Source organism: Deltaproteobacteria bacterium, from assembly GCA_019308905.1.
GTDB lineage: Bacteria > Desulfobacterota > BSN033 > WVXP01 > WVXP01 > JAFDHF01.
In genome coordinates, this window is sequence record JAFDHF010000036.1 from 1 (window position 1) to 40,711 (window position 40,711).

Genomic DNA, 40,711 nt, shown 5'->3' on the forward strand with positions numbered 1-40,711 from the left:
AGGGACGTCTTATGAACCATTCTATGCCATGTCAGAACCAGCTCTTCCTTCCTGCCCTCGTAGAAGAGCCGCGATAATCTCGGACTGATAACATTGCCCGTCGTGTAAGTGATAAGAGAGACGAACGGAAGCTCGATCGCCCCTACAGCGTAAATTGCAAAGTGACTGACCGCATAGAAACCAGATATGATGATCTTGTCGAGATTGACCGTGACTATGGGGAGAACCTTGGAGAATCCGAGGGGAGCGGAAAAACGCAACTGGTCTCTCAGCAGGGATCCGTTGAAGGTCCATCCCTCCTCTTTTCCCAGGCATCTGCGCAATAGTAGGATTGAAGCCAAAATCCTTCCACAGGCCACAACCACCAGTCCCAACAGTACCAGGGTCAAGTCGGAGTTGAACCAGACCAAGCCGGTAATCACTAGAAACTGGGCACAAGAAAAGATTGCCTCCAGAGATGCGGAGAGCTTATGCCTGTCCAGACTATACAGAACCAAGGACACGATCGCAAAAGGGAAACCGAAAATCGGGTAGAAGCCAAAGACCGTGAGAGCCGATTTCAGATGGCTGTTATGGAAAATCCGACCTATCCAGCCCGCCGAGAACAGAAGGAGAATACTCACGGCAATTCCCAGGAGGAAAAGTATCGCCGTGGTCTGGTAGACGAAGCTCTTGATTTCACGGTTGCCCCGGAGCCGCGGGATGAAGAAGGTGACGCTCTGGTCGATCCCGAAGAGCGCCAGAGGTGTCACATAGGCAACAACCAAGACCGCCTGTTGATAGGTTCCGAAGGAGGCCCTTGTGAGCATTCTTGCCAGGACTACGCTCGTCCCGAAGGAGAACGCGGCAGACAAGAGTTTTCCGATCAGGACTATGACTACTCTTTCTGAAAGCTTCACTGGGATTCAGCCCTTTTAGTGATAAGACGGCTCTTGGAGATGTGACTTGGGCGACTCTCCCTCCACCCTCCCCCTACGAAAAGGTTCGTGGCTTAAGACGGGCCCCATTCTGCTCCAGGGCGGTCCGGAAAATCTCCTGAGCCCTCTTGCTCCAATCGAAGTTCTGCTCTACCAGCTCGGCTCCAATTCGCCCCATGGAGGCTCGCCTCTGGGGGTCCTGGAGAAGCTCAACGATTCCCCGGGCAAGCGCGGGTGGGTCTTCCGGCTCTACGAGAAGGCCGGCCCCTGTCTCTTCGACAAAGTCTAGCCCCTTGACCCTGGAGGCAACGACCGCTTTTCCACAGGCCATGTACTCATGGATTTTGAGGGGAGATACCCCGGTTCTGCTGTTTCTTTTTCTGACAAAGGGAGCCACGCAGACGTCGGCAAGATTTATGTACCTCGGAATCTCCTCGTGGGGAACCGTCCCCGTAAACAGAACGAGTCCAGAGATACTCATCGCCCCGGATTTTTTCCGGAGTTCTTCCCCGAGCCTCCCGTCCCCCACGATCAAGAACCTGGCATGGGGAACAGAGGCTGCGATCAGCGGGATGCTGTCGAGCAGGGTATCTATTCCCTGCCAGGAAGCGAGATTTCCGACAAAGAGAACCAGGGCTGCCTCCCGGGGTAATCCGAGCCGCATCCGAAGACTCTCCAGCGATCCGGGATCGTCCATGGGATGGAAGGCCGCGGTGTCCACCCCGTTGGGAACCACGGCGACCTTACCGGGATCTACACCTAAACGGCAAACGAGGTGCTGCCTCAGGCCCTCGGTGACGGCAACGATCCTGTCGGAATATTTTGCCGCAAGCCGCTCGCAACTCTTAATCACCCCTGCGACCACCCGGCCCAGAGCTCTCGGGCTCTTCATCAACCATTCCTCGCTGGGCAGTCCGTTGATTTCATAGATCAGGCGTCTCCTGAGGAGGATTTTCGGCAGCAGAGAGACCAAGGCTACGTGGTAATCACGAGCATAGGCCAAATCATGGGAGGCCAGATGGCGGCTCGAGAGAAACAACAGGTCCAAGAGCCTGGAGAGAATGCTCAACACACCTCCCATCCTCCCGTTGGAACAACGCCTTGTTTTCAGCGGAACAAAGCCGTCCGGGTCCTCTCCGAGGGGGCTTCCCGAAGCCACCAGGGTGACCTTACAGCCCATTTCACGGAGGCCCCGTACAATGCCCCGCACATGGACCGCCGGCCCCTTGGGAAGGCCCACGTCTTCCACGGTGAGATAGAGTATCTTCATATGGCCGCCAGAAGTCGGTAGGTTCGCATGAGTATCCTGCAGATCTCCGGCCACGACGCCTTCTGTCTTGCGAGCTCCATGTTCACCAGCCCCGCTCTTCGTCTCATGGCTTCGTCCCTGACTGCTTGCTTTATTCTTTCCGCCAGGGCGATTTCGTCGTCCGGAGGAACGAGGAATCCATTGACGCCCTCTTCTATCCACTCGCGGTTGGCCGGGATGTCGGTCACCACGGGAAATAGCCCGCAGGCCATGGCTTCCAGCAGAGAAAGGGACGTCCCGTCGGACGGAGAGGTCGAGACATAGATGTGAGAAGATTCCAAAAGGGCCGGCATCTGCTCGTGGTCGACCGCTCCCAGAAACCGAACCCAGGGGGCGAGGCCCCTCCGCTCCACCCTTGCTTCCAGGGCGGGCCTGGCCCGGCCATCGCCGGCAATGAGAAACAAGACATCACTCGAGTCATGCACCACGTGAGGTATCGCATCAATCAGGCAACCCACATTATAGAGGGGAAGAAGATGCCGGTTGCTCACGATCACGGTCCTGCCTTCCGGCCCGGGTAGGAGCGCCCCGGCTGGGCGGGAACGGAAGAATCTGTCTGAGACCCCCATGGGAAACACAATGGTCTTGTCCTCCACGATTCCAAGGGCCCTGATCTCCTCGGCGATGTTGCGGCTAACGGCGGTCACGGAATCGGCTCTCTTCAAGGTCCACGCGAAGAGCATCCTCAAGAGTCCCTTTTTCTCAAAGGCAAGGCGTGCGTCCGATCCATGGACCGTAACGACAACCGGGATCCTCAGGACCCTACCCACCACAACGGCTATCAATCCTGCAGGGAGAGCCCAGTGGGCATGTATCAGGCCGCAGTGGTCCTTCGTGACCACCCGCAGTCCCAGCAGCGTTCCCGAAAGGAGATAGGTCACCATTTTTACTGCCGGGATCCGCCGGTGTTCGATCAACAGCCGATTGTCAGACCAGAACCAGAACCTGTAGATTCGCTCCTGTCCCCTGGTTTCGCAGGCCTTGCTGTGCCGGAAAATGCGAGGCGTGACCACCGAGACCCGGAAATCATTCCGGACGATCTGTTCGGCCAGTTCTCCGATAAACCGGCCGTACATGGGATATGGACTCGCGGGGTCTGGATAGGCATTGGTCAAGAAACAGATCGAATCTCTCTTTTCATGCCTGTTCATTCTCTACAGCCGGGTGCTGGGGATCTCCTGATCTCGTGTCTTATCTCGAGGTTGCCTCTCTGAAGCTTGAGAATCTCCTTCCTCAATATGCCGATGAGAATCGCGATAAATCCAAAGGAGAGAAGCTGAATTCCAGCGAGCAGGAAGAGGATGACCATTGTCATCAGGGGCCGGACCGGGTTGAGGCTGCCCGCGTATTTCAAGTAGACGATATACCCCCCCATGATGAGGCCGCCGACCAAAAGTCCGATTCCCGTGATTCCGAAGATGATCATCGGTTTCTGCAGGACAGAAAACATCAGGTGGGAGATCGCAGTGCCCCTGAACCTGAATTTGGACTTCCCCTTCCTCCGCCCTCTAAGCGTGGCGGGGATCTCCTTTACCCTATACCCGAGGGCCAGGACCTTTGAAAGGATTTCGAGGTGGATCTCTTTTCCCGTGGATTCAAGCTCCAGGGAGTCCAAAACCCTTTTCCGGTAGGCCCGGAATACGCAGGTGACCGTTTTGAACTTCCCGGGCAGAGAGAAACTGAGGATCATGTTCCCCACGCGGCTCACCAGGAGCCTCGCCAGTGGAACCTTTTCGGTTCTGCCCCCCTTCATATATGGAGAGGCGAGAACAACGTCGACGTCATCCTCCTCATCGAGAACGCGGACAAGATCCAGGATGTATTCAGGGTCATAGCTCAGGTCAGCATCAATCGATACGACTATCTCTCCCCGTGCCTCGGCAAATCCCACCCTGAGTGCCTTGCCACGGCCGATGTTGTTGGGATAGGAGACAGCCCTTATGTGGGGATCCCTCGTCTCCATATCGCGGGCGATTGAGAGGGTTTCATCGTTACTCCCGTCGTCTACAGGGATGAGCTCATAGGTTCTGTTGGCCTTTTCCAGGACGGCGCTGATCCTGGAGAGTGTCGAGGCGACGTTGTCAGCCTCGTTGTACATGGGGATAATGACCGAGATGTCCAATTCTTTTTCCCGACAAAGAGGGTTCTTGAGGTAGGAATCTGCAAATACGGTGCCGAACCGCTCCGGCATGGGGAGGGAGAAGTGGAGAGAGCGAAATCCACCCCGGTAATTCTCAAGCCGGCCTGAGGAGAGACCTGTCTCCTACGGCCACCTGTTTTGCCCGCCGGGCTGGTGGTCCCGATCCCCGTTTTGGTTGATACTGATCCAGCCGCCGTACTTTGAGTTTCTCGCAAAACTCTGCCGTACCGTCTGCGGATCGGCCTGCACCCTGTAGTTCGTCTGATTTTGGCTCGTGAACTGAATCCGGTAATCGCCCACATCGACCTGAGCCGCGCCTCCAAAGAAATTGAGGCTGTTGGGAGCACAGTAGTGGCCGAATTCAGCTCGGTACTGCTCCTCTTCAGCCCGGACCGTCTCCAGAGCCACCTTTGCATCCTGGAGTCTTGCCCTGACCATATAGGAGCGGTACGACACGACACTCACTGCTGCCAGGATCGCTACAATCGCGACTACCGCGAGAAGTTCGATAAAGGTCAGACCCTTTTCATTCCTCGTCAAATGTTTTCTCATCGTAGGATTCCCGGAGATAGAATCAAAAACCGAATAGTGAGTCCGCCCCGGCTAAGGCGGACTCACTACACATTGAGATGTTACACGAATCGCCTAAACCAACAGAAGGGTTGTACATGCTACTCCTTGGGTACGTACTTCTGTGGCAGGCCGACACTGCCCCAATTCCAGTCGATGGAACCGTTGGCATTCACGCTCGGTGTCAAGGTGAGGGAGTTACCGTTCACATCATTCGCGATATTCTGGAACGTGACTGTGATGACCCCGGAAGCATTCGTGGACATTGCTGAAACGTAGCGTGTGGTGCTGACACCGACACCCAGGGTGTTGTTGATCGCCGCAACACTTCCGCATGCGGGCGGCCATGTCTCCTCGTCCTGGTAGTAGTCCCCGATGGCAGATGACACCGTACTCACCGCCCTGGTGCCCTCTGTCATTTTCGCCTTGATCTGCTGGGTCCGATACATGGGGATCGCGATTGCAGCGAGGATCCCGATGATGGCCACGACGATCATCAATTCGATGAGAGTGAAACCTTTTCTGTTCTTCATACGACTTAGCATCTGCAAAAACCTCCTTTGCCTCATTTGCTTTGGAAAGACCGATTACTCCGATTTCACCGCTGTTTGGAAAAACTCACCTCCCTTCCCTTTATGCCCGCTTCATCTCCTTTCCGGTTGTGTGATCGGTTGTGCACGATCTGTGCCAAGGGAAAAGAGGCTCATCCCACCCGGTGGCCTTCCAGCAACATATTGGAATCACTGGGTCATTCAGTAATCATGCCCTGTCTTGCAAGGGAGGCCCTTTTTCTCTGGTCCGGGGTGAGGTAACATTTATTGATTGAGAAGGACAATTTTTGTCACCTTGAGCTCCAATCGATTGCACGGCATAGCTCCCCTCCCCGGCGTGTCCCGCAAGGTTCTCAGGCCGCCGGAGCCAGTGAACTTGACGAGGAGATGGAGTTGGAATAGATTTAACAATAAAAGGTCTATCCTTTCGGGATCCGACGCATGAAGAAAAGGTCCTTGCTGAAAAAGGCTCTTTTTGCGGCGCTCTATCTGGCTCTGGGCCTGGTTGCCGTCTGTGTGTTCACCGTCTCCGGAGTCTACATGTACTTTGCCCGGGGCTTGCCCCAGATAGAGACGCTGAAGGATTACCGTCCCAAGATCATATCAACGGTCTATGCCCTCAATGGGGAGGTGATAGGTGAGTTCTTCGAGGAAAGGCGGATCGTCGTACCCATCGACGAGATACCTCAGTTCCTCATCGACGCTTTTGTGGCTGCCGAGGATTCCCGGTTTTTCGAACACAAGGGTCTCGACTACCAGGCGATTGTCAGGGCGCTCCTCAAGAATATCGAGGCCGGCGAAATCGTTCAGGGAGGAAGCACCATCACCCAGCAGGTCGCCAGATCCCTGCTCCTCTCAAACGAACGGAGTTGGTCGAGAAAGATCCGCGAGGCCATCCTGGCGGCTCGCATCGAAAGATACCTTTCAAAAAGGGAAATCCTCCATCTCTATTTGAACCAGATCTACCTCGGCCATGGGGCCTACGGTGTCGAAGCAGCAGCGGAGAACTACTTCGGCAAGAAAGTGACCGACCTCAATCTCGCCGAGGCGGCAGTCTTGGCTGGGCTGCCGAGAGCTCCCTCCAAGAACTCCCCTTACGACTACCCCGAGAATGCGCGGAAGAGGCAGATCTATGTGCTGCAACGGATGGAGGAGGACGGGTACATCACCCATGATGCGGCTGAGGAGGCTCTGGCGACAAAGCTCGAAATCAAGGCGAGGAGAAGCCGTTTTCTTGAGGTAGCCCCTTACTTCACCGAGTACGTTCGTCAGATCCTGGAAAAGAAGTACGGACGTCGGACCCTCTATACAGAGGGGCTCAAGATCTACACCAGCTTGAACGTGGATATGCAGAAGGCAGCCGATAGAGCGGTCTCCGAGGGGCTCCGTGCCCTTGACAAGCGCCAGGGATATAGAGGACCCGAGAGGCACCTTTCAAAAGACGAGATCCCGGAGTTTCTGGACAGAATTGAACGGGGGCTCGGGGGTTCATCGCCTGCTGAGGCGAAGGAATACCTGGGGGTGGTCACGGGCCTCGCCCCAGAGTCCGTTGAGGTCATGGTAGGACATTACCAGGGCCGCCTTGCACTTCAAGACATGTTATGGGCACGAAAGCCCGACCCCAAGGTCGCGTACAACACCGTCAGGGTCAAGAAACCTGGCGACGTTCTCAAGAAAGGGGATGTGATCAGAGTAAGGGTCAAGGGGGTGGATGATAAAGGTATGCTGAGTTTTGCCTTGGAACAAATTCCAAAGGTCCAGGGAGCCCTCATCAGCATGGAGATCAAGACTGGCTATGTTGTGGCCCTTGTGGGGGGGCGGGACTTCCGAGAGAGCCAGTTCAACAGGGCCATCCAGGCCAGGCGGCAACCCGGATCCGCCTTCAAACCGATCGTTTACGCGGCAGCCATAGATCATGGATATACACCTGCCACGATTATTGTCGATTCGCCCATCATCTACGATGCAACTCAGGATTACGACGCCTGGAAGCCCAAGAACTATGAAGAGAGGTTCTACGGCCCCACAACACTCCGGAACGCCCTCGCCAAGTCGAGAAACGTCATTACCGTAAAGATCGCCCAGGATCTCGGTGTTGACTATTTGATCGATTATGCCAAGCGGCTGAATCTCCAAGGCCCTTTCAACCGGGATCTCTCCATGGCCCTGGGTTCTTCGGGGGTCTCTCTCATCGATCTGACAAAGACCTATGCGGTTTTTGCCAACCAGGGGCGAGAGGTCAGGCCTATCTTTATCCGGAAGGTCGTTGATCGTGACGGGAAAATCCTTGAGCAAAACCTGCCACCCATTACTGCCGGAGAGGAAGACAACCCGGAAAGGGAGGGGAGTCCCTCAGCGAAGAAAGCTGCCGAATCCGGCCGCTCTCGGCCAGGAACAGCGGCAGCCCTGGACGAGGACTTCACCGGCGATGATCGATCAAGAAAGAGCCGCCAACTCATCAGCCCGGAGACGGCCTACATCATGACGAATCTGTTAGAAGGCGTGGTGCAAAACGGAACGGGGTGGAGGGTGAAAGCCTTGAAGAGGCCCTGTGCCGGCAAGACCGGAACGACCGACAGCCTCTACGACGCGTGGTTCATAGGGTACACCCCTACTCTCATAGCCGGTGTCTGGGTTGGCTTTGACGAGGAGGCTTCCATGGGGAAGTATGAAACCGGTTCCCGGGCAGCCAGTCCGATCTGGCTGGCCTATATGCGGGAGGTCCTCAAGGACAGGCCGATCAAGGATTTCACCGTTCCTCAGGGTATTGTTTTCAAGAGGATCGATCCGAAAACCGGCCTCCTCGCTCTCTCAAACGAGGACGGTGCCATATTTGAGTGCTTCAAAGAAGGCACCGCTCCCACCGCCTATGCGAAGAAACCCACCGCAGGGCAATCAACGGATTTCTTCAAATTCGATCTCGATTCTTCTGCCCAGCAATAACCCCGGCCGCAGCCGGCCTCATATGGTTCCCCCGAAATACTCCCTGATCTTTCCGAGGACGATCTTGGGGATATCCTCCTTTCGGGTCACATTGAAGATGCTCACATTGCCCTTGTCTGCCATGGCTTTGGTGAACCTGTGGGCGTAGTTGCTCTCTCCGATATACACAGCGGTGACGCGGTTCTTGATCCCCGAAAGGTAGGTGATGATCTTGCCGAGATTGGTGATCTTCATGTCGGTGATCAAGAAGATGTCGGGGTTTTGAGCCCCTTTCATGAGCGGCTCGAGATCCTTCAGGTTGAGCGCGGTTCCACCGCCAAAATACTTGCACAAGACCCGATAGATAACCTCCCTCTCAGAGGCGAAGTCGAGCACGATCCGGTTACCCATGGGAGCATCACTGAAATTGTAGGCACCCACCCTGGCCCCATTCCTCAGATAGGCATCTGTGGCACAAGCCGCCCCCAAAACCGCGTAAGAGAGGTTTTTCCTGGGATTAATCATACTGCCCGAAGAATCGATCAGAATAATGCAGTCCGGTGTACTCTCCTGGTCACCGAACGTCTTGCCCCAATGCTTCTTCCAGGTCTGGGTAATACCGGGCATGATCTTCCCGAAACTCGTCCATACGTCTATGTCCTGAACGGGCTTTCCCACCTCCCACGGGCTGTGGGAATGGGGATGCATGTAACCCCGTTTCTCCAGGCACTTCTTCCGGATAGGGATGGAATAGTTTTCGGCCAATTTCATGTAGTAGAGGATATCCGCATCGATGAGCCCTCCCCGTCCACGGCCCATTCCTCCTTCTGTCCCGTATCCCAGATCCGTAAGCTCTCCCTCGAAATCCTCGACCACCTCCCTGAATTCCTTCAACCCACGGGCCTCCTTTGCGAAGTCTCTCAGGCCTTGATCAACCTCCTCAGGGGAAAAGCTGGACAGGTCGTGACCGCCCATCATGTTCTCCCGCTCCTTTCCCTTCTCCTGAGACTGCTCTCGCTGCTCTTCTTCGAGGAGCTGTTTGATAACACGGGTGAACCTATGGACACTCTCAGGCCATCTCCCTCTGTCGAGATAGGGGATTCGCGAGAGCCGCCGCACGGTCTTGGGATCGCCTCGCGAGCCCAGGTCGATGCCCCAGATTTTCTCGTAAAGGGAAAATATCACCTCCTCAAGGAGGCCCCTCTCCATGTTTCTGTACAGTCTGGGAAGAGTGGTCTCATTCCTTTTCACACAGTTGGTATCCACTACCACATCCATGAAACAGCCGGCAGCCCGTTTTGCCAGGTCTTTGTCTCCCACAACCCTCTTGGCCTCGGCGTAAATAGTAAGGTGGGTCTTGAAATCCCACGGGCAGTAAGAATGGTGACCGACACCGTGATCGAGCAGCGCCTCGAGGACCTCCTCTGTTTCCATCTTCTCACCCAGGCGGTCAAGGAAATCTCCGCTCAGGGTGATCTGTTTGTTCTTCATCTCCATGGCAACGTTGCCATGGATTTGCCCAACTCTCGGCTTGGGAATCTCCGGGAAGAGATGCTTTCTCCTGACCTTTTGCCAGAGTCGATCAACAGCTTCAGTCTGCTTCGAGGGTCTCACTTTCTCCACCATCAACCATTCCTGGGAGAGTATCGACCGTCCTTCGGGTATATTAGTTGCTCTCTCTCGTAAATCTTCCCGTCCATGATGTTTCCCAATCCCCTGATTCTTCCGCCCACCCGGATCTCTCCACCCATCATCCATTCCCCGGTGTGATGCCCCACATTCTTTGTGATGACGAGCTTCCCACTTCTCATTCCTGCACCAGCATAGTTCTTGGCGCTCCCCTCGATAATGAGTTCGCCCCCTTCCACCCCGATTCCTGCAAAATCCCCTACATTTCCTTCGATGAGTAGCCTCTTTCCCGCAGGTAACCGGTATCCCAGGAGGTTGATCTGGGTCTTGATGTCCTCCAGTTTCAGGACCACCTCATCCTCCTCACAATGGTTGCACAGAGCTGCAATGTAGATCCCCGCAGGCCCGGTGATCATGTAAGGAATACGGTCACTGCTGTCCAGTTCGTAGCAGAAATCCTCGATGTCTTCGGGCTTGAATTCCAGTCCCTTGATGCTCTTCTCTGCATTAGCATATGCCTTGATGACCGTATTGTACTGTACCAGCCAGACCAGCTCCTTGACCTCTTCTTCGAGGAGTTTCTCGTATCCCTCCATGATTCGAGCCATGGTGACGTTTTTCGATTTGACGATCTGGTCGAGAGGGATATCCCTCCTCCTTCGTTCAAAGTCTTTGAACTCTTCAAATGGATTCCTCATGACGGCTCCATGGAAAGATCCTTCATTATCTCCAGGTAGACAGGATGATCACCCTCTATGGGTTCGAGCTCTTCGCCATTAAGAATGCGGAATCCCACACCCAGAGCCTCTTTTATTCGATCCCCCTGTTCATCGTAGCGACGGAGCATCTCCTTGACCGCCCCCTTGGCCAAAAACAGCATGAATGGATCGTTTCGCCTCGACTTCTCCATCCTAGCCAGATACTCGTCCCTCCACCGGATCCGATGGGCAAGGGTATACGGGATCACAACCTTGACATGCTCGATTCCCACCTCTCTGTCTTCCAGAAACCACGCCAGGATCTGACTGTAACTCCTTATCGACATGGGGAGCCGGTTGGAAGCGCAGTTCTTGATCTCGTGGCAGAAGTACCCGCTGTAATGGCATCCCTCCACGCAGTTTTCAACCGATCGCTTTTGGCCATGGTAATAACAGAAGGAAAGCTCTGCCAGTGTCATCCGTGTAAACGCGCTGGCATCGGTGCTGAAATCGAGGCCACGAACCTGAGACAGGATCAGCCTTCTCTCCTCCTGGCTCAGGAGCTTCAGCCCCACCCGAGACTCGAGGAACTCGCCGAAACGATTGGAAACCGCCTCCACCTCGGAGAGCTTCGTATGGTATGGAATCTTTCGATTCAAAACCTCCTCAAAATCCCTTTCCAACTCCGGATGGCGCAGAATGTTCTCCTTGTCCCAGCATTCAGCCACGAGATAGGAGACATTCGGTCCTGGATGACGGGACTCCACGAGGATATCGAACCTGTCGATCATCGGAGGGATGATGGTATTGGTACCCTGGTCCTGGTAATTGGCAGTCGCAAAAAGGCAGTATTCCTCATTTATGATCATCTCGTTGAGGTACTCCCAGTTACCCCTGTCCACCCCGTCCAGAATCATGCTCTGTTTTGTCTCTGGAAGGCGGTTGATCTCATCCACGATCTTGACAGGAATCTGAGAGAAATGACTCCATACCACCTCCTCGATCCCCTTGTTCAACTTACCCAGATCCGGCCTCCCGATTATCTTCTCCTCGGTCTGCTCTGGATGGCCAGAAACCTCACTGCTCCAGATAACACCCACCGGTATCTGGTAAACCAGAGAACCGATAAACTCGGCAGAGGTCGTCTTCCCCACCCCGGGTTCTCCGATAATCAGCTCTTTGCCCCTGCCTAGAGCGGTGAGAAGCCCAAAAAGAAGAGAGGTGTTGAATCTTTCCCCCTTGATCTCCATGTCAGGCCGATTGAAATAGAGATTTTCCTCGAGGAAGCGATAGATCTCCTTGACCCTTTTCTGGTAGAAACCGTCCCCCTGGGACACGGATGTCCCTTTGTTGCTCTCCCCTTTCCCGTTTACCTTCATCGAAACCCTCTTCCAGTGTACCGTAGACTACATTTGAAAATAACATGTGGATGTGACGAAATCAAGAAGACGAACACGGGTGTCTCCTCTGTCCTTGATCGGGAATTCTTACAGCCTGTATGCTGGAACGGCATAGATGGAGGATTCAGGGCGGTTCGAGTTGAAGGCCTTCCAAGAGATTCTACTCTTACTCCATCTGGCCGGGCTTCTCGGCTGCCACGGGGACATTCTCTATCATAAAGAGCCAGAAGCCCCGGTCCTTCTTGAGCAGAAGGCAGTAACCGCGCAGGAAGGCACCAAAGCGTTCCAGGTCGGCCCGGGGCATGAGAGGACCCTGTTCTTCCAGAAAAGAGCGAAGCCTGATGAGCAGATGGGTCCAGCCTCTCTGGTGGCATGTTCTGGCCACTTCAGCGGCCGAATCTGAATTCGCGAGGATCCCAGTGAACGTATAAGCCTCAAAAACGGCATCGGAAAAATAGGAACGCTCGAGATAGTAGCCGCGATTGCCGGTCTTGACCATCAATAAAACGGCGTGTTTTGGGAGTTCGCGGTTTATGTACCGATACATCCCATAGTATGGGAGCCTCTCGAGGAGGTATCTGTCGGTGGATTCCCTGCCTAGCAGATGATCGAGGTATCTCCCCCTGTGCCAGAGGGCGACAATCCCTCGGCCGTTGAACAGAGTGGCGACAAGGATGCACGAAACCGCGAGGTTTTCGATTCGCCTCCTGGTAATGACCGGGGTGGTGATTCTTTCTGCAACCCCCGCCAGGAAGATCTGAACAAAAAAACCTCCCAGTACTGCCATGACGGGCAGAATAGGCAGAAGGAACCTGGCCTGTTGCGAAGTCGACGACCAGTAGGCAAGATAGACCAGGCTCAATCCGAGAAGGATCTCCCCCGGTCTGCCTCTCTTCTCTCTTCTTACAAGCAGGAGGAGCCAAGCGAGGAGGCAAAAGGCATTCAGCTCGCCGTCATATCGGCTGACGGAGTCGAATCTGGCGGCCAAAAAGACCCGTACCGGCGCAACCACATAGTCGAGTATGCCTTTGTGTGCGCCGCCGTACTGGGCCAGCATTATCTGATAAAGCCCGGCCCGCTCAGCGTCCCAGCCCGGAGAGGAGGACGGGAACAGACCCCAGAAAAAGGGGTAGACGGGGTTGCCGGTTAGAACCAGGTTTCTCGCCCACCATGGCAAAGCTAGAACCAGGGCCGTGACAAGTGGCACGGCTACCGTCGAAATCGTCTTGTTCCAGCCCTGGTACGTCGATTTTCTCAATTCAATCAGCAGGCCTAGAGGGACAACCATGAGGAGGATCAGGCTGGTATATTTGCATCCGTTTGCCGCTCCCATGAAAAACCCCAGAAGGAGCAGCCAGCGTCTCTGCCTGTCATTTTGCCAGCGGAGAAAACAGAGGACGACGAGTGTCCAGTAGAAGGCATTGGCGAGATCGACGTAGGCCCAGGTCATCTCTGCCCAGAGAGTCGCTGTGGCCGCCAGGGCACAGACAGACAAGAGGCATATCTCCCGTCTGAGTCCCAGGACGCCTCCAAGAAAAAACGTCGCCGCCAGACAGGCAATGCCGAAGCCGGCATGGACCAAGGCCGGATAAGGGCTGCCGAGTCCCAAGGCGATGGTGTAGAGGGCTTCCATGAGGCCCGGGAAATATCCGTAAACGTTCTGCGGTACTTCCACCCACTGGTGAGACTCCAGGTAGAGTTTGGGCAGGGCGAGGTGATAGACGAGGCTGTCTCGGGCAGTTGGTGGAGTGAGGGCACCACCCATGGCCAGAACAACGAGGCAGAGCGGAGGAATCACCATGGACCATTCTAGCCAGCCCCTCGGCAACGTCTGCTTGATCCTCTCGGCAAGCCCACCCTCCGTGTGAATTTGGAATATCCAGAACAAAAAAAAGGCTATGCCGGGTAGGAGAACGAGAAGAAGACAGACTCTGTAAAGAAGAGAGGTGACTCCCAGAAGAAGTACAAGATGGGCGATGATCCAAAGCCCAACACCCAGGCGGATCAACAGGTGCCCTCGAAACCACTTCCCGAGGACCAGGCGTCCGTATCCGAGGCCGCTCGAGAAGATCGAAAGGGTTATTAGGATACTCTCCATCATGGACGATTCTTCCCAGGTGCGGACCCGGCTTCTCATCGAAAGACCGCACAGACCGGAAGCTATGCAAATTCCCTACCTACTCTTCACCAAAAAACCGTCGCGAAGCGAACATCACGAGGCTCCCGTGGATCCGCATCTACGAGCCGAGCCTACCTGGAGGGACGGTTCGGGCAGAGGTCTTCTCGAGGTGCAAAACTCCGGAACTTCTGCCCGCTTGACTATCCGGAGGCCAGGTTGTATCAACCAATAGATTCCCGTCGTCCTGAGAACGAGGACTCGGTGGCGTTGCGGGGAAGACGCGAGATTGGTACGCGGGAGGGGAAGTAGGCGTTCGTGCGATAAGACGACAGGGGTGCTGACGTTATGAGACTTTCGATCATAATTCCGGTCTGTAATGAGCGTCCCTTTATATCCCAGGTACTCCGGCGGATAGGGAAGGTTCGCCTAAGAGGGGTCGAGAAAGAGATCATTGTCGTTGACGATTTCTCCACCGATGGAACAAGGGAGTTCCTGCATCAACTGGCCCATGCACAAGAGGAATCCGATCTGGTGGACCTGGGCCTGATGGAATCAGGCGGGAAACTCGATTTTGCCGATATGAAGATTCTCTTTCAGGAGAAAAACCGCGGAAAAGGAGCAGCCCTCCGCCGGGGATTTGCCGAAGCACGGGGAGATGTCGTAGTGGTACAGGATGCAGACCTCGAATACGACCCCACGGAATACAGGAAGCTCTTGGAGCCGATTCAGCAAGGTATGGCAGACGTGGTGTACGGCTCCAGATTTCTCGGCGGCCCGCACCGTGTATTGTATTTTTGGCATTACGTGGGCAACAAATTCCTGACCATCCTCTCAAACATGTTCTCCAACCTGAATCTCACCGACATAGAGACCTGTTACAAAATGTTTCGCAGAGAGGTACTGGAAGGTGTCGAGATCAAGGAGAACCGATTCGGAGTCGAACCCGAGCTAACAGCAAAGATTGCAAAAAAACGATGGCGAGTCTACGAGGTCCCGATTTCCTACTACGGCCGTACTTACGCGGAGGGCAAGAAAATCTGTTGGAAAGACGGGCTCAAAGCGGTTTATTGTATCATCCGTTACAACCTACTCCCCTGACCGAAAACGCCAAGCGGGACTCGATCCTGAAACCCGACTCTCCCCTCGAACGGGGGATTCAGACCCTTGGCAGGAATCTATCTTCCTCCGGGCCTCGCTGCTGCGATCGAATCCAATGCCGAAGGGGGGACTCGAACCCCCACAGGCATACACCTACTAGACCCTGAACCTAGCGCGTCTACCAGTTCCGCCACTTCGGCATTCGACCCGGAGGGATTCCTCCAATGATCAGAACCAGTGTCGTCATTCTAAATCATTTCATATACCCCTTTGTTGTCTTTTGTCAAGGGAAAGGTGCGTGGGCTTCCCCCATTTTCTGGAAACCTCTTGTTCCAGAGCGACATTGCCGAGGCGGCGGGGCACCCATCGAGATTGACCGGGGAGGGGAGAGGCCGTGTTCGTGATTCGTGTTCGTGGGGAAGGGGAGAAACGCCGCGCTGGCGAACACGAGGTATCCCCCGGGAAATCGAGAAATGCCATTGCAAATCACGGCAGTTCAAGAGATCGGCTTCTAAAACTAGGGGAAATCGAACCCTCATCGAGGACTTCCCCCACTTTTCGGAGCGCACGTCCTAAGTTATCTTGATTTCCAGGGATGTATTTTGATTCTCAAGTGGAAACCTCTTGTTCCTTCGCTCCTGAGCTCACGCGGTGACCCTATCAAGGTTCGCGGGTGGGGAATTCCTGCCCCTTCCCCACGAACACGAGCACGAGCCACGAACACGAATCATGAACACGACCTCTCCCTCAACTCCCAGGCAGAAGAACTCCACCAGGCCCGGGAGGGCGGCCTGTTATGGGGAGACGGACTGCTGAGGATGGCGGATCCGGGCTTTTACTGGGTAGAGACTCATGACCCTTCTTGCCAACTCCTTTCTTACCCTGTCCTTCTGCTCCATAAGAATCTGAAACGTGTATTGGAGGCGTTTGTCTCCGTCGAACCCCTGAAACGAACCTGGGTCACAAATGGTCCGGGCCATGGAATCAATGCAGAAGGCCACCTTTGAATAGATAGATGCTGTCGACACCGGACAGCGCCTCTCTTCGGATTTCTTGAAGACACCGGGGTCGTGGAAGACGGTACCCAGGTAATCGATTCTGACTCGGAATGGACTACCGTCACGGCCGAGCCTGCTCTCCACGGCCGTTTCGAGCGCTTCGAAGGCGGCCTTACCCTCGTGGAAGTCTGACACCTGGTTCACGAGGATGAGAGGTCTGAAGAATCGCCTCGTCCTGTAGCCCTTGATTCGCTTTGACAGCCGGCTCTCCAACTGCTTGAACCGGGAAAAACACGCCCGCACAGAGCCGTAGGCACTGACAAGGTCGTTCGAACAAGCCACCACCACGGTCCTGTCCGCCAGCAGGGCGAAATCGACCATCTGGCGCGAAATACCCGAGGCGAGGTCGAGGACCACAAAGTCGAAACCCTTGCTGATCCTGATGAAGTTCTTTAAGAACCGCATCTTCTGCAGGTAATTGAGATTGGCCATAAGGAAATTGCCCCGGTCACCGCCAACCAAAAAAAACCCGTATGGAGTCTGTTCGATGAGATCCTCCAAGGGCTTTTCTCTGGAAAAGAAATCGGCCAGATTGTACCTGGGATAGAATCCAAGTCGGTCCGAGATGATTCCATTGCCCAGATCCGTGTCAATAAGAAGCACGCGGGCATGCCTCTTGGCCATTGCCGCTGACAGGCTGACCGCCAAATGGGTCTTCCCGACCCCACCCTTGCTGGATGTCAATGCGAGAATCTCTCCCCTCGGCTCCATCGGTCTTTCTCCCGACCCTCGACTCGGAGAGGGAAACCGGCAACCGCCCTGCGGTGTCCTCCCCTCGCCCGCCGTCTCTACTACTGATCGGACAAAAGCAGCAAAACATGAACCGTGGAAGCACCCGTCCACCCACCGAGGGTAAGCGGCAAATGGCAGAGCTTGTCCGCGCACGCCGAACTCTGGAGGGTCTCCGCGAAAGCTCAGAAGCAAAGGGTCAAGGGTATGGTCGGGTCACAGAGACAAACAGAATCGAAAAATCGACGGTTGGCAGGAGATTCTGCCACCCCTCACAACAACAGGGGGGCGATCACCAATGAGACAACGCTCATCAACTTGATCAGAATATTCATGGAGGGTCCAGAGGTATCCTTGAAGGGGTCGCCGATCGTATCTCCAATGACTGCAGCCTTATGGGCCTCAGAGCCCTTCCCGCCTAGATGTCCTGCCTCGATGTACTTCTTTGCGTTATCCCAGGCACCGCCGCCGTTGGCCATGAAAAGTGCCAGGAGTACTCCGGTAAGCGTTGCCCCTCCGAGCATCCCGCCAAGGGCATGGGGCCCTATGATGTATCCCACGAGGATAGGAGCCAGGACGGCCGTGCAGCCGGGAATAATCATCTCCTTCAAAGCCGCTCTGGCGGCGATATCCACACACCTGGCCGAATCCGGCTTGCCCGTGCCTTCCATGATCCCCGGAATCTCCCGAAACTGTCTCCGGATCTCCTCAACCATTTGGAAGGCCGCTTTTCCTACAGAGGCCATGGTCATTGAAGCAACCAGAAAAGGGATGATCCCTCCAATAAACAGACCGATCACCACCAAGGGGTCGGTGATGTTTATGATTTTCAACCCCACCGCCTGGGAATAGGCCGTAAAAAGGGCAAGGGCGGTGAGTGCGGCAGATCCTATGGCAAAACCCTTCCCTATCGCGGCCGTTGTATTCCCCAGAGCATCGAGCCCGTCCGTGATTTTCCTCGTCTCGGGGCCAAGGCCAGCCATCTCGGCAATTCCTCCCGCATTGTCGGCGACGGGGCCGTAGGCGTCGACCGACATGGTGGCCCCCACAGTTGAAAGCATCCCAACCGCCGAGATTCCGATTCCATAGATTCCGGCGAATTTGGACGCCACGAACGTGGCCAGGCAGATCCCCAGCACAGGGAGAGCCACGCTCTCCATTCCCACGGAGAGCCCCGTGATCACGAGTGTGGCCGGCCCTGTCTTGGCAGACTCGGCGATTACTCTGATCGGCTTGGCAGAGGTATAGTATTCTGCCAAGAGCCCGATAATGATTCCCACCCCAAGGCCGGAGAGGAGGGCATAGAAAATGCCCACCGGGAGTCCCGTAGCACTGATCACGAGGTAGCTGAACAGGACGAGGAACCCTGCTGCAACAAAAGTGGAGTATCGGAGTGCAGCCTGGGGACTCAGCTTTTCCAGGATCTTTATGGAGAGTATCCCGAGAAAGGAGGCACAAATCCCGACCATAACGATCATTAGTGGAAGCGACATGTAGAACGGCTGAAGAGGCCCCTGGCACATGGCAGCCGTGGCACCGATGGCGATGGTGGCCACGATGGAACCCACGTAGGATTCGAATATGTCGGCTCCCATGCCCGCGATGTCTCCCACATTGTCCCCTACGTTGTCTGCGATGACCCCTGGATTTCGCGGATCGTCCTCTGGAATCCCGGCCTCAACCTTACCGACGAGATCAGAGCCCACATCAGCACTCTTGGTATAGATACCCCCGCCGAGTCTTGCAAAGAGGGCGATCGAACTTGCACCCATGGCGAAACCGTTGATAACCGTGGAAGTTTGTGGACTGTGACCAAAGAAGTAGAAGAAAACGCCCACACCCAGAAGACCGAGGCTAGCCACAGACATACCCATGACAGCCCCCCCTGCAAAGGAGACACTCAGGGCCTTCGACTGGCCGTGGGTGAAGGCGGCCTGAGCAGTCCGTACATTGGCCTTGGTGGCCGCGTTCATTCCGAAGAAGCCGGCCATCATCGAACAGAAAGCACCTGAAGAGAAGGCCACACCGGTATAGAAACCGATCTTCCACCAGAGCAGAAGGAAAACTATGACAATGAACCCAGCCAGGATCGAGTATTCTCTTTCGAGAAAAACCATGGCCCCCTTGTGGATCATTGCTTCCAGTTCCCGCATGAGATCCGAACCTTCTGGAAATCTCATGATGTAGGCATAGATCAGGGATGCGAAGATCAACCCCCCTATCCCGAAATAGGGGGCATAGTTCACGAAGTCTCCCATTGTAACCTCCCCTGTTCGAAGATCGACCTATCTGCCTTTCTCCTCAAAGGTCGGCGCCTTGTTGAAGAGGTTCATGGCACCTTCGACCCCGTGGAGGAGAATCGCCTCTATCGCCTCTCCCGCCTTCGCCAGAACAAAGCTTAGGCTCCTTTTCTGTTCCTCGTCAAAAGGGTGCAGCACGTAGTCTGTTACCTCATCTTTTGTTTCGGGCCGCCCGATTCCGACCTTCAGACGGACAAAATCAGACCGGCCCAGAATATCCATGACGGACTGCACGCCCTTGTGACCTCCGTGTCCGCCCCTGGTTCTGATCCGAATCCACCCGAAATCCAGATCGAGATCGTCATGTACCACTATTAGATCTTCCGTGGAAAAGCCGAATATCTCCTGGAGCTTCCCGACGGCAAGTCCGCTCCTATTCATATAAGTCTGGGGTTTGGCAAGAACTACCCTCTTTCCGAGGATACTCCCCTCTCCGTAGCGAGCACCGAACCTGCGCCTGGAAAGTGAGATCAGGTGCTTTCGAGCGACTTGGTCAACGACCATGAAGCCCACGTTGTGGCGGGTGACCCTGTATGCCAGCCCCGGGTTCCCCAGACCGACTATGAATCTCACCCCTGTCTACCTTAAGTCTCTTTCTCCGCTCCGCTTTCCTTCTCCCCCAGTTCCTCCGCCTCTTCTTCGGCCTCTGAGATCGCGGCCTCTGCTGCGGCTTCCCTCTCTACCACCGGGGCCACCACGGTAGCCACTGTCAGGTGGGGATCCGTGAGAATCTTGACCTTGTCGACCTTGATATCCTGCACATGAATGGAATCCCCGATGTTCAGGGGAGTGACATCCACCTCGACGTAGGGGGGGAGATCAGCGGGAAGGCATTCGACTTCCAGCTCTCTCCGCACCTGTTCGAGGATTCCACCCATCTTTGTGCCCTCGGGTTTTCCCACGAGCCGGACAGGCACCTCAACCGTCATGGTCTCCTTCATTGACACACCGTAGAGGTCTACGTGAATAGGCACTCCCTTGAGGGGATCGACCTGAATGTCTTTGATCATAGCTACATGATTTGATTCTTTCCCATTCCCCTTGTTGTCTCGGATCTTGAGGTCGATCAACACGTTCTGCCCGTGCTGCAACAGGCGGAGCAGTTCCCTCGAGTCGAAGACGACCGGCACGGGCTCGATCCTGGGGCCGTAGAAGACAGCGGGGATCTGCCCCCGGCTCCGTAACTTCCTGGCCGCCCCTTTTCCTCTTGTTTCCCTTGTGTGTACCTCCACCTTCAATCTCTCCATAGGGAGATCCTCCTCCATCTAGATAAAGAGTTCACTCACCGAGGCCTCTCTGTGAATACGCCTTATTGCCTCTGCCAGAAGCTCTGCCAGAGAGATGACCTTGATCTTCTCACAGCGCCTGGCACCGGCCTCCAGGGGAATGGTGTCGCTCACCACCAACTCCTCGATAGGTGACGGGTCTATCATGTCGACAGCCGATCCGGAAAGAACGGGGTGAACACAACAGGCGTAGACATGAGCCGCCCCGCTCTTCTTGAGAGCCTCGGCCGAATGGACCAGCGTCCCACCCGTGTCTATGATGTCGTCAACGAGAATGGCGATTTTCCCTCTCACGTCCCCCACGACATTCATCACACGTGAGACGTTGGGCCCCTCTCTTCTCTTGTCGATGATCGCAAGGGACGCATCCATGTGCTTGGCAAAGGCCCGAGCCCTTTCCACACCACCGGCGTCTGGAGAAACCACCACCGCATCGTCTCCAAAGGCCTTTCTGAGGTACCGGACCATGACGGGGGAGGAGAAGAGGTGGTCAACAGGGATATTGAAGAATCCCTGAATCTGGCCCGCGTGGAGTTCCACGGCCAGGATCCGGGAGGCTCCGGCACTCGTAATCAGGTCTGCCACCAACTTCGCCGTAATGGGAGCCCTCGGCGAGACCTTCCGATCCTGCCTGGCATATCCGTAGTAAGGAATAACAGCGGTGATCCTCCTGGCCGAAGCTCTCTTGAATGCATCGATCAGGATCAGTAACTCCATCAGATTCTCATTGACCGGGCGGCAGGTCGATTGGATCACGAAGACGTCCATTCCCCGGACGCTCTCATCGATCTCCACATTGATCTCGCCATCGCTAAACCGTTTGACCACGGCATCACCGAGGTTAACCCCCAAGATCTGAGTAATCCGTTTGGAGAGTTCGACATTTGAATTGCCCGTGAAGATCCTCAAGGTGTCGTCGCTCATCATGACCCCGTCAACTCCACATAAAAGGCCAGAGGCGGCCACCCCGCCCGTGGCCCAGCAGAAGAGAATCGTTCTTCCCGATGGCCTTGCTCCCCCGGTCTTTTAAGCCCCGTTGGAGAGAGAGACCGCCCCGCCGTATCTTTTCCGGCAAGAACTGGGGTGGGAGGATTCGAACCTCCGAATACAGGTTCCAAAGACCTGTGCCTTGCCACTTGGCCACACCCCAAGAAGAGTCATAGCTACCCGGCCGTCCGATTGATCTCTTTTTGGTATTCCGAAAGGACTCTCGACTCTATTCTCTCTCTTGTTTCGTTGTTGAGAGGATGGGCCGTATCCCGAAAAGTCCCGTCCTTTCTCTTCTTGCTCGGCATAGCCACAAAGAGGCCGTTGTTTCCATGGATCACTTTGAGATCCCTTACGACAAAGCAGTCGTCAAAAGTGATGGTCACGTAGGCCTTCAGCTTTTCCTCACTCACGGGAAAAACCCTCACTTCCGTGATCTCCATGGTTGCCCCCCTTGCTTTACGACCCTATGTTTTGGGTCAAGAAGATCTCCCAGTCTCTCTTTCCAAACTCCTCCTTAAGCTCTCCGTATGCGTCTTTCGCTTTCTCCTTCGCAAGAAACAGACCGTAGACCGTCGAACCGCTCCCCGACATCAGGGCCCCGACGGCCCCTGCCCTGAGCAGGCTCTTCTTTATCCCTTCTAGGACCGGATACTCCTGCAAAACCGCCCGCTCAAGATCGTTTCTGAGCAATCCAGCCAGGTTGCCGATGTCCCAGAAAAACGTTGGCATATTAATATGATCCCCCCTCTTTGTCAACCGGAAATTTAGCTTCTCATAAGCCCACTTCGTGGAGATGGAGATACCCGGATAGACGAGAAGAAACCACAATCTGGGCAGACGGGTCAGTTGTTCCAAATCGCCCCCGATTCCCGTAGCCAGAGCCGGACGCCCAAACACAAAAAAGGGCACGTCAGCCCCGAGTTCCCCTGCCATTGCCATAAGGTCGACGCGGCTGAGATTGGTTTTCAGGAGTCGGTTGAGTCCTACCAGAGTGGCTGCCGCATTGCTGCTACCCCCTCCCAGACCCGCAGCCACAGGAATTCTCTTCTCGATCCTGATCTCTACGCCTTGCCGTTTTCCCGCTGCCTCAAGCATCAGGAGGCCGGCCCTGAATGCCAGATTCCTTTCGTCAACCGGGAGGTCCTGTTGACTACAGGATAGATGGATGCCCTCCTTCTCGGTTAGAACGATATGGAGCAGGTCGAAGAGACCGACGGGAACCATCACGCTCCGTATATCATGGTAACCGTCCGGTCTTCTTGCAAGAACCTCCAGTCTGAGGTTGACTTTGGCCGGAGATCTGATCAGGATGGAGGGTGACCTTCCCCGTTGAAGCCACTCCAGGAACAAAACACCTTGGCTGGAACGGTCTTTCATTCGAGTAGCCGCCTCATGCTGGGACAATCGACGCCTCTTCTGCAGTCTGCCTGAAAGACCAGTGTCTCGGGGAAATATTCTCCTCTCACGATGAAGCATTACTCATCGGCCAGATAGATGCATTCCTTGGGGCATTGTTCCACGCAAGCCCCACACTCGATGCATTCCTCCGGGAAAACGACCCTAACGCCCTCCCCTTCCAGCCGGTACACCTCGGAGGGACAAATCTCCATGCAGACACCACATTCATCACAGCACTCCGCATCGATCCTCGGGTACATGACTATGATACGGGCTCCTGCACTATCCGGCAAACCCTCAAGGAGCCGGCCCCCAGAGCCGATTTTCTCCCCGTCTCGCTAAAGGGAGTCGACTCGGGTCACGCCCGGCACCTCCTGTTTCAGGATCCTCTCGACACCCAACTTCAGGGTCATTTGGGACATGGGGCATCCGCCGCACGCCCCTGTCAGCCTTACCTGAACCACTCCACCGTCCTTGACGTCCACGAGCTCAACATCCCCGCCGTCGTGCTGGAGTGCGGGTCTGATCTTTTCCAGAGCCTTTTCTACGAGTTCCCTCATAAATATCTCCTTTCGACTCCACCTCTCTTGGAGTCTCCTCTCCCCCCTTTTAATCGTACCCATAAGACCGGCCATTATCAAGGCAGGGAAAGTCTCTCGCCGAAGAGCCCACCAGACCACAGTTCAACCGTGTTTCTCTTCCAGATATTTCGCTGCCGCGGAGGCAGCCGTTGCACCGTCACCCACAGCCGTGGCGATCTGTTTCAGAAAGCTCTTCCTGGCATCTCCCGCGGCAAACACCCCTTCGGCCGATGTCCTGCAAGCCTCATCGGTGACGATGTAACCGAGTTCGTCCAACTCCACCGTCCCTCTCAGAAAGGCCGTCTTCGGTATGATACCGACAAACATGAAGACCCCGTCTGTCTGGATTTCTCGGGTCTCCTTGGTTTTTACGTTTCTCACCACCACCTTCTCCACGGTTTGATTTCCCTTTATCTCCTCCACAACGCTGTCCCATACGAAGTTTATCTTCGGCTCGGCAAAGGCCTTCTCCTGATAGAACTTCTCGGCCCTCAGGGCGTCACGACGGTGAACGATTGTGATTTCCCTGGCGAATCTGGTGAGGAAGAGGGCTTCGGTGATAGCCGAATCCCCGCCACCCACGACGACGATCCTGCCGCCCTTGAAAAAAGGACCATCGCATGTGGCACAGTATGAGACGCCCCGACCGGTGAACTCCTTCTCACCAGGAACCCCCAGTTTCCTGTACTCCGTCCCCGGACTGAGGATGACCGACCGCCCCCTGTATGTTTTGTCTCCGGCGAGGACGGTCTTGATCTCTTCACCGAGCTCGATGCCCGTGGCCGTTTCGTAGACGATCCTGCACTCAAAGGCCCTCGCCTGCTCTTCCATCAACCGGGTCAATTCACCCCCTGTTATCCCGTCCGGGAATCCCGGATAGTTGTCGATCTCATTGGTGGTGACCATCTGCCCCCCCACGAGGCCGCCTTCAAGCAGAAGCGTGTCGAGCCTTGCCCTTCCTCCATAGAGGCCTGCTGTAAGCCCGGCCGGTCCGCCCCCTACGATGATCAAGTCCAGGGTCCTGTCCCTTCCTTCCCCATCCTTCATAAGCCATTATCCTCCGAGTCTTTGTCGTCTTAATCGCTAAAGTTATAGCCCCCTTCCGGTTTTGTCAAATCGAAATCCTCCCGAGCTCCCTCAATTCTTGCACATCTCCCAAACTATCCTGGTTTCCAAGGATGTTTCTCGATTCTCGAAAACTCCCCCGGATCGGGAAGTCCCGGAAATCCTCGGCACCCGGCCTATCTTGTCGGAACCGGCGCCTCACCCTGTGCCAGTGATTCGGGTTGTTGACAACCTCTGCGGCGAGGGGATAGATTTTTTGTGAAGGACCGCGGGGTAGGGGATTCTATGGGCGGCAAGTTGGACATCAAGGATCTCGGCCGAGGTGAACTGAGGGAACTGGTAAAGGGACTGGGCAAGGAAGACTACCGGGTCCAGCAGATCATCCAGTGGATATATCGCCACAGGGTGAAGTCATTCCAGCAGATGACGAATCTGTCAAAGGGTCTCAGGGATTTTCTCGAGGAGACCTGCCGTTTGGACTATCCTTCCCTCAGGGATCTTGAGATTTCTGCTGATGGTTCCCGGAAATTCCTATTTGGTCTCCGTGACGGTGAGACTGTTGAAAGTGTGCTCATCCCTGACAAGGGCCGCCTCACCCTCTGCATCTCGACCCAGGTCGGCTGTGCCTTGGGCTGCCGTTTCTGCCTCACCGGAGCACGGCCTTACTCGAGAGATCTCTCGGTCTCGGAGATCGTAGGCCAGGTTCTGGCCGTTCAGAGCGCTATCGACACCGGCCGTATCACCAACATCGTCCTCATGGGCATGGGCGAGCCCCTTGCCAACTATGCGAACACCTCAAAGGCCCTTGAGATCATGAGATACAACGAGGGACTCGGGTTTTCCAGAAGGAGAATCACTCTCTCCACCGCCGGTCTGATCCCCGGTATGGACGGGCTCGGGCGGTCTGGGCCGCTCTGCCGCCTCGCTGTCTCACTCAATGCGAGCAACGACGCTACCAGGAGCGCTCTGATGCCGATCAACAGGACTTACCCCCTTGAGGATCTTCTCGAGGCGTGCCGCAGATTTCCCCTCGCTCCACGGGAAAGGATCACCTTCGAGTATGTTCTCATCAAAGGGGTCAACGACTCCCCTGAAGACGCCAGAGCTCTGCCTGAGATTCTCAGGGGGATACGGGCCAAGGTCAACCTCATTCCCTACAATGAGTCTCCCTACCTTCCCTTTGAGCGCCCCGATGAGGAGACCGTCGCAACCTTCCAGCAGATACTCCTCGAAAGGAATCTCACTGCGATTATAAGGAGAAGCCGGGGAGCAGACATCTCGGCAGCGTGCGGCCAGCTGCGGGGAGAGAGCCGGGCTCTTGACTGAAGTTTTCTCGGAAAACTGTGGTACAATTGGTTACCATGTGACTCTTCAAGGGTTTTCAAAGTTTCGGCATTCAGGCGTTGCGATTCGACATCTGGGCTTTGGCATTTGACATTGCTTCTACGATTCCCTAGAATGGTGTCTTCCCAAAAGCTTGGAGAAACAGCATGAACCGTTTGGGTCTGATTGCGGGCTCTGCCTATCGTGATCTTCTCAAGGAAGAGGATACCGAGGCAGTAAGGGTGTCGACGAGTTGCGGGGAGGCTTCCCTGTGGCTGACATCCTCCATGGCCTTTCTCCCACGTCACGGTATGGAGAACGACATCCCCCCACATAGGATCAACCATCAGGCCAACATGCTGGCATTCAAGCAGCTCGGTGTTTCACGGATTCTGGGGGTCAATTCCACTGGAAGCCTGAGAAAGACCCTTCCCCCCACATCCCTCTTGGTTCCCCACGACTACATCAATCTCTGGGGGATCAAGACCGTTTACGACAATGAGATTCGTCATGTTACTCCCGGATTGGATCCTGACCTCAGGGGCCTGATCCTGGGTGCAGCGACGAGGGCGGGGATCCCTGTGGTAGCCGGAGGCGTCTATATACAGACCAGCGGCCCCCGTCTCGAGACAAGAGCCGAGATAGGGATGCTCAAGTTTTTCGGAGATGTGGTTGGGATGACCATGGGCAATGAGGCAACCCTGGCCAAGGAGTTAGACCTCGCCTATGCGAGTATCTGTTCTGTGGACAACTTCTCTCACGGGATCACCAGCACGCCCCTCCGGGAGGATGAGATTCTGGGAAATGCCAGGAAGAATGTGGAGTCTGTCAAGAGATTGATTCGTGCCGTCCTGGAGGAACTCGGATGAGTATACTTATCAAAGGGGTCTCCCTTGATGGAAGGAAAAGGGATATCTATATCGAAGGGAACCTCATCACAGACATCGGGGATTCCATCGATGTCCCTGCCAAGACGGTCCTCACAGGAGCCGGTAAGGCTGCCATCCCCGGCTTTGTGAACGGACACACCCATGCTGCCATGACCCTGCTGCGTGGATATGCAGATGACATGCACCTCCAGGAGTGGTTGGAGAAGAAGATCTGGGTTCTGGAAGCGGAGATGACCGAGGAAGACATTTACTGGGGAGCCAAACTTGCCTGCCTCGAAATGATCAAGACAGGCACCACCTTTTTCAATGACATGTACTGGTTTTGGAATGGAACCGCCCGGGCCGTGGAGGAGATGGGGATCAGGGCCGCCATCAGTGCTGTCTTTATCGATTTTTTCAGCAAGGAAAAGGCGGCACAACAGAGGGCACTTAACGAAGAGCTCTTCAAACAGAGCGCCCGGTTCAGCCGGAGAATCCAATTCGCTCTGGGTCCTCACGCCATTTATACCGTATCGGAGGAGAGCCTGAGATGGGCGGCGGACTTCGCGAGGGAGCACGGCCTCATGCTTCACATCCATCTGTCAGAGACAAAAAAGGAGGTTGATGACTGCATTGAAAAGCATGGGATGCGACCCGTCCAATATCTGGCGAGCATCGGTTTTCTCGGTCCAAACGTCGTCTGTTGCCACAGTGTGTGGGTCTCTGAAGATGAGATCAGCCTGATGAGTGAGCACGGTGTGAAGGTCGTCCATAACCCTGTTTCAAACATGAAACTCGCCGTAGGCGGCACCTTTCCCTATGAAGAGGTCCGTAAAGCGGGTATTACGGCCTGTCTGGGTACGGACGGATGCTCTTCGAACAACAATCTGGACATGTTGGAAACGGTCAAATTCGCCTCTCTCCTCCAGAAACATCACCGGGTGGACAGCACGGTGCTCTGCGCCAAGGACGCCTTCGAGATGGCGACCCTCAAAGGAGCCGAGGCGTTCGGCCTCAAGTGCGGAAAGATCGAGGTCGGCTGTCTGGCCGATCTTGCTCTCGTCGATCTTAGAAGACCGGAAGTGACGCCTCATTTTGATCTTTACTCCGACCTCGCCTATGCTGCCAACGGTTCATGTATCGACACGGTGATCTGCGACGGTAAGGTTCTGATGAAGGGAAGAGAGGTCGCTGGAGAAGAGGAGATCATGGAAGGAGCGAAGCGGACGGCGTTCGATCTGCTCAAACGGGCCTCGGGTTGAAGATGATGGAAAGGAGATTCGTGGTCGATACCACCGTCGGCAAGCTCGCCAAATGGCTTCGAGGCCTTGGCTTCGATACCACCCTCTTCCCTGGCAGGGACCTGCACAGACTCGTCCAAATCGCCCTGGAAGAGGATCGGACTATTCTGACCCGGAATCGGGCCCTCGAGGCGAAGCTGTTTCTCGGGAACATCTTCATTGTCAGAGAAAACAAGCCTGAGCTTCAGGTTGCGGCTGTCCTGCAGGGCCTCGGTCTGGAAGTCGATCCAGGCAAGTTTCTCTGCAGGTGCCTTCTCTGTAACAGCCCCTTGGAAGAGGTTTCCCGCGACGACGTCGAGGGTAGAGTTCCAGAGTACGTGTATCATACCCATCGGGTCTTCAGGCAGTGCCCCAGTTGCGGAAGGATCTACTGGGAAGGAACCCATCCGGCTCGTATGAGAGAGAAAATCAAGAACATACTGGATTCGGCCGGGATTCAACCGGCCTCCGTGTCGACAACAGACCTGGGCTGAGCGGTCTCTGCCTGTGCGAATCATTTCTGGTGAAGCAAAGGGGAAAAAGCTCTATTCACCCAAGGGAAGGGGAGTCCGTCCGACAGCGGACAGGATCAAAGAGGCGATCTTCGATATTCTCGGCCCCGAGTGGCGGGGAATACGGGCTCTCGATCTCTTCTCAGGGACGGGGAGCCTCGGGCTGGAGGCCTTGAGCCGAGGGGCTGAACGAGTTGTTTTTGTGGAGAGGTCCAGGCCAGCCTTGAACGCACTGAACAAGAACATCTCCCTCTGCGGTTTCGGCGCCCGTGCCAGAGTCATGGCCACCTCGGTCAGTCGTGCTCTGGCTCTCATCGGCAAGAGAGGGGAGTCCTTTGGGATCATCTTCGCCGATCCGCCCTACGGCAAGGGATGGGTCGAGAAGACCATCGAGGAGGTCCTCAGGAACCGGGTTCTTTCAAGAGATGGAATGATCGTCATAGAGCATACACCAAGGGAATCCCCACCGGCGGAGCAGAGCGGATTGATCGCTTTACGCCAGGAGACCTATGGGGAGACCAGCATCTCCTTCCTCGGCTTCGGGAGGGACAGGGGACAGGGTGGTGCAGAGGCCGAGAAAGACGGCCGCGGGAGGGAGGGTAAGAGACTGGCCGGAGTCGACAGCGGATCGGAAACCTACTGTCCAGCACGGAGGAAAGAGCCTAGAGCTCTTGAGTCGAGAGTCGATCCTTGAGTTCTGCAGACCGGATCGCCGGAGGTTCACATGGGAAAAATCGCGGTCTATCCGGGGTCTTTCGACCCCATCACTTTCGGACACGTCGATATCGTGGAAAGGGCACTGGAGTGCTTCGACGGGGTCATAATTGCCATTGCGACGGACATTCCGAAGGACCCTCTTTTCACCTTGGAGGAACGGGTGGAGATGGCCAAGATCGCACTCAGAAGCAAGCCCGACGTTGTTGTCGAGAGCTTCAGGGGGCTCTTGGTCGACTATGTGGCCCGTGCAAGGGCGACGGTGATACTGAGGGGATTGAGGGCCACCTCCGACTTCGACTACGAATTCCACATGGCCTCAACGAACAAGAGCCTTAACGAAAAAGTGGAGACCCTCTTCATGATGGCGAGCAAGGACTATTTTTTCGTCAGCTCAAGGACCATCAAGGAGGTAGCCAGCCTCGGCGGCTCTGTCAAAGGCCTGGTACCTGAATGTGTCGAGAGAAAACTGAAAGAGAGATTCGATGCACTCCAGAAGAAAAAACAGGACTAAAACAGGTCAAGTTTCTCCAAGATCCTGCCGATAGTCAGTAAGGCTTCCTTTTTCTCCTTTTCTTCACATAAGACCGGAGGAGAACTCGATGATCGGCAGTCCTGTCAAAGACAGAATCTTCAAGACCGTGATCCTCGCACTGCTCGTCCTTTCGGTACTCATGCAACTCGCGACCTCTGTGTGGGTTCACAGCAAGTTCAAAACAATCCAGAGCAGGCTTTCCGTCTATCCTGTGAACCAACCCACCAAGACCGGCCTGGAGGGAAAGTTACGGAGATTCGAAGAAATCGAGAGGAAACTCGACAGGCTCGTTCGGCAGATCGATGAGGCTATCAAGCCTTTACAAGGAAGGACCCTTACCAGGAGAAGCAAAAAGGCTCCGGCCCGCCTATCTCCAACCGAAAGTCAGAAAGCCAAATACCGAAAGTCCGTCAAATCCACCCATGTGGAGGTCGTTGAGAAAGTCGGCAACTGAGAGTAGAGGAGCCTTCAGCCCCACCCTCTCCGATTCCCTCTCACCCGTTCCCAGTCAAAGGCGAGGCCCGGGTCGATCTTCCTGCCTCTGGGAAGGGCCACCTCCGCGTGCCCCACGATCCGCTCGGGGGTGATCGCCGGGAAAAAGACCCTTATCTGGCCGATCAAATCACCGAGAACCCCATACTGCGTCTCCGTGAACCGGTCCCACCATTGCCCCCCTGCATATACGGCCGACTCTCCAGGGTATTCCGTCCCGTACTCCCCGGGCCATACAAAGAGAGTCCCCTCCCTTTGTTTCAAGAGCCCCCAGTTGACCAGTTCGATGCCTATACTGAAGTCATTCACATCTGGCCTGCCCTGAAACATGCTCTCCCCAGCGTGCCACGCCTTCTTCTCCAGGTCGACCATCTGGACTATACGCCCGTCTCTTCCGATTACGTAATGGACCGACACGGGGCGCTCCTGTTTGAGCAAGAGATCCGCTGTCTCTTCCAGACTGCCCGTGGCAGTATAGTGGAGCACTACCGTGTCGACCCCGGTCTTTCGCTCCTCGAAATGGGGACTCGGCAACCACACGATACCGCAACCGGTTCGTTTCCGCAAACCTTCGCTTACGGCTATGCTCGATCTCCCCCTCACCGGCTCAGGGGGGGGCGGCATCTTCGGAGGTTCTTCTCTACGCCTACTCATCCTCACAAGAGAGGCTCACCCACCAGTCTCTGGTAGGCCTCCAGGTACCTTTCCCTCGTCTTCTCGATCACTTCTCCGGGCAGCTTCGGACCTGGCGACGATCGGTCCCAGTCAAGGGTAAGAAGGTAATCTCTGAGAAACTGCTTATCGAAACTCCTTTGGGGGCGGCCGGGTTCATACTCATCCTTGGGCCAGAACCGGGACGAATCCGGGGTGAGCACCTCATCGATGAGAACAAGAGTCTTTCCCAGGAGCCCGAACTCGAACTTCGTATCAGCAATGATGATTCCCCGCCTGTCGGCAAGGGCCGATGCCTCCTTGTAGATTTCAATGCTCAGTTGCCGGACCTTCTCGGCCAGCTTCCGGCCGATCCTGTCGACCATCCCTTCGAAGGAGATATTCACATCGTGGGCTCCCAGTTCCTCTTTTGTAGCAGGGGTGAAGATGGGTTCCTCCAGGCGGGAGGACTCCACCAACCCCGAGGGCAGTCTGATCCCGCAGACTCCGCCCGTCTTCTGATACTCCTTCCAGCCGGAACCCGAGAGGTAGCCTCGGACAACGCATTCCACCGGCAGAGGGCGGGCCTTCCTGACCAGCATGGCCCGCCCCTCGATATGATCCCGGTATTTCCGGCATTCCCGGGGGAATTGTTCGACAGAAGTGGAAATCATGTGGTTAGGGACGATCTCCTCTGTGGTCTCGAACCAGAACCGGGAAATTTGGTTCAGTACGGTTCCCTTGTCCGGGATCGGATCGGGAAGCACTACATCAAAGGCACTGACCCGGTCTGTCGCTACGATAAGCAGTTCGTCCCCCAGGTCGTAAATGTCCCTGACCTTACCCCTCCCCCTCAGTTTCAGGTCTCCGAAATCCGTCTGTCTCACAACCGGACTCATGAAATTTCCTCTCCTCTCCAGTTAAAATCAACCCCTCTGGACGACTCGAAGGGTCCTCATGCGGTTGATTGCCCCGGCCACCTCGAAAATCCTCGGTAAAGCCAGATTGCCCACCTTGTACGGCGCAATCACATCCAGCCCCTTTCTTTCAAGGTCTTGGAAGACCCTCTCAAGCCCTTCAGAGAGGTCTCGAGTCCCATCCAGGTAGTGCTCTCTGTAATAGTGTATCATATAGCCGACCGCCCTGGTCTGGCTCGTGTCGACCAGCTGTTCGAGGCAGTCCAGATCGATAGTCGTCCGGCCATAGAGAATGGTGGTAAGACCCTTGGCGTCGATTCTAGCCTCGCGCTTTCCCCTCCGTGCATCAAAACTCGATGCAAGGGGCTTTCGCGGGGTCACAGTACCAAAGGCAGGGCCCCCTTCATCCATCCTCCGGGTCGCCTGTCTCTTGGCGATCTCCCTGGCCCGCTCCGTCACACATCGGGGCCGGTAGTTGTCCATCATAATGACGGTTTCTGCCACGTCGAAGTAGTCTCCAGACCCTCCCATGACCAGAATGGTCGATACACCCAGATCCTGGTAGAGTTTCTTGACCTTGTCGACAAAGGGGGTAATGGGTTCTTTTTCCTTGGCGACCAGGGCCTGCATTCTCTCGTCTCGGATCATGAAATTCGTCGCAGAAGTGTCCTCATCCACAAGCAGGACCTTCGCTCCTATCTCGAGGGCCTCCAGTATGTTGGCCGCCTGGGAGGTACTCCCACTGGCGTTCTCTGTAGAGAAGGACCTTGTGTCTCTGCCCATGGGCAGGTTGCTGATAAAGGGTTCAATATTGACCTTTTCCACGTTCCTCCCATCCTCGGCTCTTATCTTGACCGCCCCCCGGTGAGCGACAACCCGTTCCCGTCCGTCCCCGGGAAGGTGGTTGTAAACCCCCCTTTCGATGGCCCGAAGAAGGGTCGACTTTCCATGGAATCCCCCTCCTACCACCAGGGTTACCCCTTTGGGAATTCCCATGCCTCTAAGCTTCCCCGCATTCGGCACATCGACCTCCACCCGGAGCTCAGGTGGACTCTCCAATACCACAGGATTCTCCGTCAGGGGGCGGTCGTCCACTCCGCTTCTCCGGGGAAGAATCGAACCATCACCCAAAAAGGCCACCAATCCCAACTCTTCGAGTCGATTTCTCAGAGACTCCTGGTCCTCTACGGTTGCCACATGGTTCTCCATTTCTGACAGAGACAGGGACCCTGCAAAAAGCGATGCCTCCACAACACGTGGAATCTCGTCGAAAAAAATCTCCAGCGACTCCCTGCCCAGAATCGTCCGGCCAGCAGCCGGGAGACCGACGACAAACCGCGCCTCAACAGTACTCCCCTCGATCACCACAGCAGTCCGGTCGAGGACTTCCTGCCCCCCCCGGTCGATGCTGATCACCCCGCTTGTCCCCATGCCCCGGTGTCCCTTGACCAGCGTTCGCAGCCGCTTGTCAAACACCCTTGTCAGATAGTCCCGAAGAGCTACCTGCCTGGTCCTGTTCCTAAGGAACGAAGTGGGGATTCGACTCTTCTCCAAATCAACCAGTGCTCGCACCCGGGAGGGGGAGGCAAAGGGATCACCCTGGACATGATCGATGGAGAACCGGAAGGAGCCGAAGTCGTATTGCCCCTCGATATCCTTGTAGGCTTTGTATCCCCTTCCGTCAATACGAAGCAGGGTCTTTCTCAGATCCTCTCGCGACCTCATCGGGATCAATCCCTCCTTGCGTACCCTTGGCTCCTGCCGTGGGGAGCGGTACCGGAACACGAAAATCACGTTACAATGGGGTAGATGGTCTGTCAAGGAACCCCCTGAAAAAAATCTTTGCTTTTGATCGCGAAACCCATATAATTCTCTCCGTCGTTGCGCTGTTCCGGGGGACCGGCAGCCCCCGGGGCCAAGCTTCCTCACAGTAGGACTGGCGCGATGCTCCCTGGATTCAGAGAGCCGCGGAAGCGGATCTTTTTCTGAACCCGGGAGCTGAGTCGAGTTTCAAACCCTGGAAGCGGTCATGTTAAGCTGGAAAATCGGCCACAGTCTCGATCCCTACATAAGAAAAGGGGCAAAATGGCTCATCCGAAAACCCATCAATCCGAATCTATTGACCTTTGGAGGATTCGGCCTCACCGTAATAGCGGGAGTTCTTCTGGCCATCGGCCAGTGGTTTGTAGGAGGATGGGTGATTCTCGCAGGGGGACTGTTCGATCTGCTCGACGGGGCGATGGCAAGAAACCAGGACGCTGCGACTCCCTTCGGCGCGTTCCTCGATTCGGTAATCGATCGCTATTCTGATTTTCTCCTTTTTCTCGGTATTACGATCTACTACCTTCGCAACCATGCGCCAGGGACCACACTTCTAACCATTATAGCCCTGGGAGGGGCCATGATGGTTCCCTACATACGGGCCAAAGCAGAAGCTCTGATCGCGAAATGCAATGTGGGATTGATGGAGAGGGCGGAAAGGATCCTGGTCTTGGCTGCAGGAGCGCTTCTCAACTGGATGGTGCCGGCCCTTTGGATCATTGCCGTGCTGAGCCATCTCACCGTGGCCCACCGTATCTACTATACCTCGAAGGAGCTCAGAAAGCACCGCCGTCGAACCGGCAGAAAGTGAGAAAACCGATCTACCGGCCTATCCGGACTCCTCTGTAGATCCCTTTGCCTTCCGTGCCATCTCCTCCACCTCGGCGACCAGGGCCTCGACCACCCGGGACCTCGGATACCTTCTCACGATTCTGCCCCTCTTCAGGAGTATACCCCATCGCTTTCCGAAGGCCACACCCACGTCGGCCTCACGCGCCTCGCCTGGTCCGTTAACCTCGCATCCCATCACAGCCACCCTCAGAGGGGCGGCGATCCCCCTGAGCCGTTCCTCCACCTCCAGAGCTACCCGTACCACGTCGGTATTGCACCTACCGCAGGTAGGGCACGACACCAGGTCAACCCCACGATTCCTCAGATTCAACGACCTCAGGATGGCCTGGCCGGTTTGCACCTCCTCCACGGGGTCACCGGTCAGTGACACCCGGATCGTATCCCCGATCCCCTCTTCAAGGAGGATCCCCAACCCGACGGCAGATTTCACCGAGCCCACGGGAGACGGGCCTGCCTCTGTAACCCCGAGGTGGAGGGGATAGTCGGTCCTCTCAGAAAGCATCCGGTAGGCCTCGATCGTCCTCATCACGCTCGAGGCTTTGACCGAGACCTTCATATCGTAAAAATCCAGATCTTCCAAGATCCGGATGTGCCGGAGGCAGCTCTCCACCATGGCCTGGGCTGTTGGATGCCCATACTTGGAGAGAATATCCTTTTCCAGGGATCCGGCATTCACCCCGATCCTTATGGGAACGCCCCGCTGCCGCGCTGCCTCGACTACGGCGCGGGTCTTCTCCCTTCCGCCGATATTGCCTGGATTGATTCTCAAGCCGTCAACCCCTGCATCCAGTGCTTTCAGGGCGAGTCGATGGTCGAAATGGATGTCTGCAATGAGAGGCACCTCTGTAGCCCGCTTGATGCTTGCCAGAGCCTCACAGGCCTCTCGGTCCACGACGGCTATCCGGACCAGATCACATCCGGCGGCCTCTAACCTCCTGATCTGAGAAACCGTGGCACCCACGTCTCGTGTATCGGTCTTGGTCATAGACTGGACGGAAATCGGGGCTCCTCCCCCGATCTTCACTCGACCCACCGAAATCTGTCTCGTCATTCTCCTCTGCATAGAGTTTCCCTGAATCCTTCGGCCACAACTCTATATTATCCCTTCAAGGGGGTTCTTACAATACGCCCACCACGGAGGGGCAGACAGGCTCCGGTCACAGGAGGTCACAGTCAAGGGCGGGCTCCACGGACCGCTTGCAAGGGAGAGCGGGTTATTTCTTCGGCTGTTTTGTGCTATTTTGAAATAACAGCGAGGGGGTCTGATGAAAAACGTCGTCAAGGTCGGGGCGGGTTTCGTGATAACCGCCCTGTTTCTCTATCTCTCTTTCCGGAACATCGAGGTCTCCCGGCTCGTTGCTGGCATGGCGGGATTCGGTTGGTTCTATCTCCTCCCTGTTCTATTTGCACTGTTTGTCTCGTTCTGGGTGCGGGCGGTCAGATGGCGGTACATCATTCAGGGGGCCACCGAAATCCGAACCTACCAGGCCTTCGAAATCCTCATCATCGGCTTCATGGTGAACAACGTTTTGCCCGTGCGAATCGGTGAATTCGCCAGAGCCTATCTGTTGGGAAAAAGGAAGAATGTCAGCAAGAGCCTCGCCCTCGCAACAGTCGCCCTCGAGAGGCTCTGCGACGGTTATGCTCTCATCCTCTTTCTCGCGGCCGGGCTTCTTTTCGTGGGCAACGTCGAGAAATGGCTTATCCGTTTGGCATTTACGGCCGCCGGGTTCTACACGGCTATCTTCACTCTCATGCTTCTCCTGAACCGTTTCACGGAGAGGTTCGCCGACGTTGCCGCAAGGGGAACGGGATTCCTCGGGAAGGCCGCTTCCAATCGTCTCAGAGAGGCGCTCCTCTCCTTTTCCCAGGGGCTGGATCTGCTCAAATCGAAGAGCCGTCTTGCTATGGTGGGCCTCCTCTCGCTGGCTGTATGGCTGATCTTCGCCCTTTCGGTCTTCGGAATGATCAAGGGCGCCCGCCTCCCCCTCCCCTTCGTCTCTACCCTCACATTCCTGGGGATAATCGCCTTGGGCATCATGATCCCTTCTTCACCAGGTTACCTAGGCACCATCCAGTATTTCTCCATCGTCGCCCTGGGGTTATGGGGAATCGACAAGACAACGGCTCTCGGTTTCTCAATCATCTATCATATTATCACCTACGTCCCTATCACGGGCCTGGGCCTCTGGTACCTGGCCAAGGGAAATCTCTCCGTCTCGAGGCTCAGCCACGACGCCTCGTGAAACGTCCCCCCTTCAACGGTTGAAAGGGATTTATAGGCAGGCCGCTGGCATCATTCGGCAACCTCCCCGGCCCTGTTTGTGAGAAGGGAGCAGATATATCTGGCGTCCACCTTCCTTCGAACCAGGAGATAAGCCTTGCCCGTGGCGAGGACTTCCTTCTCGGCTTGTCCGCGCCCGTCCATGACCACCACAAAGACCCGATCCTTCCGGTCGAGTGCCTGCTCGAGAGATTCCCTGGTATCTATCTCTTTTACAAAACGCCCCGTATAGAAGGGCACAACCCCCCGGAGTGTCTCGTCCGGTCTGAAACCGTAAAGACCACTGGAAGGCTCCAGGACCCCGGCAACCTGCCGGCAGAAGGGGACAAAACTCTTGTAGCGGTCCATGGATGGAGGAATCCACAAGAGGAGGAAGAGAAAAAGAGAAAATACCGTCCCGTAGGAGGCCACCCAGAACGGGCCGAGCCTCTTGCGCCTGAGGAATCTGAGAGCCCCCAGTGAAAGTCCTATGGTGAGAAGCCAATGCGCCACCTTTACTCCGCCCCACTGCCTCGACAGATACAGATCGAGAGCGCCCAAAACGAGCCCTGCAACCAAGAGGAGAAACCCAAAAAACCAGACAAAGATGCCCTCCACCCGACCCAGCCCTTCGGACTCCAGAGTCAGGTCGATCCACCAGGCGGTCATAACAGATCCGGGAGCAAGAAGGGGGAGGAGGTAGATGGTCCTCTTGGTGGAAGCAATACTCAACAGGACAAAACCGCTCACAAACCAGCACTTCATGAAGAGAACTCCCTGCCTTGGCCGCGGAGCAAGGTCTTCTCTGCCGAAGACGGATCGGTAGGCCACCGGCACCAGGAGAAGGCTCCAGGGTAGAAAGCTCCCCGGGAAATGGCCGAGATAGTAATAGAAAGGCTTGTGGTGGCCGAGGCTCCCCCCGGAAAGAAACCTCTGGATGTGGTTTTTCACGACAAAAACCTCCAGATACTCCCACCCCCCCTGCTGCCAGAGAGCGAGAAGCCAGGGCAGGCAGAGAGCGGCCACAATCCCTGCTCCCAACCAGGGCGCCATCCTCCCTATCTCCTTGAGATTCCTCTCGAAAACCAGGAAGCTGAGGACCGCCAAACCCGGAATGACAAATCCAACCAACCCTTTGGAAAGGAAGGCTAACCCGCAAAAGAGATAAAACATCCCATAATAGAGAAACTTCGGCCGGGTTTTGCCCGAAAGATACCCCCTCATGAAACAAGCCATGGCGGAAATCACAAAACAGGCCAGCGCACTGTCCACCAGGACCCGGTGGGAGACCTTGAGGTAGTCAAAGGTGGTGGCCAGAATGAGAGCCGAGAAAAAACCCGCCCGCAACCCGAATAGCATCCTCGCGAGAAAGAAGACCGCCACCACTCCTCCGAGCCCGAACAGAGCCGAGGGAATCCTCGCCACCCTGTGGGAGGCCCCTCCAAGCCCCCGGAAGGTCGACGCCAGAGCCCAGAAATAGAGAGGGGGCTTCTCGAGGAACGGCTTACCGTTCAGGGTGGGAACGGCCCAGTTCCCACTCAGAGCCATCTCCCTGCCGATCTCGGCGACTCTCGGCTCGTCCGGCGTCCACAAGGCGTGGTTTGACAGGCCGGCTGCGAATAGGGCCACGAAAACCCCTGCGAAAAGGACTCTCCATGCCGTCTCTGTCTTGAAATGACCAGCCATCGAACCCAACCGGATGAAAGGGAAGTAACCCAAAGGCCTGTTCAATTCCCCCAGGAGGGACCGATCTCGAACCCTCTCTGGAGAACCTGTTTCAGGACAGCATTCCAGCGTACTGGTGGGACAGGCGGAAGTATTCCAGGGCCCTGTCCAGGGCCCTCTCCTTCTCGCCGGTGTCTACATGGGGATCGTCCAGGGTGAAACTCTCGACTTTTCCCCGCACATACGCACGGTAGCACTTGTAGAAATCGAGAACCCGATAGATCCCCGGGTCGCCAAATCGATTCACATAACGGTCTATGAGAACCCGGCTGAGATCGCCCCTTCCTCGATAGTCGAGATCCATTGCGAGGAATCCGATATCCGCCGCGATGTCAATATAACGAAATCGCTCATTGAACTCGATGCAGTCGAGGATGGAGATCTCCTGGCCGAAAAAGACGTGTTCCAGCCTGAGATCTCCATGGCAGTCCCTGATTCTTCCTTCCCTGATCCTTTGGAGGAAAACTTGCCTGTTCCTCTCCAAGAAGGAATCGGTAGCCCCTCGAATCTCCCGGAACTGCCTTCCAGAGACGGTGGTACCGATGTACTTTTCCGTCTGTTCAAAATTCTCATCCGTGTCCTGCCTCAGCCGATTCGGCCTTGCAAAGCTCTGGATTCTCTCATTGGTCTCTGTCTTGCCATAGAAATCAACCAATCTGTCAGCGACCCTCTCCACCATCTCCCGACTGATCATTCCTCGGTCCAGGAGCCTGTCCATAAGGAGATCTTCCGGTATCTGCTTCATCTTTACGGCATATTCGACGGTGCGGCCCTCGCCGTCGATTACAACCCTTCCACCCTTCTTTCTTATGGGCACCACGGCGAGATAGATATCCCTTGAAAGCCTCCTGTTCAGGTTCAGCTCCAATTGGCAGAAGTGTTTTCTCTTATCCAGAGTCGTAAAGTCGAGGAACCCGAAGTTGACAGGCTTCTTGACCTTGTACGCATGAGCGCCGGTAAAGAAGACCAGGGAGATGTGGGTTTCCGTAAAGCTTACAGAGCCGGGTCGCTCAGGATAGGCAGCAGGATCCATGAGGGCTCTTTGCAACTGTGCTGTGTCCATGGGATATGCGCTGCGGCTCCTATCTTCTCTCCACCCTCCTTACCTCCCACCGCTCCGGCTCGTCGTACTCGGTATCGATGAGCAGATAGATCAGGTCGACAGAGGAGAAATGTTTCTTTATTTCGCCCAGGTCAACCTCCTGGAAGATGGCCTTGTTGTTGAGATAGGCCTGACGGGTCAGGGCGTTTGACTCGTAATTTTCCTTGGTCCTCTTGAGGATCCGCCTGATCGAAGCCTCTTCGGAACACCTCATCTCCGCAATTACCAGCGGCCTTGCAGTCCTATGGGCTATCCCAGCGGCCCGTATCCTCAGATCCTGCGTCACGAAGGTCGCGTCGAGAATAAGCCCTCCTGGATTCCTATTGAGCCTCTCCTCTGCCTGACGAAACATCTCTTCGTAGACCTTCATGCGGTTTTCCCTGTTCGAGGCTACCTTCTCGTCAAAGATGTCCAAGCCCCTTAAGACCTCCAGACGAATCATGTCAGACCTCAGGATACTCGCTCCCTTTATCTCGGAGATCCTTTCCGTGACAGGACTCTTCCAGCTGCCTGGAAGACCCGTGGAAATCAAAAGAGCGTTTTCAGGTACCTCCGAAGCGATCGCCTCCGAAAAACCCCGATCCATTCACAACCTCCCTGGCTATGGCATGGTTATTCCTTGCAATGTACGGGCATGAGCCGTGTTTGTCAAGGAAGCACCGGCTGCATCTCTCACTCTCGGAGAACACCTTGTCCCTGAACGCCCTAGGGGTGAGCCGGTGCCGTCCCGAGCACGGCCGCAGGGAGGGGGCCCGCCCTCTCATACAAGAGCCCAAACCTTGATGTGGAGTTTCCTGACTTTTGGAGAACACCCTTGCCTCCGAGCGACATTGCGGAAGCGGTGGGGTACCCATCAAGGGTGAGCGGGGAGGGGAAAGGTCGTGTTCGTGATTCG

38 protein-coding genes and 2 tRNA genes are annotated in these 40,711 nt (G+C 55.7%); 11 read left to right on the forward strand and 29 right to left on the reverse strand.

The features are described from left to right. The 6 genes from JRJ26_12260 to JRJ26_12285 form a co-directional block, all read right to left on the reverse strand. Positions 1–899 (reverse strand): oligosaccharide flippase family protein (locus JRJ26_12260; protein MBW2058258.1); only part of this gene is annotated, 899 nt, incomplete at its 3' end. A gap of 73 nt (positions 900–972) precedes the next feature. After that, positions 973–2,187 (reverse strand): glycosyltransferase family 4 protein, encoded by a 1,215-nt coding sequence (locus JRJ26_12265; GenBank protein ID MBW2058259.1) that lies wholly within the window; start codon positions 2,185–2,187, stop codon positions 973–975. Then, entirely contained in the window at positions 2,184–3,377 is a 1,194-nt protein-coding gene (locus tag JRJ26_12270; GenBank protein ID MBW2058260.1) for a glycosyltransferase, read from the reverse strand. Before JRJ26_12270 ends, JRJ26_12265 begins: the two co-directional genes overlap by 4 nt. Continuing rightward, a complete protein-coding gene (locus JRJ26_12275; GenBank protein MBW2058261.1) occupies positions 3,374–4,348 on the reverse strand; it encodes a glycosyltransferase in 975 nt (324 codons plus the stop codon). Before JRJ26_12275 ends, JRJ26_12270 begins: the two co-directional genes overlap by 4 nt. A gap of 141 nt (positions 4,349–4,489) precedes the next feature. Further along, positions 4,490–4,906, reverse strand: coding sequence for a prepilin-type N-terminal cleavage/methylation domain-containing protein (locus tag JRJ26_12280; protein MBW2058262.1), 417 nt, complete (start codon positions 4,904–4,906; stop codon positions 4,490–4,492). Between the two features lie 131 nt (positions 4,907–5,037). Then, positions 5,038–5,469, reverse strand: a complete 432-nt coding sequence (locus JRJ26_12285; GenBank protein MBW2058263.1) for a pilin — start codon at positions 5,467–5,469, stop codon at positions 5,038–5,040. A gap of 459 nt (positions 5,470–5,928) precedes the next feature. On the opposite strand from JRJ26_12285, the gene JRJ26_12290 reads away from it, so the two are divergent. Next, complete coding sequence (locus tag JRJ26_12290; GenBank protein MBW2058264.1) at positions 5,929–8,430, forward strand: PBP1A family penicillin-binding protein; 2,502 nt, start codon at positions 5,929–5,931, stop codon at positions 8,428–8,430. An 18-nt stretch (positions 8,431–8,448) separates the two neighbouring features. On the opposite strand, the gene JRJ26_12295 is transcribed toward JRJ26_12290, so the two are convergent. From JRJ26_12295 to JRJ26_12310, 4 genes are all read right to left on the reverse strand, one after another. Continuing rightward, positions 8,449–10,035 carry a VWA domain-containing protein gene (locus JRJ26_12295; protein ID MBW2058265.1) on the reverse strand — a complete coding sequence of 529 codons (1,587 nt, stop codon included), beginning with the start codon at positions 10,033–10,035 and terminating at the stop codon, positions 8,449–8,451. Further along, a complete protein-coding gene (locus tag JRJ26_12300) occupies positions 10,035–10,736 on the reverse strand; it encodes a hypothetical protein (GenBank protein MBW2058266.1) in 702 nt (233 codons plus the stop codon). Before JRJ26_12300 ends, JRJ26_12295 begins: the two co-directional genes overlap by 1 nt. Then, positions 10,733–12,115 (reverse strand): hypothetical protein, encoded by a 1,383-nt coding sequence (locus tag JRJ26_12305; GenBank protein ID MBW2058267.1) that lies wholly within the window; start codon positions 12,113–12,115, stop codon positions 10,733–10,735. Before JRJ26_12305 ends, JRJ26_12300 begins: the two co-directional genes overlap by 4 nt. A gap of 187 nt (positions 12,116–12,302) precedes the next feature. Further along, complete coding sequence (locus JRJ26_12310; GenBank protein MBW2058268.1) at positions 12,303–14,237, reverse strand: phospholipid carrier-dependent glycosyltransferase; 1,935 nt, start codon at positions 14,235–14,237, stop codon at positions 12,303–12,305. 363 nt (positions 14,238–14,600) lie between these two features. Here JRJ26_12310 and JRJ26_12315 point away from each other — a divergent pair, with 363 nt between their 5' ends. Continuing rightward, positions 14,601–15,353 (forward strand): glycosyltransferase family 2 protein, encoded by a 753-nt coding sequence (locus JRJ26_12315; protein MBW2058269.1) that lies wholly within the window; start codon positions 14,601–14,603, stop codon positions 15,351–15,353. Between the two features lie 116 nt (positions 15,354–15,469). Here JRJ26_12315 and JRJ26_12320 read toward each other — a convergent pair. The 12 genes from JRJ26_12320 to trxB all read right to left on the reverse strand — a co-directional run bounded on the left by JRJ26_12320 (position 15,470) and on the right by trxB (position 24,742). Then, positions 15,470–15,553: transfer RNA gene (locus JRJ26_12320), tRNA-Leu, on the reverse strand. 594 nt (positions 15,554–16,147) lie between these two features. After that, positions 16,148–17,122, reverse strand: coding sequence for an AAA family ATPase (locus JRJ26_12325; GenBank protein ID MBW2058270.1), 975 nt, complete (start codon positions 17,120–17,122; stop codon positions 16,148–16,150). A gap of 290 nt (positions 17,123–17,412) precedes the next feature. Then, positions 17,413–19,398, reverse strand: coding sequence for a sodium-translocating pyrophosphatase (locus JRJ26_12330; GenBank protein ID MBW2058271.1), 1,986 nt, complete (start codon positions 19,396–19,398; stop codon positions 17,413–17,415). 27 nt (positions 19,399–19,425) lie between these two features. Beyond that, entirely contained in the window at positions 19,426–20,013 is a 588-nt protein-coding gene (locus JRJ26_12335) for an aminoacyl-tRNA hydrolase (GenBank protein ID MBW2058272.1), read from the reverse strand. Between the two features lie 11 nt (positions 20,014–20,024). Continuing rightward, on the reverse strand, positions 20,025–20,687 hold the full coding sequence (locus JRJ26_12340; GenBank protein ID MBW2058273.1) for a 50S ribosomal protein L25: 663 nt from the start codon (positions 20,685–20,687) through the stop codon (positions 20,025–20,027). Between the two features lie 18 nt (positions 20,688–20,705). Then, on the reverse strand, positions 20,706–21,650 hold the full coding sequence (locus tag JRJ26_12345) for a ribose-phosphate pyrophosphokinase (GenBank protein ID MBW2058274.1): 945 nt from the start codon (positions 21,648–21,650) through the stop codon (positions 20,706–20,708). Between the two features lie 154 nt (positions 21,651–21,804). Next, positions 21,805–21,876, reverse strand: a tRNA-Gln gene (locus JRJ26_12350). Positions 21,877–21,889: 13 nt separating this feature from the next. Then, positions 21,890–22,156, reverse strand: a complete 267-nt coding sequence (gene spoVG / locus JRJ26_12355; GenBank protein ID MBW2058275.1) for a septation regulator SpoVG — start codon at positions 22,154–22,156, stop codon at positions 21,890–21,892. A 16-nt stretch (positions 22,157–22,172) separates the two neighbouring features. Beyond that, positions 22,173–23,120, reverse strand: a complete 948-nt coding sequence (gene ispE, locus JRJ26_12360; protein ID MBW2058276.1) for a 4-(cytidine 5'-diphospho)-2-C-methyl-D-erythritol kinase — start codon at positions 23,118–23,120, stop codon at positions 22,173–22,175. A 71-nt stretch (positions 23,121–23,191) separates the two neighbouring features. Further along, entirely contained in the window at positions 23,192–23,374 is a 183-nt protein-coding gene (locus JRJ26_12365; GenBank protein ID MBW2058277.1) for a 4Fe-4S binding protein, read from the reverse strand. 78 nt (positions 23,375–23,452) lie between these two features. After that, positions 23,453–23,674, reverse strand: a complete 222-nt coding sequence (locus JRJ26_12370) for a NifU family protein (GenBank protein ID MBW2058278.1) — start codon at positions 23,672–23,674, stop codon at positions 23,453–23,455. 123 nt (positions 23,675–23,797) lie between these two features. Further along, positions 23,798–24,742 (reverse strand): thioredoxin-disulfide reductase, encoded by a 945-nt coding sequence (trxB, locus tag JRJ26_12375; protein MBW2058279.1) that lies wholly within the window; start codon positions 24,740–24,742, stop codon positions 23,798–23,800. A gap of 303 nt (positions 24,743–25,045) precedes the next feature. Here trxB and rlmN point away from each other — a divergent pair, with 303 nt between their 5' ends. From rlmN to JRJ26_12410, 7 genes are all read left to right on the forward strand, one after another. Continuing rightward, positions 25,046–26,086 carry a 23S rRNA (adenine(2503)-C(2))-methyltransferase RlmN gene (gene rlmN, locus JRJ26_12380; protein MBW2058280.1) on the forward strand — a complete coding sequence of 347 codons (1,041 nt, stop codon included), beginning with the start codon at positions 25,046–25,048 and terminating at the stop codon, positions 26,084–26,086. A gap of 164 nt (positions 26,087–26,250) precedes the next feature. After that, entirely contained in the window at positions 26,251–26,952 is a 702-nt protein-coding gene (locus JRJ26_12385; GenBank protein MBW2058281.1) for an MTAP family purine nucleoside phosphorylase, read from the forward strand. Further along, positions 26,949–28,214 (forward strand): amidohydrolase, encoded by a 1,266-nt coding sequence (locus JRJ26_12390; protein ID MBW2058282.1) that lies wholly within the window; start codon positions 26,949–26,951, stop codon positions 28,212–28,214. Before JRJ26_12385 ends, JRJ26_12390 begins: the two co-directional genes overlap by 4 nt. Then, the gene (locus JRJ26_12395; protein ID MBW2058283.1) at positions 28,211–28,726 is read left to right on the forward strand and encodes a Mut7-C RNAse domain-containing protein; all 516 of its coding nucleotides are present in this window, start codon (positions 28,211–28,213) and stop codon (positions 28,724–28,726) included. Before JRJ26_12390 ends, JRJ26_12395 begins: the two co-directional genes overlap by 4 nt. Positions 28,727–28,739: 13 nt before the next feature. Next, the gene (rsmD, locus tag JRJ26_12400; GenBank protein MBW2058284.1) at positions 28,740–29,438 is read left to right on the forward strand and encodes a 16S rRNA (guanine(966)-N(2))-methyltransferase RsmD; all 699 of its coding nucleotides are present in this window, start codon (positions 28,740–28,742) and stop codon (positions 29,436–29,438) included. A gap of 30 nt (positions 29,439–29,468) precedes the next feature. Then, positions 29,469–29,972, forward strand: a complete 504-nt coding sequence (gene coaD / locus JRJ26_12405; GenBank protein ID MBW2058285.1) for a pantetheine-phosphate adenylyltransferase — start codon at positions 29,469–29,471, stop codon at positions 29,970–29,972. A gap of 88 nt (positions 29,973–30,060) precedes the next feature. Next, on the forward strand, positions 30,061–30,447 hold the full coding sequence (locus JRJ26_12410; GenBank protein MBW2058286.1) for a hypothetical protein: 387 nt from the start codon (positions 30,061–30,063) through the stop codon (positions 30,445–30,447). 14 nt (positions 30,448–30,461) lie between these two features. On the opposite strand, the gene JRJ26_12415 is transcribed toward JRJ26_12410, so the two are convergent. From JRJ26_12415 to JRJ26_12425, 3 genes are read right to left on the reverse strand one after another with little or no spacing between them, the layout of a single operon-like run. Continuing rightward, the gene (locus JRJ26_12415; protein MBW2058287.1) at positions 30,462–31,109 is read right to left on the reverse strand and encodes an N-acetylmuramoyl-L-alanine amidase; all 648 of its coding nucleotides are present in this window, start codon (positions 31,107–31,109) and stop codon (positions 30,462–30,464) included. Between the two features lie 32 nt (positions 31,110–31,141). Beyond that, positions 31,142–32,035 carry a phosphoribosylaminoimidazolesuccinocarboxamide synthase gene (locus JRJ26_12420; GenBank protein ID MBW2058288.1) on the reverse strand — a complete coding sequence of 298 codons (894 nt, stop codon included), beginning with the start codon at positions 32,033–32,035 and terminating at the stop codon, positions 31,142–31,144. 27 nt (positions 32,036–32,062) lie between these two features. Further along, positions 32,063–33,778, reverse strand: a complete 1,716-nt coding sequence (locus JRJ26_12425; protein MBW2058289.1) for an ABC-ATPase domain-containing protein — start codon at positions 33,776–33,778, stop codon at positions 32,063–32,065. A 304-nt stretch (positions 33,779–34,082) separates the two neighbouring features. Between JRJ26_12425 and JRJ26_12430 the strand changes: the two genes are divergently transcribed. Continuing rightward, positions 34,083–34,685 (forward strand): CDP-alcohol phosphatidyltransferase family protein, encoded by a 603-nt coding sequence (locus JRJ26_12430; protein ID MBW2058290.1) that lies wholly within the window; start codon positions 34,083–34,085, stop codon positions 34,683–34,685. A gap of 18 nt (positions 34,686–34,703) precedes the next feature. Here JRJ26_12430 and ispG read toward each other — a convergent pair whose 3' ends face one another. Next, entirely contained in the window at positions 34,704–35,789 is a 1,086-nt protein-coding gene (gene ispG, locus JRJ26_12435; protein MBW2058291.1) for a flavodoxin-dependent (E)-4-hydroxy-3-methylbut-2-enyl-diphosphate synthase, read from the reverse strand. A gap of 202 nt (positions 35,790–35,991) precedes the next feature. Here ispG and JRJ26_12440 point away from each other — a divergent pair, with 202 nt between their 5' ends. Next, positions 35,992–36,972 carry a flippase-like domain-containing protein gene (locus JRJ26_12440; protein MBW2058292.1) on the forward strand — a complete coding sequence of 327 codons (981 nt, stop codon included), beginning with the start codon at positions 35,992–35,994 and terminating at the stop codon, positions 36,970–36,972. 50 nt (positions 36,973–37,022) lie between these two features. Here JRJ26_12440 and JRJ26_12445 read toward each other — a convergent pair whose 3' ends face one another. From JRJ26_12445 to JRJ26_12455, 3 genes are all read right to left on the reverse strand, one after another. Next, the gene (locus JRJ26_12445; protein ID MBW2058293.1) at positions 37,023–38,675 is read right to left on the reverse strand and encodes a glycosyltransferase family 39 protein; all 1,653 of its coding nucleotides are present in this window, start codon (positions 38,673–38,675) and stop codon (positions 37,023–37,025) included. A 91-nt stretch (positions 38,676–38,766) separates the two neighbouring features. Next, the gene (locus JRJ26_12450) at positions 38,767–39,747 is read right to left on the reverse strand and encodes a gluconokinase (GenBank protein MBW2058294.1); all 981 of its coding nucleotides are present in this window, start codon (positions 39,745–39,747) and stop codon (positions 38,767–38,769) included. 49 nt (positions 39,748–39,796) lie between these two features. Further along, positions 39,797–40,402: an ATP-binding protein gene (locus JRJ26_12455; GenBank protein MBW2058295.1), complete on the reverse strand. Its 606-nt coding sequence runs from the start codon at positions 40,400–40,402 to the stop codon at positions 39,797–39,799. Between the last annotated feature and the right edge of the window lie 309 nt (positions 40,403–40,711).

Coding starts and splice junctions, on each gene's coding strand:
- JRJ26_12265 (MBW2058259.1), bottom strand. CDS start 2,187: ATGAAGATACTCTATCTCACCGTGGAAGACGTGGGCCTTCCCAAGGGG.
- JRJ26_12270 (MBW2058260.1), bottom strand. CDS start 3,377: ATGAACAGGCATGAAAAGAGAGATTCGATCTGTTTCTTGACCAATGCC.
- JRJ26_12285 (MBW2058263.1), bottom strand. CDS start 5,469: ATGAAGAACAGAAAAGGTTTCACTCTCATCGAATTGATGATCGTCGTG.
- JRJ26_12290 (MBW2058264.1), top strand. CDS start 5,929: ATGAAGAAAAGGTCCTTGCTGAAAAAGGCTCTTTTTGCGGCGCTCTAT.
- JRJ26_12295 (MBW2058265.1), bottom strand. CDS start 10,035: ATGGTGGAGAAAGTGAGACCCTCGAAGCAGACTGAAGCTGTTGATCGA.
- JRJ26_12300 (MBW2058266.1), bottom strand. CDS start 10,736: ATGAGGAATCCATTTGAAGAGTTCAAAGACTTTGAACGAAGGAGGAGG.
- JRJ26_12305 (MBW2058267.1), bottom strand. CDS start 12,115: ATGAAGGTAAACGGGAAAGGGGAGAGCAACAAAGGGACATCCGTGTCC.
- JRJ26_12310 (MBW2058268.1), bottom strand. CDS start 14,237: ATGATGGAGAGTATCCTAATAACCCTTTCGATCTTCTCGAGCGGCCTC.
- JRJ26_12315 (MBW2058269.1), top strand. CDS start 14,601: ATGAGACTTTCGATCATAATTCCGGTCTGTAATGAGCGTCCCTTTATA.
- JRJ26_12325 (MBW2058270.1), bottom strand. CDS start 17,122: ATGGAGCCGAGGGGAGAGATTCTCGCATTGACATCCAGCAAGGGTGGG.
- JRJ26_12330 (MBW2058271.1), bottom strand. CDS start 19,398: ATGGGAGACTTCGTGAACTATGCCCCCTATTTCGGGATAGGGGGGTTG.
- JRJ26_12340 (MBW2058273.1), bottom strand. CDS start 20,687: ATGGAGAGATTGAAGGTGGAGGTACACACAAGGGAAACAAGAGGAAAA.
- JRJ26_12345 (MBW2058274.1), bottom strand. CDS start 21,650: ATGAGCGACGACACCTTGAGGATCTTCACGGGCAATTCAAATGTCGAA.
- spoVG (MBW2058275.1), bottom strand. CDS start 22,156: ATGGAGATCACGGAAGTGAGGGTTTTTCCCGTGAGTGAGGAAAAGCTG.
- JRJ26_12365 (MBW2058277.1), bottom strand. CDS start 23,374: ATGTACCCGAGGATCGATGCGGAGTGCTGTGATGAATGTGGTGTCTGC.
- JRJ26_12370 (MBW2058278.1), bottom strand. CDS start 23,674: ATGAGGGAACTCGTAGAAAAGGCTCTGGAAAAGATCAGACCCGCACTC.
- trxB (MBW2058279.1), bottom strand. CDS start 24,742: ATGAAGGATGGGGAAGGAAGGGACAGGACCCTGGACTTGATCATCGTA.
- rlmN (MBW2058280.1), top strand. CDS start 25,046: ATGGGCGGCAAGTTGGACATCAAGGATCTCGGCCGAGGTGAACTGAGG.
- JRJ26_12385 (MBW2058281.1), top strand. CDS start 26,251: ATGAACCGTTTGGGTCTGATTGCGGGCTCTGCCTATCGTGATCTTCTC.
- JRJ26_12390 (MBW2058282.1), top strand. CDS start 26,949: ATGAGTATACTTATCAAAGGGGTCTCCCTTGATGGAAGGAAAAGGGAT.
- coaD (MBW2058285.1), top strand. CDS start 29,469: ATGGGAAAAATCGCGGTCTATCCGGGGTCTTTCGACCCCATCACTTTC.
- JRJ26_12410 (MBW2058286.1), top strand. CDS start 30,061: ATGATCGGCAGTCCTGTCAAAGACAGAATCTTCAAGACCGTGATCCTC.
- JRJ26_12415 (MBW2058287.1), bottom strand. CDS start 31,109: ATGCCGCCCCCCCCTGAGCCGGTGAGGGGGAGATCGAGCATAGCCGTA.
- JRJ26_12420 (MBW2058288.1), bottom strand. CDS start 32,035: ATGAGTCCGGTTGTGAGACAGACGGATTTCGGAGACCTGAAACTGAGG.
- JRJ26_12425 (MBW2058289.1), bottom strand. CDS start 33,778: ATGAGGTCGCGAGAGGATCTGAGAAAGACCCTGCTTCGTATTGACGGA.
- JRJ26_12430 (MBW2058290.1), top strand. CDS start 34,083: ATGTTAAGCTGGAAAATCGGCCACAGTCTCGATCCCTACATAAGAAAA.
- ispG (MBW2058291.1), bottom strand. CDS start 35,789: ATGCAGAGGAGAATGACGAGACAGATTTCGGTGGGTCGAGTGAAGATC.
- JRJ26_12440 (MBW2058292.1), top strand. CDS start 35,992: ATGAAAAACGTCGTCAAGGTCGGGGCGGGTTTCGTGATAACCGCCCTG.
- JRJ26_12445 (MBW2058293.1), bottom strand. CDS start 38,675: ATGGCTGGTCATTTCAAGACAGAGACGGCATGGAGAGTCCTTTTCGCA.
- JRJ26_12450 (MBW2058294.1), bottom strand. CDS start 39,747: ATGGATCCTGCTGCCTATCCTGAGCGACCCGGCTCTGTAAGCTTTACG.
- JRJ26_12455 (MBW2058295.1), bottom strand. CDS start 40,402: ATGGATCGGGGTTTTTCGGAGGCGATCGCTTCGGAGGTACCTGAAAAC.